At 52.3% G+C, this 57,671-nt stretch carries 51 protein-coding genes and 1 tRNA gene (1 of these 52 only partly in view); 34 read left to right on the forward strand and 18 right to left on the reverse strand.

Annotated features, from left to right (window positions below; translation table 11 throughout):
• From LBJ36_11940 to LBJ36_11955, 4 genes are all read left to right on the forward strand, one after another.
• On the forward strand, positions 1-241 hold the end of the coding sequence (locus LBJ36_11940) for an ABC transporter ATP-binding protein (protein ID MDR1379743.1). It extends 482 nt beyond the left edge of the window; only the last 241 of its 723 coding nucleotides appear in the window; its start codon lies off the left edge, out of view; its stop codon occupies positions 239-241.
• On the forward strand, positions 234-1,454 hold the full coding sequence (locus LBJ36_11945; protein ID MDR1379744.1) for an ABC transporter permease: 1,221 nt from the start codon (positions 234-236) through the stop codon (positions 1,452-1,454). The genes LBJ36_11940 and LBJ36_11945 overlap by 8 nt, the downstream gene beginning before the upstream one ends.
• A gap of 53 nt (positions 1,455-1,507) precedes the next feature.
• Positions 1,508-2,962: a HAMP domain-containing protein gene (locus LBJ36_11950; protein ID MDR1379745.1), complete on the forward strand. Its 1,455-nt coding sequence runs from the start codon at positions 1,508-1,510 to the stop codon at positions 2,960-2,962.
• Positions 2,963-3,132: 170 nt separating this feature from the next.
• A complete protein-coding gene (locus LBJ36_11955) occupies positions 3,133-3,873 on the forward strand; it encodes a response regulator transcription factor (protein MDR1379746.1) in 741 nt (246 codons plus the stop codon).
• Between the two features lie 289 nt (positions 3,874-4,162).
• On the opposite strand, the gene LBJ36_11960 is transcribed toward LBJ36_11955, so the two are convergent.
• From LBJ36_11960 to LBJ36_11980, 5 genes are all read right to left on the reverse strand, one after another.
• Entirely contained in the window at positions 4,163-4,627 is a 465-nt protein-coding gene (locus LBJ36_11960) for a hypothetical protein (protein MDR1379747.1), read from the reverse strand.
• Entirely contained in the window at positions 4,624-5,736 is a 1,113-nt protein-coding gene (locus LBJ36_11965; GenBank protein ID MDR1379748.1) for an ABC transporter permease, read from the reverse strand. Before LBJ36_11965 ends, LBJ36_11960 begins: the two co-directional genes overlap by 4 nt.
• Complete coding sequence (locus tag LBJ36_11970; protein MDR1379749.1) at positions 5,733-6,773, reverse strand: ABC transporter permease; 1,041 nt, start codon at positions 6,771-6,773, stop codon at positions 5,733-5,735. The genes LBJ36_11965 and LBJ36_11970 overlap by 4 nt, the downstream gene beginning before the upstream one ends.
• A complete protein-coding gene (locus LBJ36_11975; GenBank protein MDR1379750.1) occupies positions 6,773-8,470 on the reverse strand; it encodes a sugar ABC transporter ATP-binding protein in 1,698 nt (565 codons plus the stop codon). Before LBJ36_11975 ends, LBJ36_11970 begins: the two co-directional genes overlap by 1 nt.
• 134 nt (positions 8,471-8,604) lie before the next feature.
• On the reverse strand, positions 8,605-9,825 hold the full coding sequence (locus LBJ36_11980) for a DUF3798 domain-containing protein (GenBank protein ID MDR1379751.1): 1,221 nt from the start codon (positions 9,823-9,825) through the stop codon (positions 8,605-8,607).
• A gap of 334 nt (positions 9,826-10,159) precedes the next feature.
• On the opposite strand from LBJ36_11980, the gene LBJ36_11985 reads away from it, so the two are divergent.
• From LBJ36_11985 to LBJ36_12020, 8 genes are all read left to right on the forward strand, one after another.
• Positions 10,160-11,251 carry a mannonate dehydratase gene (locus LBJ36_11985; GenBank protein ID MDR1379752.1) on the forward strand — a complete coding sequence of 364 codons (1,092 nt, stop codon included), beginning with the start codon at positions 10,160-10,162 and terminating at the stop codon, positions 11,249-11,251.
• 68 nt (positions 11,252-11,319) lie between these two features.
• Positions 11,320-12,279 (forward strand): ABC transporter ATP-binding protein, encoded by a 960-nt coding sequence (locus tag LBJ36_11990; GenBank protein ID MDR1379753.1) that lies wholly within the window; start codon positions 11,320-11,322, stop codon positions 12,277-12,279.
• Between the two features lie 13 nt (positions 12,280-12,292).
• A complete protein-coding gene (locus LBJ36_11995) occupies positions 12,293-14,431 on the forward strand; it encodes a Gldg family protein (protein ID MDR1379754.1) in 2,139 nt (712 codons plus the stop codon).
• A gap of 25 nt (positions 14,432-14,456) precedes the next feature.
• On the forward strand, positions 14,457-15,836 hold the full coding sequence (locus tag LBJ36_12000; GenBank protein MDR1379755.1) for a DUF4340 domain-containing protein: 1,380 nt from the start codon (positions 14,457-14,459) through the stop codon (positions 15,834-15,836).
• Positions 15,837-15,915: 79 nt separating this feature from the next.
• On the forward strand, positions 15,916-16,920 hold the full coding sequence (dctP, locus tag LBJ36_12005) for a TRAP transporter substrate-binding protein DctP (protein MDR1379756.1): 1,005 nt from the start codon (positions 15,916-15,918) through the stop codon (positions 16,918-16,920).
• A gap of 178 nt (positions 16,921-17,098) precedes the next feature.
• Entirely contained in the window at positions 17,099-17,668 is a 570-nt protein-coding gene (locus LBJ36_12010) for a TRAP transporter small permease (protein ID MDR1379757.1), read from the forward strand.
• Positions 17,665-18,951: a TRAP transporter large permease gene (locus tag LBJ36_12015; GenBank protein MDR1379758.1), complete on the forward strand. Its 1,287-nt coding sequence runs from the start codon at positions 17,665-17,667 to the stop codon at positions 18,949-18,951. Before LBJ36_12010 ends, LBJ36_12015 begins: the two co-directional genes overlap by 4 nt.
• 94 nt (positions 18,952-19,045) lie before the next feature.
• A complete protein-coding gene (locus LBJ36_12020; protein MDR1379759.1) occupies positions 19,046-19,231 on the forward strand; it encodes a transposase in 186 nt (61 codons plus the stop codon).
• A gap of 119 nt (positions 19,232-19,350) precedes the next feature.
• On the opposite strand, the gene LBJ36_12025 is transcribed toward LBJ36_12020, so the two are convergent.
• The 8 genes from LBJ36_12025 to rpsT all read right to left on the reverse strand — a co-directional run bounded on the left by LBJ36_12025 (position 19,351) and on the right by rpsT (position 29,034).
• Positions 19,351-20,511, reverse strand: a complete 1,161-nt coding sequence (locus LBJ36_12025; GenBank protein MDR1379760.1) for an AI-2E family transporter — start codon at positions 20,509-20,511, stop codon at positions 19,351-19,353.
• A gap of 369 nt (positions 20,512-20,880) precedes the next feature.
• Positions 20,881-22,032: an alanine/ornithine racemase family PLP-dependent enzyme gene (locus tag LBJ36_12030; GenBank protein ID MDR1379761.1), complete on the reverse strand. Its 1,152-nt coding sequence runs from the start codon at positions 22,030-22,032 to the stop codon at positions 20,881-20,883.
• Between the two features lie 258 nt (positions 22,033-22,290).
• On the reverse strand, positions 22,291-22,692 hold the full coding sequence (locus LBJ36_12035) for a DUF1667 domain-containing protein (GenBank protein ID MDR1379762.1): 402 nt from the start codon (positions 22,690-22,692) through the stop codon (positions 22,291-22,293).
• A 3-nt stretch (positions 22,693-22,695) separates the two neighbouring features.
• On the reverse strand, positions 22,696-23,979 hold the full coding sequence (locus LBJ36_12040) for an NAD(P)/FAD-dependent oxidoreductase (protein ID MDR1379763.1): 1,284 nt from the start codon (positions 23,977-23,979) through the stop codon (positions 22,696-22,698).
• The gene (locus tag LBJ36_12045; protein MDR1379764.1) at positions 23,976-25,529 is read right to left on the reverse strand and encodes an NAD(P)/FAD-dependent oxidoreductase; all 1,554 of its coding nucleotides are present in this window, start codon (positions 25,527-25,529) and stop codon (positions 23,976-23,978) included. Before LBJ36_12045 ends, LBJ36_12040 begins: the two co-directional genes overlap by 4 nt.
• 102 nt (positions 25,530-25,631) lie before the next feature.
• The gene (gene glpK / locus LBJ36_12050; GenBank protein ID MDR1379765.1) at positions 25,632-27,164 is read right to left on the reverse strand and encodes a glycerol kinase GlpK; all 1,533 of its coding nucleotides are present in this window, start codon (positions 27,162-27,164) and stop codon (positions 25,632-25,634) included.
• Between the two features lie 103 nt (positions 27,165-27,267).
• On the reverse strand, positions 27,268-28,011 hold the full coding sequence (locus tag LBJ36_12055; GenBank protein ID MDR1379766.1) for an aquaporin family protein: 744 nt from the start codon (positions 28,009-28,011) through the stop codon (positions 27,268-27,270).
• A 759-nt stretch (positions 28,012-28,770) separates the two neighbouring features.
• A complete protein-coding gene (gene rpsT / locus LBJ36_12060; GenBank protein MDR1379767.1) occupies positions 28,771-29,034 on the reverse strand; it encodes a 30S ribosomal protein S20 in 264 nt (87 codons plus the stop codon).
• 410 nt (positions 29,035-29,444) lie between these two features.
• Between rpsT and LBJ36_12065 the strand changes: the two genes are divergently transcribed.
• The 22 genes from LBJ36_12065 to LBJ36_12170 all read left to right on the forward strand — a co-directional run bounded on the left by LBJ36_12065 (position 29,445) and on the right by LBJ36_12170 (position 52,104).
• The gene (locus tag LBJ36_12065) at positions 29,445-31,337 is read left to right on the forward strand and encodes an ATP-dependent DNA helicase (protein ID MDR1379768.1); all 1,893 of its coding nucleotides are present in this window, start codon (positions 29,445-29,447) and stop codon (positions 31,335-31,337) included.
• Positions 31,338-31,395: 58 nt separating this feature from the next.
• On the forward strand, positions 31,396-31,776 hold the full coding sequence (locus LBJ36_12070) for a hypothetical protein (GenBank protein ID MDR1379769.1): 381 nt from the start codon (positions 31,396-31,398) through the stop codon (positions 31,774-31,776).
• 83 nt (positions 31,777-31,859) lie between these two features.
• Positions 31,860-32,846, forward strand: a complete 987-nt coding sequence (locus tag LBJ36_12075) for a hypothetical protein (protein MDR1379770.1) — start codon at positions 31,860-31,862, stop codon at positions 32,844-32,846.
• A gap of 47 nt (positions 32,847-32,893) precedes the next feature.
• A complete protein-coding gene (locus LBJ36_12080; GenBank protein ID MDR1379771.1) occupies positions 32,894-33,445 on the forward strand; it encodes a hypothetical protein in 552 nt (183 codons plus the stop codon).
• A gap of 164 nt (positions 33,446-33,609) precedes the next feature.
• The gene (pilM, locus tag LBJ36_12085) at positions 33,610-34,581 is read left to right on the forward strand and encodes a pilus assembly protein PilM (GenBank protein ID MDR1379772.1); all 972 of its coding nucleotides are present in this window, start codon (positions 33,610-33,612) and stop codon (positions 34,579-34,581) included.
• A gap of 74 nt (positions 34,582-34,655) precedes the next feature.
• A complete protein-coding gene (locus LBJ36_12090; GenBank protein MDR1379773.1) occupies positions 34,656-35,168 on the forward strand; it encodes a hypothetical protein in 513 nt (170 codons plus the stop codon).
• 19 nt (positions 35,169-35,187) lie between these two features.
• Positions 35,188-35,700 (forward strand): hypothetical protein, encoded by a 513-nt coding sequence (locus LBJ36_12095; protein MDR1379774.1) that lies wholly within the window; start codon positions 35,188-35,190, stop codon positions 35,698-35,700.
• A 6-nt stretch (positions 35,701-35,706) separates the two neighbouring features.
• Positions 35,707-36,315, forward strand: a complete 609-nt coding sequence (locus LBJ36_12100) for a hypothetical protein (protein MDR1379775.1) — start codon at positions 35,707-35,709, stop codon at positions 36,313-36,315.
• 66 nt (positions 36,316-36,381) lie between these two features.
• On the forward strand, positions 36,382-38,235 hold the full coding sequence (locus LBJ36_12105) for a secretion protein (GenBank protein ID MDR1379776.1): 1,854 nt from the start codon (positions 36,382-36,384) through the stop codon (positions 38,233-38,235).
• Positions 38,236-38,485: 250 nt separating this feature from the next.
• A complete protein-coding gene (gene efp / locus LBJ36_12110) occupies positions 38,486-39,058 on the forward strand; it encodes an elongation factor P (GenBank protein ID MDR1379777.1) in 573 nt (190 codons plus the stop codon).
• Positions 39,059-39,070: 12 nt separating this feature from the next.
• On the forward strand, positions 39,071-39,493 hold the full coding sequence (locus tag LBJ36_12115; GenBank protein MDR1379778.1) for a hypothetical protein: 423 nt from the start codon (positions 39,071-39,073) through the stop codon (positions 39,491-39,493).
• A gap of 42 nt (positions 39,494-39,535) precedes the next feature.
• Positions 39,536-40,030: an Asp23/Gls24 family envelope stress response protein gene (locus LBJ36_12120; protein ID MDR1379779.1), complete on the forward strand. Its 495-nt coding sequence runs from the start codon at positions 39,536-39,538 to the stop codon at positions 40,028-40,030.
• 81 nt (positions 40,031-40,111) lie between these two features.
• Entirely contained in the window at positions 40,112-40,591 is a 480-nt protein-coding gene (locus tag LBJ36_12125) for a hypothetical protein (protein MDR1379780.1), read from the forward strand.
• A gap of 25 nt (positions 40,592-40,616) precedes the next feature.
• Entirely contained in the window at positions 40,617-41,090 is a 474-nt protein-coding gene (gene nusB, locus LBJ36_12130; GenBank protein ID MDR1379781.1) for a transcription antitermination factor NusB, read from the forward strand.
• A 284-nt stretch (positions 41,091-41,374) separates the two neighbouring features.
• Entirely contained in the window at positions 41,375-42,574 is a 1,200-nt protein-coding gene (xseA, locus tag LBJ36_12135; GenBank protein MDR1379782.1) for an exodeoxyribonuclease VII large subunit, read from the forward strand.
• A 79-nt stretch (positions 42,575-42,653) separates the two neighbouring features.
• On the forward strand, positions 42,654-43,907 hold the full coding sequence (locus tag LBJ36_12140) for an adenosylhomocysteinase (GenBank protein ID MDR1379783.1): 1,254 nt from the start codon (positions 42,654-42,656) through the stop codon (positions 43,905-43,907).
• 784 nt (positions 43,908-44,691) lie between these two features.
• Complete coding sequence (locus LBJ36_12145; protein ID MDR1379784.1) at positions 44,692-45,996, forward strand: amidohydrolase; 1,305 nt, start codon at positions 44,692-44,694, stop codon at positions 45,994-45,996.
• Between the two features lie 364 nt (positions 45,997-46,360).
• Positions 46,361-47,368, forward strand: coding sequence for a heat-inducible transcriptional repressor HrcA (gene hrcA, locus LBJ36_12150; GenBank protein ID MDR1379785.1), 1,008 nt, complete (start codon positions 46,361-46,363; stop codon positions 47,366-47,368).
• Positions 47,369-47,408: 40 nt separating this feature from the next.
• Positions 47,409-48,044 (forward strand): nucleotide exchange factor GrpE, encoded by a 636-nt coding sequence (locus LBJ36_12155; protein ID MDR1379786.1) that lies wholly within the window; start codon positions 47,409-47,411, stop codon positions 48,042-48,044.
• A gap of 50 nt (positions 48,045-48,094) precedes the next feature.
• A complete protein-coding gene (gene dnaK, locus LBJ36_12160; protein ID MDR1379787.1) occupies positions 48,095-49,957 on the forward strand; it encodes a molecular chaperone DnaK in 1,863 nt (620 codons plus the stop codon).
• 83 nt (positions 49,958-50,040) lie between these two features.
• Positions 50,041-51,171 carry a molecular chaperone DnaJ gene (dnaJ, locus tag LBJ36_12165; GenBank protein ID MDR1379788.1) on the forward strand — a complete coding sequence of 377 codons (1,131 nt, stop codon included), beginning with the start codon at positions 50,041-50,043 and terminating at the stop codon, positions 51,169-51,171.
• A gap of 30 nt (positions 51,172-51,201) precedes the next feature.
• A complete protein-coding gene (locus LBJ36_12170) occupies positions 51,202-52,104 on the forward strand; it encodes a DnaJ domain-containing protein (GenBank protein ID MDR1379789.1) in 903 nt (300 codons plus the stop codon).
• Positions 52,105-52,268: 164 nt separating this feature from the next.
• On the opposite strand, the gene LBJ36_12175 is transcribed toward LBJ36_12170, so the two are convergent.
• From LBJ36_12175 to ilvD, 5 genes are all read right to left on the reverse strand, one after another.
• A tRNA-Asn gene (locus tag LBJ36_12175) sits at positions 52,269-52,344 on the reverse strand.
• Between the two features lie 406 nt (positions 52,345-52,750).
• Positions 52,751-54,034, reverse strand: a complete 1,284-nt coding sequence (locus LBJ36_12180) for a TRAP transporter large permease (GenBank protein MDR1379790.1) — start codon at positions 54,032-54,034, stop codon at positions 52,751-52,753.
• A gap of 1 nt (position 54,035) precedes the next feature.
• Positions 54,036-54,557: a TRAP transporter small permease gene (locus tag LBJ36_12185; protein ID MDR1379791.1), complete on the reverse strand. Its 522-nt coding sequence runs from the start codon at positions 54,555-54,557 to the stop codon at positions 54,036-54,038.
• 4 nt (positions 54,558-54,561) lie between these two features.
• Positions 54,562-55,548 (reverse strand): TRAP transporter substrate-binding protein, encoded by a 987-nt coding sequence (locus LBJ36_12190; GenBank protein MDR1379792.1) that lies wholly within the window; start codon positions 55,546-55,548, stop codon positions 54,562-54,564.
• A gap of 51 nt (positions 55,549-55,599) precedes the next feature.
• Positions 55,600-57,291, reverse strand: coding sequence for a dihydroxy-acid dehydratase (gene ilvD, locus LBJ36_12195; protein MDR1379793.1), 1,692 nt, complete (start codon positions 57,289-57,291; stop codon positions 55,600-55,602).
• Positions 57,292-57,671 lie beyond the last annotated feature (380 nt).

Consider the following 57,671-nt stretch of genomic DNA (forward strand, 5'->3'; position numbering starts at 1 on the left):
CGACGCTCCATTGATTCTTGCGGACGAGCCCACGGGAAATCTGGACACCAAAACCAGCGATGAGATCATGGCTCTGCTCACGCAAATCAACGAGGAGGGCAAGACGATAATTTTGGTGACCCACGAACCCGATATCGCGAGGTACGCGTCGCGCGTGTTGCGGTTCAAGGACGGGAAACTGGTGGAAGACAAAAAACAAACACCTAAAAAAGGCACAGAAAGTGGTGAAGACTATGTTTGAGACAATACGTACGGCGGTCTCTTCGCTGTGGGCCAATAAAATGCGCTCGATGCTGACGATGTTGGGGGTCGTCATAGGCGTTGGCGCGGTTATCGCTATGGTCGCGATAGGGAATGGGGCCAGCGGACAAATGGAGGGTGTCATCTCCAGCATGGGCGCGAATATGATTGTCCTTCGCCCCGGCACCCCCAATACCGGCGGAGTTCGCCAGAGCGCCGGAAGCGGGGGCACTCTCACCTTGGACGACATCAGGGCTATAGAGGTGGAATGCTGGTCCATCCAAAACGTGGCGCCCCATCTGAACACCAGTGCGCAACTCATATTCGAAAACCGCAATTGGCCGTCACAGATCACAGGCACAACGCCGGGCTTTTTCGATATCCGAGAACTTCAGATTCAAAACGGACGGCTCCTGGATAAAGAAGACGAGCGATCCGCGGCTAAAGTCGCCGTAATAGGCGAAACGGTAGCGAGAGAGCTTTTCGGAAGACTCGATCCGGTGGGTCGGAGCATCCGCGTCAACAATATTCCATTCGAAGTTGTGGGTGTACTCGCGCCCAAGGGACAATCGGCGATGGGACAGGATCAAGACGACACCGTGATCGTCCCCATCACGACGGCTCAACGGCGGCTTGCGCGCAGCGCTTTGGCAAACTCCATCAACAGGGCTTTCGTGCAGGCGAAGGACGTCAGCATGATGGAGAGCGCCATAACCGAGGTGAGGGCGCTTTTGAGACAGCGTCACCGGTTGCCCCGCGACAGGGAAGACGATTTCAACCTCCAAAATATGACGCAAATGCTGGACAGCATGGCGCAAGCGACGCGGGTGATGTCATTGCTGTTGGGAGCCGTGGCCTCGATCTCGCTTCTGGTGGGAGGAATAGGGATCATGAACATCATGCTGGTGTCGGTGACGGAGCGCACGCGGGAGATCGGTATTCGTATGGCGATAGGCGCCCGCGCTGGAGACATCCGAACGCAATTTTTACTGGAGGCCCTGCTCCTATCTCTTTCGGGCGGCGTCGTGGGGATACTACTGGGATTCGCGGCGTCCTTAGGGGTGACGGAGTTTCTGAAGTGGCCGACGTCGGTATCGGGCGGGGCTATAGCGCTTGCGGCGGGTTTTTCTTGTTTTGTCGGCGTTTTCTTCGGTTTGTATCCAGCATGGAAGGCCTCGTTGCTACGCCCCATCGACGCCTTGCGGTTTGAATAATATTGTTTGAATAATATTGAGTGAACGCCTTGAACATAAAACGCCGTTTGTTTGTGTCTAACTTTTTGATGATCGTCATCCCTCTTACAGTCAGCCTGGCGTTGTTTTTCGGAGGGCTGCACCTGTACGCCATGATCGTGGACATGAGGACAGATCGCAAGAACAGAAGCGAACTGCACTTTATGGACGCGCGGGAGAAAATTCAGGCGCTCACCGAAAAGTGGCGTCTCGCCCCGGAGATCACGGCAATGTTGAACGACGTCGACAAATTCAACGAACGATATGCCAGTGAGCGTTTAGCTCTGGCGATTTACAAAAACGGAACGCTCCTGACCCACCCGAAGTTTTCCAAGATTTCCGAAGATGAATCTCTCATAGATCAAGTTCTGCAACGGAGTGAGCCTGTGACCCTCTTCTCCAGGACAGCCGTTCACGCCCAAACGTTCGGCGATTACCGAATCGTCCTGCACGGGACTATCAGCTTCGCGAGGGCTCCTCGAAATTACAGGGAGATCATGATCAATGGCGCTCTCGTGTCGCTAGTCTGTTCGGTGTTCATTATTTTCCTCACCAATCGTTTTCTGACTCGGTTCGTATTCGGCAAAATTGTCCACGCCTTGCACACCCTCACTTATGGAGTGCACCAGATACGCGACGGGAACTTAAACTTTCGGATCAATTATAGGGGAAACGATGAATTTACTCCTGTATGTGAGGATTTCAATGAAATGGCGACCCGGCTTTGGGACTCCGTTGTCGCCGGACAGAAAGACGAACAGAGCCGCAAAGAACTAATAGCGGGGATCTCCCACGACCTTCGAACACCTCTCACCTCCATTAAGGCCTACGTGGAGGGCATTGAAAAGGGAGTGGCATCTACCCCGGATGCCTACAAACGCTACATCGACACCATAAAAAACAAAACCGACGATCTGGAACACATCATCGAGATGCTTTTTTTGTTCGCGAAGCTCGACACTGGAGAATTTCCCTATCACATAGAGCGCGTGGATCTCACGTCCCTGGTGTCCGAGGTCGTGGATAGCCTGATGGAGGAATATGGAAACCGAGGGCTGGAAATTTCTCTATCCCAAAGTTCTTTGTCCCGGACGCCGGAAAATCTTTGCGTCGAGATCGATGCCATGCAAATGCGCTACATCATGATCAATATTTTCGAGAACAGCGTAAAGTATAAGAACAAAGAACGCGGAAAAATGCGCATTTCCGTTTTCGAGAGCGAGGCTGAGAATGAAGGAGAAGCAGGAGAAGCAAAGGAGAACGCGATAATGATTTTTACTGATGATGGTCCCGGAGTTCCGAGGGAAGCGCTCGATAAGCTGTTTGACGCCTTCTACAGGAGCGATCCATCTCGCAACAACCCCAGCAAGGGCAGCGGGCTGGGTCTCGCCATCGCCGCGAAGATCGTGCATCGCTTCGGCGGAGCTATCAAAGCCGTCAATGCGCCACAAGGCGGGCTCTCTATAATAATGACATTCCCGAGGTGTTGATGTACCATGTAGCCAGTAAAGGAAAGTCAATTATGCATATGATCCGGAGTGAGAAACAGAATGAACGAATATTCCATTGAGGCGTTGACGGAGGCGTTGACGGAAGCACTGGTTTAGTCGAATGCCTCTAAGCTACAAATATTCTATTGAACTCGAAGCATAGAACTCGAATGAACTCGAAGCATAGAACTCGAACAAGAGGTGAACGTTATGAGCAAAAAAAAATTTTGATTGTCGAGGATGACATTTCCATCGCCGAGATTGAGCGTGATTTTCTCGATATCAACGGATTCGACAGCTTCATCGTGACGAACGGCATCGACGGACTGCGGGAGGCGCTCTCCGGCGAGTACGCCTTGATTCTCCTCGATCTCATGCTGCCCGGTCTCGACGGATACGAGATTACCCGAAGAATCCGAGATTCAGTGGACATCCCCATCTTGATGGTGACGGCGAAAACGGAGGAGTTCGACAAAATACGCGGCCTTGGACTTGGTGCCGACGATTATATATCGAAGCCTTTTTCGCCTACGGAACTCGTGGCCAGGGTAAAAGCCAACATCGCTCAATACGAGAGATTGACCGGAGAGCAACCCACCAAAAGCGGCGAAATAACTGCGGGCAACGTCAAAATAAATCTGAAAGCGCGTCGCGTCTACGTCAATGAAAACGAAATTGAGCTAAAAAACAAAGAATACGAGTTGTTACTGTTTTTCGTCTCCAACCCGGATACCGTGTTCAGCAAAGAGACCCTCTACGAGCGTATTTGGGGCGCGGACGCGCTGGGCGACATCGTCACGGTCGCGGTCCACATCAACAGGTTGCGCGAAAAAATCGAACGCCATCCCGCCAATCCTATTCACATTCAAACCGTCTGGGGAGCGGGCTACCGATTCAAGCCCTCGTTGTAATTATCTCATATTTTAGCATTAGTGTTCTTGGCATTAGCGCTCTTGCGGAGATCTCTGCCTACTGTGAATCTGTAGGGCATATTTCAGAGAAAACTATCATGAAGTATATCGAGGAGCAGAAAAATAAATGAGAACCTACGTTTTCAAACTCTGATTTTCTGCTTAATTTATATCGTAAACATTCAAAACTCAGGGGGGCGGAGCCCGTTGACGCGGAGCCCATTGACGAAGAAACTTACTTATGGCCCCCCGAGTAAACTTCTCAGGGTTTCCTTGTTCTTGTAGCCGTTCAGTCTTTTTGATACTGCATTTTTTCCACAGACGCGTTTTCCACGGACGGCGGCGTAAACGGAATAACCCAGTATTCCACCGGCGCGTCGCCGAGAATCGCGGGAATAGAAACAATGACCCTCTCCATAAACGTGGGGATCATGAAAGTCCTTTCCACTTTTTTGTTATTGGTGTCGACTTCTTTTTTGTTATTGGTGTCGACTTCGTCCACGATCACGATTTTATGTTTGGGTCCACTGACGGTGAGCATAGCGCGCTCGGCACGCCCCATTGGGGAGTTCAGCTCTTTGCCATCGACGCTGACGATGGCCGAAACGTAGGAACTCAGCTCTTGATCTCCTATCGTCACCGCGTTGGTGTCGAGGAGCAACGTATGTCCTTTACCGGTGTAGAAAAGATACGCCGAAAGGGCGACCAACCCCAGTACGACACATATCCTTTGAATCAGGCTGCGCGAGGTCATACGATATCCGCCTTCTCGTTTCCGGCCGCGGAACGCCGCAGCAGGGCGCGTGAGTCATCTTCTTGAAGTGCCCGTTTCCATTCATACAGCACCAGCGCCAGCGCTATGACCCCGTAACTGACGAACTGCCGGAAGTATTCCCCTAGCATACCTGAACCGATGAGGTTTTTGCCGGCCATCGGGGCGACCAGGAATAAAAGATGGAAGAGAATAACGCCGATGATCGCGTTGGGGATCGACGCTTTGGTTACGGACGCGCCGCCGATAAGCAGGGAGGCGATGGAGAACATGCCGGTCTGCTCATGCGAGTTGGTAGTGTTGATGGTGCCGAGGTTCTGTAGAAAAATGATCTGTCCGAAACTTGCGAGCACCGTCGAGATAATGATAGCTATGATACGAGTACGTTCAACCGCAATACCCGTGGCGCCCGCTACCGCGCGATCTTGCCCCACAGCGCGCATATCCTGTCCGAGCTTGGTTTTTCTGAACCAGATGATGAATAGGCTGACAGCCGCAATAAAAAGATAGTTGAGAACAGGGATGTTCAATCCCCAGATTTTGAGCGGAATGAACGTCTCCAGAGCCTGCCGCACGCTGGCTAGATCAATGACGTTGCGAAGTCCGTACCCGCGCGAAAGCAACAGTTCTGGATTCATGACGGGAATGATTTCTCCCATGGCGTACAGAGCGAACAACATGTAGACGCCGTTCATAAAAAAGCCCAGAATGAAGCCTGTCACCATTTCCCGTCCTTTAGCCATGTTCATGATTGAACCGCATAGCCAGCCAAGAACAATCGCGATGGGCAGGGAGATAAGCATCGCCAGCAGAAGACCGGGAATACCAATAATTTTCCAGTCCATGACAAAAATAAGGCCGATCTGACCGGCCATGGCCCCCAACACCATCCCGAAATTCAGCCCCATTCCCGCCATGATCGGCAAAAGCAGGGCGATCACCAAGAAGGAACTGCGCCCAAGCCGAGTCAGAATTTCCTGCAACAGGAATTTGCTCGGCAAGCGCGACGCGGGAATGGCTATGGCAATCAAAACAACAAACAAAATGACGACGACATTTTCGATCAAAAAAAGACGCAGCCTGGATTTCATTTCAGCACCTTGATCTTACGGGTCAGGGCATAGAGTATCATGCCGTTGGAAACGATTATGCGGATCACGTCGGACATGTCCAGCTTAAGCACCGCGTTGAAGATGAGTGGTGTCATGGCCAAAATTCCCTGATACAGCGCCACGCCGATGAATACGTTGGCCAAAGATGCCTTGTTGACTCCGGCGCCGCCGATAAGGATAGCCGCCACAGCGGGAAACGCCATGTAGAGCGGTCCGTCATACAACTGGATAAAGCCGAAGCTCTGTTCGTACACGATAATTCCCATAGCACCGAGCATGGTGGAAATGACCACACTGGTGGCGCGCATCCGGTTGATATTGATTCCGGAGGCTCGGGCGTAACTTGGGTTAGATCCCACAGCCGTCATGGCTGTGCCGATTTTCAGATGAAAAAAAGCCCATACTATAAACGAAACGAGTAGAAGAAAAAGGATGGTTCCGGTCGGGAATTTGAAGTTGCCGATCTGAATGGCCAGAAAATCATCGAGGATATGTCTCCAAAAACCTTCGACAGAGACGGTCGTCCGTAGACCTTCTCCGCCATAACCCCATATCATCACCGGGCTTGTAAAAGGCAAACACAACCAAGCGATCGACATGATCATAACGGAGGAAAAACCGACATAGGTGGCGATCATCATCTCCCCGCCCTTCACGCGGTTCAACAATGCGCCGTATCCAAGCCCAAAAATCGCGCCAACTACCTGCGACGCGATGATGGCGAACGAGAATCCCCAGATGCCGACATATCCCATCTCTATACTGAAGGTGGCGCCCAACAGTCCGGCGATAACGCCGAGCGACAGTCCAAAATTCAGGCCGCATCCGGACTGGATCATGGGGACAAGCGCCAGAACCATGATTCCGTTCATGCCGATACGGATAAAAGTATCGGAGAGCGCGCCAAACAAACTGACGTCAACCACCGGAGCCATCGAAAAAAGCCCCAGCAGGTACACGGCGATAATGACCCTCGGTAAGCCAAAGTCGGCTACAAAACGTTTGATTTTCTCCATCAGCGCTCACTTCCCTTACCTGTTACGGAACTTTTGTTTTTGCTTTTGTTTTTGCTTCCATCTTTGCTTCCATTTTTATTTTCATCCCTATTTTTGTCCCTGTTTTCATCCCTAGCGCCCGCCATGAGAACGCCAAATTCCTCCGGCAACGCTGCATGTGGCAAAATCCCCTCAATGCGCCCCTCATAGATAATGGCAATACGCCCGCAGATAGAACGCAGTTCTTCCAATTCGCTGGAAATCATAACAATGGTCGTTCCGTATTCGCTGTTGTATTTTTTAAGGGTCTCCAGCACGATGAGCTTGGCGCCTATGTCAATACCGCGTGTGGGCTCGGAGACGAAAAGGATGTCCGGTCGCAGAGCAAAAGCCTTGGCGAGACAGACTTTTTGCTGGTTGCCTCCGGAAAGGTTGCCCACGCGTTGACGAGGGCCGGTACATTTGATATCGAGCAGACGAATATATTCATTCGCTTGTTCGAACATTTCCTGATCCGAACGCCATTGAAAGAGTCCTCCCAAAATGGGTGTCAAAAATTTGTTATGCACCTGCATCGCTGAAAACGCGATATTCCAATCGATACCTTCGTCAAGCAGCAAACCAACGCCGCGGCGGTCTTCGGAAACAAAAGCCAGCCCCTGTTCAAGCGCCGCGTAGGGCGAACCCAAACGTATGGGTTTTCCGTGCAGCGTAACGGCGCCGCCCGCCGGCGACAGCCCCATGATGCCGTTGGGAATGCCGAGTTTTCCCTGACCAGCCAGTCCGCCAATGCCGAAAATTTCGCCCCTTTTTACAGAAAAGGTGACGTCGCGCACGGTTTCGCCGGGCATATCCACCCACAGCCGTTCCACTGACAGAGCCGGCGCTTCCTCTTCGCTCCTGTCCTTATGCGTTTCAGCGGAGGCAACCCGTTCCTGAGTTTCAACTGAGCGCCCTACCATGAGTGAGGCGATTATCTTGACGGAACATCTCTCGGCGGGGAGTTCCTCGATTTTTTGACCGTCCCGCAGCACAACGACCCGGTCGCAAAGTTCCACAACCTCGCGAAGCCTGTGCGAGATAAAAATGATGGCAATCCCCTCGGCAGCCAGCAGGCGCAAGGACGAAAGCAACACCTCGGCTTCGCTCTCCGCCAGTACGGCGGTGGGTTCGTCGAGAACGATAAGCTTGACGTTGTCTCGGCAAAGCTCGCGAGCGATTTCCGTGAACTGTTTGTGCCCAACAGGCATTTCTTTGACGAGCATGGCGGGATCGAGCGCTACTCCGAGCTTGTTGATCGCCTTTTTTGAGCGCTCCGTCATCGTTTCACGGTCAAGCATACTGACACGCTGGCTGAAAATATCGGCTAGTACAGATTTGCGTAGCGACTCACGATTGAGGAGAATATTTTCCGTTGCCGTAAAACCTGGGATAAGTGAAAATTCCTGATGCACCATACCTATACCGGCATCGAGCGCGTCGAAAGGGTTTTTGAATTTGATTTCTTTACCGTTCCACAGGATACTGCCCTCATAACCGCCTGTTTCATGTATTTCCGGCATGGAAAAGAGAATTTTCATGAGCGTGGTTTTGCCCGCGCCGTTCTCCCCCACAAGCCCGACGATTTGTCCTGCGGCCACATCAAAAGAAACATCGGACAACACTCGGTTGCCGTAAAACTGTTTGCCGATACCGCGCAGACTCAGAATTGCGTCCATATGCCGATTCTTCTTTCTTGATTTCTGACTTGATTTCTGATTTCTATTTATTTCTATTTCTTCTTTCTTAAATTTCTATTTCTTCTCTCTTAATTATATAGAGACGCGCGACCGTGCGTCTCTATACACCTTTGCTAGTTCAAGCCGGAAGAAATCTTGAGGTACTTCTCCGGCACGTCTATTGCGGCGGAACCGATATAGCCTCTGCCGAAAATATAAGTGTCCTGAAGGAGTAGGACGTAGTTGTCGAGTTTCACTCCGGTAGTACCATCGACATAGTAGGAACCGCCCCATTTCGCGCCTGGCGTGTATTTGGAGAACGCCTTGAGGATGTCCTGCATATCCGTCATTTTGGAATTACCCTCGACAACGTTAATCGCGTGCTGTATCAGACCGGTTGTGGCGCAGAACGGGAAGGAATAAGACCAAGTGCCAAGACGGCCGCCGGCATTCTTAGCGACGAGAACGTCTTCGATTTTTTTCATGATGGCGGGGAAGTTACCCTGTTCATTCGAGAGGTCGATGCCGAGAGCGCCAGGGAAGCCAAGCAACGGTGAGGGCAGGCTGGCTTCGATGAACGTGCCACCGAATTCCACGACTTGGCGGATAAGGGGCTCGGTATGAGCGTCGTTGGTGCAATAAAAGGACGCGTTCTTACCATACTTCTCCACCCACTTTGGAACATTTTCCAGTAAGTACTGTTGCGCGCCGACGACACCCACATCGCTTAATGGATCAGGCGCGGTTTCAAATACCCATTTGATGCCAAGATCGTTACAGACCTGCTCGAAAATCATTCGACGGCGAGTGAGAGTTTCGACGCTCATGTGCCGGGGAAAGGAGATATGCACAAAGGTATCGGCGCCCAATTGCTTGGCTGCCCAGATGACGCGGTATCCTACCGAGACGAAGTCGTTGCGCATAACGAGGTCGGCCACCTTACCTATGACCAGAGGGTCTTCCTGCGCCACACCGGCCAGCAGAAGAATATCGGGCCGCATTTCGCGCACGCGGCGGAAGCCTTCGGTCGCTCCGGGAACGGCCTGGTTCATAACGATCGCTTTCACCATTGGGTCCGTGGCCAGAGAAACGATTTGGGAGATGGTGGTTTCCTGTTCCGCGGCGAAGTTGTTGGGATACGTTACATGCTGAATCATGCCGCCGTCCTTGACGTCACCGTACTCAGCGATCATTGCCTCCGCGCCACGGACTTCGTCCTCCCCCTGGTTCACCGTGCCGGTGACGACGCCGATGTGGAACTTGGCAGGAGTGGGAGCAGCCTGCGTCAGAGTGGCGCAAAAAACAACGATACACAGCGCCCAAAATAAACTCGCTACCCTATTACGTATACACATAAACAAACCTCCTCAATATAATTTACTGGCAGTACTAGATAAAGTAGCATCATTTGACAAAAAATTTTGGGAAGCGATAGCGTAATCTATATTTTTTTATTTTTTTGAGCTAGTTTTTTGAGCTAATTTATAAATAGAATATCATATCGCGCTGATCGCGTCCAGCCGAGATGATGTGAAATTTGTAAACATTCAGCTTCGATCAATTCTTATGGGGAGCTTTTGATTGACTCGTGTATTATACTTAAGAAAATAATGAGGAAATAATGATTTGAAAAAGCATCAAATAAACGTTTGAACACGTTTTGATATGAAAGCGAGGTCGATTTGAACAATGAAGATGATTTTGCGCTGGTTCCCCCACGGGGACGACAACACACCGCTCAAATACATCAAGCAAGTGCCTGGGGTATCCGGCGTAGCAGTGATGCTACCTAAGATACCAGTGGGCGAGGTCTGGCCCCTCGAAGCCATCACAGAAGTGCGCGACACTATCAACAAGGCCGGTCTCGAAATGGAAGTTATCGAATCCGTGAACATCCACGAAGACATCAAAAAAGGCTTGCCAACCAGAGACCGATACATCGAAAACTACCAGTCGACGATACGCAATCTGGGACGCTCTGGAGTGAAATGTCTCTGCTACAACTTCATGCCGGTCATGGATTGGTTGCGGAGCGAACTGGCCCACGAACTGGCGGATGGCTCTTACGTCCTCGCCTATAGGGACGCGGACATCAAAGACCCGCGGGAGATCGCGGAATCCATACTGAGCGGTTCAAGCGGATACTCGATGCCCGGTTGGGAACCGGAGCGTATGCCCTCGATCATGGCGGACATCGAGTATTACCAGAATGTCACTCAGGAAGAATATTGGGGTAATCTCAAATATTTTCTCGACGCGGTCGTTCCAGTGGCGAAGGAAAGTGAAGTGCGCATGGGAATACACCCGGACGACCCCCCGTGGGACCTTTTCGGCCTTCCAAAAGTCATTAACGGGCTCGCCAACATTCGAAAATTTCTTTCACTCCATGATTCGGAGTACAATGGGCTTTCGATGTGCACAGGGAGCCTCGGGGCGAATCTCGCCAACGACATCCCTTCCATAGCGCGAGAGCTTGCCGAGAGAAACCGGCTGCCATTCGTGCATTTGCGAAACGTCAAGCACCACTCGGCGAAGGACTTCGATGAAAGCGCGCACCTGTCCCAGTGCGGGGACTTCGACATGTTCACCATCGTGAAAGCCCTCTATGAGGAAGGATTCGATGGATATATCCGTCCTGACCACGGTAGGATGATATGGGGCGAACAAGGGCGCCCCGGCTACGGCCTCTACGACAGGGCGCTCGGCGCCAACTACATCCTCGGCCTGTGGGAAGCCATCGATAAAATGGAATGTCGCAAAAGCGCAAAATCGTGGATCTGAAGTTTGATCAATAATCATTTGATCAATAATCATTTGAATTATTCGGTATAAGGACTGGGCGGAACCTCATGCTTGAAGCGGTAAATTTATCGAAAGATTATGGTAAAAATTTGGCCGTCGAAGACGTTACCTTCACGATAAAAGAGGGAGAGACCGTTGGGTTGATAGGCAAAAATGGCGCTGGTAAATCCACCGTTATGCGGATGCTAACCGGCTACGTCGCGCCATCGCAGGGACATGTTCGCGTCTGTGGCGTTGATATGGCGTCAAATCACGCCGCCGCTGCCCGTCATATCGGGTACATGCCGGAATTTCCGCCGCTGTACGCCGATTTGACCGTGGGAGAGCACCTCGTGTATGTGGCTTCTCTGCGTGGAATTCAAGGAAAGCCTGCCCGCGAGGAAATGGAAAGGGTCTGTAACATGGTGGGAATTTTGAACGTTCGATCTAGACTTGTAAAAAACCTCTCCAAAGGTTACCGCCAGCGTGTTGGTTTCGCGTCCGCGATGGTGGGCTCTCCCAAGTTCATGCTGCTGGACGAGCCCACTGCGGGATTGGATCCGCGCCAGATCGTGGAGATGCGGGAGTTGATCGCTTCCATGTCTGGCGCCGTGTCGTTCATGATTTCCTCCCATATCCTGCCGGATATTGCGTCCACGTGTTCGAGGATATTGATCCTGCACGACGGCCACGTGGTGGAGGACGGCGCGCCAGACGAGATCGCGCGCAGGCATTTCGACTTAGGCGCCGTAGAGGTGGAGACGAGCGGTTCCTCGAACGCTGCTCGTAAAATCTTGTACGATGTAGTACCGGACGCTCTCGTCGTCGAGGAATGCCTACCCGGAGGAGTCACCCGTTTCAAAATATCGGGGCGAGTTTCGCGGGAACGGACGTCGGAGGACGGACTTGAATTTCGGGCGCGTATCTTCGAGGCCTTTGCTCATGGCGGTGGCTGTAAAACGGCTCTGGTGACGCTGCGACAGTTGGAAAAGAGTCTGGAAGATATCTTCATTGAGATAACGAGATAACACGGCGCGTTTGATGACCGGTACGTTTCAAAAAGAACTCAGGCTCTATTTTTCGACCGCTTCGGGATACGCCTTCTTCGCCGTCTTCATCGTGATTGCAGGCGCTCTTTTTATCGTTGCTAACCTGATGCCCGCCGACGGTGACATCAAGTCGTTTTTTTCGTCGTTCTTTCCATCCGTCAATTTCATGATCCCGATACTTACCATGAGACTCTACGCCGAAGAGCGCAAGACGAGAACGGACGAGCTTCTGCTGACTTCCCCGGCTGGAGTGGCGGTGGTCGTTGTTGGGAAGTTTCTGGCGTCCTTGTTCGTGTTTGTCGCTTGTCTCGCCGTCTCCGCCGTCTTTCCTCTGATACTCGCTGGTTGCGGAGCGCCTCCGTCCGTCGAATCCGTTGGCGGGTACGTTGGTTTGGTTCTGCTTGCGTCGGCGCTGATCGCTGTGGGTCTCTTCATATCGACTTGCTCCGAAAACCAAATTGTGTCCGCCATCCTGACCTATGCCGTTTTCTTCGCCCTCCACCTGGCGAGTGGAGCCCGATCTCTGGCAGGCGGCGGAACACTGGGCGAGACCTTCTCGTTCTCTTTCTCCTTCTCGTTCTTCTCTTTGATCTTCTCTTTAATCTCCTCTTTGTCGCTGACGGGTCGTTTCATCCGGTTCGCCAACGGCCTATTCGATCCCTCCGGCGTTATTTTTTACTTTAGTGTCACGGTGTTTTTCTTGTATCTCTCCATCAGGCACATCGAGAGGGCGCGGATCGCCCCGGAGCGAAAGCACGCGAGTCGGACGATCTTCGCGCTGTCCGCGCTCCTCTTTATTCTGGTCAACTTATGTTCGTCCATTGCCGCCCAGAAGTTCGATCTCTCGATAGACATGACCGAGAACAGGCTATATGCGCTCTCACCCGCCGCGGTGCAGGCCGTGAACTCCCTCGCGTCTCCGATTACGGTAACGGTGGTCTCGGACGAGGAAAGTTTTCCCGATGTTTTGAGCGAGATGTTGAGACGCCTCTCCCGCGCGTCCCGTCACGTCGGCGTGCGGTACGCCGACCCCTACGAGAATCCGCTGTTGATCGACCATTACCGCCAACTGGGGTATGCTCCCGACGTTTCGGATATTCTCGTCGAAGGAGAAAGGGGCATCCGGCTCATCAAATATGGGGACCTATTTCTCCGAAGAAACGGGGATATTTACGGAATCCAGCTCGAACAACAATTGGTGAACGCCGCTCTGGCCGTTTCGTCAGGCACCAGCGGGACCCGGCGCAAAGCGGTCTTTACCTTCGGCCATGGGGAACGTTCCTCGTCCGCCCTGCGAAACTTGTTCTCCTCTAACGGTTTTAAATTGAAAGACATCTACGCCGGTTCTGGAATCGATGGAGACGTGAATGTGGCGGTCATAGCCGGGCCCTCCAGAGATTTCACTCTAGAGGAACGGGAAGCGGTCGGAGCGTATCTCTCGAAAGGTGGAAAAATCATGGCGTTCATTGGGCCGGGGGAGTCGCCGTTCGTCAATCTAGGAGCTCTCCTTGCCGAATGGGGAATAGTGCTCATGGACGGAGTGATTGTCGAGGAACGCGCTTACGCGGCTGGTAGTCCAACAAACGTTATTCCGCGGTACGCCCCTCACGAGATTAATTTGTACTTCGCCAAAAACCCGTATTACGTCGTGATGCCCGTGCCTCGGGGGATCGAGGTAGACGGGGATAAGACGGGAATATATGGAACTCAGGCGCTTCTTTCCTCGACTTCCGATTCTTTTGTCGCGGGTATCGACGGGGAAAGCAAAGCCGGGCCGTTCTCCCTGGCGGCTCTCTCGGAGCGGAGCGTCGCGGGGGGCGCGCGGGCGGGCCTCTTTGTCGCGGGTTCCGTGGAGATGTACGCGGACAATATCATGGAGACGCCCTCCTACGCCAACAACGGTTTTTTAGCCAGAACCCTAGAATATTTGATGAATTTAGTGAATGTAGCGGATTCGAACGCCCTGACAGGCGCTGCCGCCTTTTCCATACCTCCTAAGACTATCGCTCCTCCGGTAATAGCGGTCCCTCGGAGTGTGCTGACCGCGACAACCACCGTCTTCCTCTTCGTGCTTCCTCTGGTGGCCCTGTCTGGAGGGGCGCTGATTTGCGCGACGAGACGGCGCAGATGAGAAAAATGCGATTGGGAAAAATGAGATGAAGAAAACGACTCAATACTCCAGGATTTACGATAGTGACAGGAGGACGATCATTGCGTTATCATCCGCTTGCGCTTTGTTCGCGATTCTGGCCTTTCTGCTCGCGCGCTACGACCCCTACGACTACGACCCCTACGACATGGAAGAGAGCGCGACTCCTCTCGAGATAACCAAGATCGAGGTAATGGAGGTAACGGCCTTCCCGCCCTCGGAAATCGGCGCGATAGCGGTCACCAACGTGTTGACGTCCTATGGCCTCATGAACTATCCAACTGAAATAATGGTAATATCCAACGTTTCTGGAGACTGGAGCCAATCCGATTTGAGGGCTTTCGTCTACGCCGCCTGCCATTTGACGGCCTCCAGACGGCTGCCAGACGCGTCGCCAGCCGAATACCTCGGATCAGGCACGGACAGCCCCCTGGCCAAAGTGACTCTCATCAAGTCAGACGGTACGAGGGTAAATTTTTCCATCCTGAGCCGGAACGAAACCAGTGGGGAATACTACCTTTTTTTCGAGGAGCAACAGATTCTCTGCATGATCACCGCCGCGGACGCTGAAATTTTTCTGCAAGATGAGCGTGCGTTTCTCTCCCATCCCATCTTTCCGGCGATCAGTCTGGAGGACATTGGCCGAGTATCGGTGGTCTCCGTGGATTTTTTGAGACCGAGCGACGGGCGTGATTATACGGTGGAGCGCGTCGGAAACGCGTTCTTTGTCACCAGCCCGATATTGCGGAGAGTCTCGACGAGCGCCGTGATGGAGACGTTGCTACGCCCGTTGTCCTCTATACGCTCAAACTCCAACGAGCCTGAAAACGATCTGGAAGGCACCGGGTGGGATTTGCGCATTCTCATGGCCGCCGACGGAACGGAATACGCGGCAACGGTAGTTACGCGCGACGGGCGCGTCGTTGTGAAAGACGAAAAATCTGGGAGAGCCTTCTCGTCGAAAACGGTCACGCGACCGGCGTTTTACGGCAGCTATATGTCGATTGTTGGATCAAGGGCCGTTTACTATCCCGCCGGGGATGTGTCGCGGCTGCGTGTGGAGTGGGGAGAGAAGTCGTTTTCGGCGGATAGAGGCGAAAACTGGGAGAGTGGCGGGGATTCGGGCGCCAAAGCCATGCGGGTTTTAAGAGCGTTGAACGGCCTCGAAATTCTCTCCGTAGCAGTACCTCGAAGCCGGGAGGATATGAGAAAGGATTTGGAAGAAGATCTGTTCCGCGTTACGCTCGACTTGACATCTGGGGAGACGGACACGATAATTTTTGTTCTCGCGGACGCGGGCCTTCGTCACGTCGTAGTGAATGGAATTGCGAACTTCGCCACGTCCGAGGCCGCTTTCGAGCGTCTGAAAAACGCGACGTCGCATTGACATGCCGCAATGATGTGTTAATATTTAAAGTGTCTCAAATAGCTGATCTTAACTTAAAGAACTCAGGAGGGAATGACTAATGGGAAAGTCGTCAAAGGTACTCGTGTGTTTAGTTGTGTTTGTTTGTGCGGTTGTGGCGTTTTTTTCCGTTCCCGCTTCGGCGGCGGACACGAAACTCACGCTTTGCGGAACGAACGGAGTCGGAGATACTCAGTCTATGGCTCATGAGGAATTGGCGAAGCGTCTCAACGCGCTAGGCGGCTGGGATGTGAGCGCGATGGTCTCCTCCGAGATGGGGAGCACGGACGATGTCACCGAACAGGCGATCAACGGCGCGGCGGTGACGGCGGCGTCGGATCCTTCGAGGCTGGCTGCCTATGTTCCTGAGTTCGGTATCCTGATGATGCCTTATCTTTTCAATGACTATTCGCAGTTGGATACCCTGATGGACACGGAGCTGTACAAGGGCTGGAAGGAAAAATTCGTCGAGCACGGCCTGGTTCTTCTCACCAATAACTGCCTCACCGGTTGGCGCAACTGGGTCACGAATAAGGAAATCAACAAACCCGCCGACTTGAACGGCTTGAAAATCCGCACGATGGGGAACGCGATTGCCATCAACTCCGTCAACGCTATGGGGGCCGTCGCGACTCCCATGAATCAGAACGAGTGCTACAACGCCATCGCCACGAAGGTTATCGATGGGGGCGAGTGGCAGCTTCCGACGGTTTACTCCTCCAAATTCTACGAAGTGTGCAAAAACATCAGCCTTTCTCAACATTTCTTGCTGACGGGCTCCATTGTTACTGGCACGAAGTGGTTCGACTCATTGAGCGATGTTCAGCAGGCCCAGTTGTCCGAAAACGCCGTTCAGACGTACAAAGATAACCAGGCCATCGTTATCGAGTACGAGAAGAAATATCTCGAAGAGATGGAGAAAACTTATGGAGTCAAGGTGGTCACCCCAGATCGTGAGGCGTTCAAAGCCGCCACGGCGAGCCTGTACTCCGACAAGGCCACCACGGGTGGAGCGGATTATGAGGCCATCCGGGTCGAGCTCTACAAACAACTGGGCATCAATTAAAATTACTCAATTAAAATTACTCAATTAAACTTACATGGAGGAATTTAAGTGGAAGACAAACCCTTAGTCGCGTGAGAGGCGAATAAGGGAGTGATACGATGGGCGGCATAGACTGACTGAGATAAAAAAAGTTGGATATGCCGCCTCGTTTTATATCGAGAAAACCGTGGGTGATGAGATGTTTCAAACTTTTTACAAGGTCTATTGCAGGCTGGAGGAAATCATTACTGGCATCGGTTTCACCGCCATCGTGGGGTTAACGTTTATGAACGCCGTTTTGCGCGTGGTGGGGCGACCCATCATTTTCGCCGATGACATAAGCCTGTTGCTGTTCGGTTGGGTGGCGTTTCTGGGTGCCGACGTGGCGCTTCGGTATTCCCGGCTCGTCGGTATGGATATATTGGTCAGCAAATTTTCGCCGAAGATACAGAAATGTTTTCAAATATTAGTCTACGCCATCATGCTAGGAGCTCTCGCTTTATTCGCCATCAAGGGCTACCAACTGGCCTTGGGTAATTGGAGACGGCAGTTCAACACGCTACCCATATCGTATGGATGGGTGTCGCTGAGCCTTCCCGTGTGCAGCGTCCTCATGATCTTCACAATACTGATCAAGGGCATCAAAGTGATATCGCGCTTCCAGGATGATAACTACAACGTAAAAAAAGACAACGCGGACCTCGTGGGCGAGGAATATACCGGGATAGCGCCGGGCGAGACGTCCCGCAAAAACGAGGTGGCGATATGACGGCTCTTATCGTGACGTTTATTATACTGGTACTCATTAATACTCCTATAGCTTTTGTGATAGGGATCGCCGGAGTGGCATGGTTTTACGTACATCCAGAGTTTCCGATGGCCATAGCGGTGCAACGCGTGATTTCCCAAACTCAGTCTATCCCCTTCCTAGCGGTGCCATTTTTCATCTTCGCGGGTAACCTGATGAACCGCACTGGGATAACGAGGAACCTGATCGGTTTTTCCAGAGTGCTGACACGCAACATGACAGGTGGGATCGCTCAAGTATCCGTCTTGTTGTCGACCCTTATGGGCGGGGTATCGGGTTCAGCCGTGGCCGACGCGTCGATGGAGGCTAGGATTCTTGGGCCCGAGATGATCAAACGCGGCTATTCGAAGGGTTACGCCGCAGGCGTTATCTGTCTGACATCTCTGATAACCGCCACAATTCCCCCGTCGCTGGGGTTCATTTTGTATGGGTTTGTGGGGGGCGTGTCGATCGGGAAACTTTTCATAGCCGGTATTATTCCAGGGCTTATGATGATGGTGGTTTTGATGTTTACCGTGTCCGTAACTGCAAAGCGCAGAAAATACGATGTGCCGCCTCCCGGCACAAAACCACCCAGTGGGGCGGAAATACTGCGCGAGCTGAGGGCGGCGATTTGGGCCCTCATATTTCCGCTAATCCTGATTATTGGGATACGATTCGGCTTGTTCACCCCGACGGAGGCTGGGGCTTTTGCGGTGGTATACGCGCTCTTTGTGGGTATTTTTGTCTACAAGGAACTGACGTGGAAAGATTTCCTCGCGGCTTTAAAGGATTCCTTCATCGACAACGGCGGCATCATCCTCATTATCGCGTTGTCCGGTATTTTCGGCTACTCGCTCACCGTGGAAAAAACCCCGGCTATGTTGGGTTCTCTGCTCTTCGGCATCTCGTCGAACCCACAAGTGCTGATGGTGATTATCGTGTTGTTCCTCGTGGTTTCCGGCATGTTCATCGACAGCAACGTCAACATTCTTTTGCTGACTCCAATTTTCTTGCCCGTGCTGACTCAGATGTCCGTGGACCCGGTCCACTTCGGCGTCTGCATGATGACGGTGGTCACCATGGGTTGCATGACCCCGCCAGTGGGAACCGCGCTCTATACGGTGTGTGATATTCTGGACTGTCCCATAGAGGAGTATTTTATCGAGACCATGCCGTTTTATGCCGCGGTCATCGGCCTCGATATTATCCTGATCTTTATTCCTAGTGTCGTAATGTGGCTTCCCAACCTAGTGTTCGGCTAGGATAACGGGAATACGCCGGATAATACAAAGGGTGTAAACAGTTCGATTGAAATATGACTGAAATATGACTGAATCTATGTTAATATATGTAATTATGAATAGATTAGAGCAGTTGTCACTATCGGTTCGGGAGTGGACGTGTCCGCAATGCGGCGTACATTATGCCCGAGACGTGAACGCAGCGGTTAGTTTAAGAAATTACGCCGTGAGTTCCACGGTGTCAGCCTGGTGTCAGTCTGTGGAGAGGAAAGCTCTGGCCGTCGTCGCGAGATGGCGGTGAAACTGGCTTCAGTGAAGCAGGAAGTCAGCTTTGAATCTGTTTAGACAGATGTGAATAGGTCTGACGGAACGGAAATACAAAAGAGATACCGCGACGGAGCTGATATTCGTCGCGGTCGGTCATTTAGGACGCGGCTCTTGTGGCTCTTCTGAATTTCGTGGTTGGCAAATGTCTTGTGTTGTCTGCGTTTGATAAAGCATCCAGACTTTGCGGTAAAAGTCCAAGGAGAACACGAGGAGACTTAAAATGAGCGGTCCCACGAACAATCCCATAAACCCCCAGGCGGCCAGCCCTCCGAAGGCTCCGAGAAAAACCAAGAGCGTGCTCATATTGGCTTTGCCCGATATGAAATAGGGGCGTAGGAAATTATCCACGGTACTGACGACGCAAAGCCCCCATAAGATCAAAATAAGAGCTTTCTTATTGTCCCCCACGAGAAAAAGATAAATGGCGCCAGGTATCCAGACTGTGGGTGTTCCCACGAAGGGGATCATCGCCAGAAGCGCCATCAAAGCCCCTGCCAGAAGAGGGCTGGACAAACCCACGAACCACCAACCTATAGCTCCCAACACGCCCTGAACGCCTGCCGTAAGGACCACTCCAAAGACAACGGCCCGCAGAACCACTCCCGTGCGGCGCATGAACTCATCCCGCTCATCACTCATCAGAGGAATGATGTCCTTAAAGTATTCCAAAAGCACGTGACCGTCCCTCAACAAAAAATAAAACGCGATGAAGATGATGATCTGATGGTAGGCCAACGTGGCTATGTTGCCCAAGAAGTTTCGAGAAAGACGAACCATCGTCGAGGTGGTCCAACTTACGAGCTGTTGGATTCCGTCTTTCAGCAAAGGATATTTCTCGAACATGGGTAAAAGTTCCCTCACCAGTACATCGGGAAACAGAGCATCTAAAGACAATCCTTTGGAGGCGTCGATACCCCCCACCAGATCTACGAGCCTTCCAAAAAGCCGGATCGCCTCCCGTGAGGTCACCACACCCGCCGCCATCGTAGGAGCAACTAAGAGCACGATCATCAAAAAAGTGACCAATAGGGCGGCCAGGCTATTGCGCGTCTTCCCGACGATGCTCAAAACGCCGAGAAAAGCGGGGTAAAAGATAAACGCCAGAAGAATCGCCCAGGAGAGAGGACGAAACAGAGATAAAAGCGTCGTATACGCCAAAAGCGCGATAGCGAGAAACAAGAGGGCGACCGGCAAAATCCATCCTTTAAGCTGCTGTACCATGTTATGCTCCTCGTTGTTTTTTTCTAATATCATTATGAACGTCTTCTCTCCTTTCCAAAGCAGTCGTTTTGCGCTACATTGCTGTTTTGACATACTCCTACGACTAAAGTTGTGGGTTTCTAAGATCGACAAAGACAGCCGACTTAAACCGGTCTTACGTCTTCTTCTTTAAGAGTGGATGCCCCCACTCTGAGAATATTTACAGTCACATTAATATCCCGGTCATGTTCCGCCCCGCATCTCGTGTTGATAAGCCATATAAGGAGTTTAACATGAAAGTAGACATGTGGTAAGAAACCAAATACAAAACAAACACCGACAACGGCAACGTTGCGATTCTCATCCAACAGCTGAAGCCGTTGGATGAGAATCGCTTTATCGTAACGTAACAGTTTGTATTTTTCAGTTTCGATAGTCTTTGAAAACATAGGGTGAGGTCATGAGGCCCAACAATCCCGCATAACTCAGAGAAAAACACGCCTTATCACCCCATTTCCAAAGCGTCGAGGCATTTGTGACGCTCGCGTCCGTGACATCTAAAATCGTGTGATCGCTGGAGCCTCCCAGCACTTGTACCCCGGCAGAGTATGGAGTGAGGGCCTCCGTGGGAACGTCTTGACGTCCTATCGCGACAATGGCTCGGCGGCGCGGTCCCTTGTCCTCGAAAGTTTGCAGATTTCCGAAGGCGTCCGCTCCCGTCTCCCCTTCGGGCAACGACGGCTTGACCCGCGCTTCTACCACCTCCGCCTCCAAGTATGCCGTGTCCTGACGCAACCAGGGGACTGACCGGCGCCAGGAGACGTCTTGACCTAACAGAATCGCCTCGCCCACGCGTAGATGATTCACGCCTGAAGGCAACTCTCCGCGCTCAAGCAGAGCTAGGGAGGAAGTGGATCCGCCGGAGCAGATGTGAACATCGTAACCCAGTTCGCTCGCTAGAGTCTCCCGTGCCAAGCACAAACGGCGAAGAGCGGAGGCGCTGGGCAAAACGCCAGCGAAACATCCAAAATTGACTCCTACTCCCTGAAGAACCACGCGGGGCGTTTTTTTCAAAACCGCGACAAAGGATTCTAATTCCCCTACGTTAGTAGAGACGCAAGGCCACGCATTTATATCGGCCGTGGTTTTTGGGGTATCTAATAAAATCCCCTCACGCCGGTCGCCGAGGTCGAACATCAAGATCACTTTGTGGGTCATACCCAGGGTTTTGCAACAATCATCTAAAGCCTCCACACTTTCCGGCATGGAGACCAGAGAAGAATCCACCCACCGGACTATCTCCTCCAACTCACTTTTCATGGGGATTCGGAGCAATGTCCGAGGAACCTGAGGAAAAGCCTCCTTCAAGCGCTTCAGATTCTGAAGGCGGCTGTCCGCGAAAGAAGCGCATCCTCCTTCGAGCATTGCGCCTGCCACTCGCAAGTCGGCACAGACACCCTTTACCACGCCCGCTACCTCCACTCCCTTGGATGCGCAAAATTTCACCACCCGCGACGCGTTTTCGGTAATACAGTCAAGGCGCAGAATCAGACGAGGCCAGTGCTCTTTCATCATACCTACTCAAATCTGCCTAAACACACACTAACCGACCTTGGTTTTCGGTAAATGTGCCGTATTTTGGGTTTTGTTTATGCTGCTTCCGAATTCTAAAATATTTATTCATTTTAAATATTATCCCACAGGTTTAGGTATATTTCAATACACTGCTAAACAACCCTGTTGTTTTTATCCACAACACATAATCAACACACAATAGAGAAACAAAAAAATAGAGAAACAAAAATATTGAGGATATACGACGCCCCTGAACTTTTAGGCACTGTTTTCTAGTTCACGCGAGTCTCTGTGTTTTCTGGGCAGCGACCTACTCGCCACGATATCTGAGCCGGTTCCGCAGACATTTTTTATCAATGTCGCCCCGATCTCTATCGGAGCGTCTACCGTCAATTGGGCGACTTCTCTCGCGACGTCGAAAACTTTCGACAAGGGTAACGGGGTTTTACTGCGTGTCGGACAAAGCGGCAATAAACCTCCATTGACTCTCACGGTCGACGTGAACGTGCGGACAGGATTAGCGACCTCGCTGCGGGCGTATTTTTCGCCCAATGGACACGTATTACCCTCGACGCTCAAGACCTCGGCGCCCTCCACCGTGACGCTTAAAGAGCAACCCACAGGGCACGAGACGCACAAAAATTTTTTAACGCAACTCATTCTTTATAGCACCTCCAGGCCGACCGTGATCCTTGTCACATCGGACGCGAGGGATTTCAACTGGCTCGCGCTCAATTTTATCTCGTTCATTTCTCCTGGACGGGCATAACGAAGCCTTTGGGAAAAAAGCCCAGGCTCGGCGTATAGCCGACATTTGCTCTCTACAGGGCTTCCGACTCTCAGATAGACTGTAACATCGTCCTCGCCAGTGAGCGTCTGAGGGGAGACCACGCGGACGTTGTTTTCGGGAACGATCTTAAATTCACGCTTCGCATTTTCGAGGCGTCCCATAGCGTAACGGGCGGCGTATTTACCCGCGCGCTCGCCTTCGCGGCTCACAAAGTCGACCAAATCGTAGACCACGACCACGTTGCCGGCGGCAAAGACGCAATCTTCGCTGGTCTGCATCCATTCATTGACGATCGGACCTCCGGTTATCGGCTCTATCGCGATGCCCGCCATGCGTGAGAGCTCGTTCTCAGGTATCAGGCCGACCGCGAGAAGCAAAGTGTCGCAGGTCACGAATTTATCGCTACCGGGAATGGGCTGCCTGTCTGGCCCCACCTCCACGACCCCGACGCCTTCGAGGCGGCCTCTACCGCGCAGCTCGCAGACGCTGTGGTTGAGATAATAGGGAATACCGAAATCGTCGAGGCATTGCGCTATGTTGCGACGAAGGCCGGATACCCACGGCATGATCTCGAAAACTCCGACGACTTCTGCCCCTTCGAGAAGCATACGGCGCGCCATGATCAGGCCAATGTCGCCGGTTCCCATGATGACAACCTTCGTTCCCGGCATGAAGCCCTCCATATTGACAAAACGCTGCGCTGTACCGGCCGTGTAAACCCCCGACGGTCGGCTGCCGGCTACACCCAAAGCGCCCGCGGGGCGCTCACGGCACCCCATCGCGAGAACCAGGGATTTCGCCTCGATTTGTTCTATCCCGCGTTCGGGTTGCATCGTCCAGAAAGTGACGGTTTTTCTGCCGTCCTTTAGAACGGGCTTGTCCATCTGGAATACCATCGTATTGAGGCTGAACTCGACTCCCGCCTCTCGGACGCGCGTCAAATAGCGATGAGCGTACTCAGGACCGGTAAGCTCTTCCCCGAAGGTATGTAGTCCAAAGCCCGGATGGATGCACTGCTGAAGTATTCCGCCCGGTTCCCAGTCGCGCTCGAAGACGACGACGCGCTCGGCGCCTTCGTTTCGCGCGGCCGCGCCAGCGGCCAAACCGGCCGGGCCCGCTCCGATAATCGCTACATCGACCTGTCTCGCCGCGCTCATGATTGCCGCCTCGATGGCATCCGTTCTGATGGCATTCGTTCTGATGGCATTCGTTCTTTGGTCTTACCTGTCAACATATAGGAATCTCCTCCGTGACGCGTTATTTCGATCGGAGCAACGCCCAATTCTCGCGCCAATATCTCCACAACTCGTGGTGCGCAAAAACCGCCTTGGCAGCGTCCGGTACCTGGGCGCACCCACGTCTTCACGCCCGCCACGGTGCGCGCTCCTCGCCTTATAGCCTCGACAACTTGAGCTTCCGTAACGCTTTCGCAACGGCAGACGATTTGCCCCCACTTGGGGTCGGTTTTTGCCAGATGTTCTCGTTCTTCCATCGTCAACTCGGAAAATCTCGGTATATGACGGCGTTCCGGCACAAATTTCGGATTGGGTTCAAATTTTACGAGATCTCCCAGGGACTCTTTCATCATATCGACGACATGGAGCGCTATTGCCGGAGCGCTTGTAAAACCCGGCGACTTGATACCGGCCACGTTTATAAATCCTCTCGGACGATCCAGCGCCTTGATGTAAAAATCCTCTTTGTCGCTGTTGGCCCTGACCCCCGCAAAATTGGTTATCGCCATATTTCTGGGGATACCAGGAACGAGCCTCACCGCACCTTGGAAAATTTCCTCCAATCCAAGCCGCGTCGTGTCTCTGTTCTCTCTGTCTTCCTGCGCGACCGCGCTCGGACCTACCAAGAGGTTGTCGTCCGCCGTTCGCGCCACTGTAACACCCTTACCCTTGTCGGAGGGACAGGAGAAAAAAAAGGACTTCACCATATCGCCCACGCTCTTGTCGAAAATAAAATACTCGCCACGGGTCGGCTGTATGGTGAAACTGTCATCCCCAGCCATGCGAGAGATGAGGTCCGAATTCACTCCGGCCGCGTTGACGACCACACGCGCGGTAAAGTCTCCTCGTTGTGTCGAAACACCGCGGATCCGTGCGCGCTCTCCATTTTTGCTTTCCTTGCTTTTATCAATTCCATCAAGTCTACCAATTCCATCAAGTCCATAAATTCCGTCAAATAGAAGTCCCGTGACCTCCGTCTCCATAAACAGATCGACGCCGTTCGTCCGAGCGTTATCGATAAAGGCGAGGGAAGCCTCGAAGTTGTTCACGATCGACGCCGTTGGAGACCAGAGCGCCGCCGTTATTTCGCGCGAGGCGTGGGGCTCTCGGCCGCGCAGAATCTCCCCATTCACGATCTCCAGTCCAGGCACGCCATTGGTCTTTCCATAGCTCAAAAGCATCGTCAAGTGTTTCTCTTCCTCCGGGCCTATAGCACATACGTATGAGCCGCAGTTATGGTATTTGAAATCGAGTTCCTCATGCAATGTTTTGTACAATTTGTTTCCCCGCGGACAAAAACGGGCTTTCTGCGTCCCCGGTTTGTCGTCGAAACCACCGTGAATCATTGAGCTGTTCGCCCGACTCGCTCCATAGGGTATATCCGATGCCCTTTCGAGCACGGCGACCCTCAAAGCGTAGCGAGACAGTTCTCGCGCTATGGTACCCCCGCTTATCCCGGCTCCTATAACAATCACGTCATAATCAGCAGATTGGCACAATTCCAACCCCCCTCAGTGGTCCAAAACTTAGGCCGTGGGAAATCCCCACGGCCTCAATCAAACGAAAAAACGGTTCTAGTCTAGCCAGCCCTTGGCTTTTTCGATGGCTTTCTTCCAGCCTTTGTAGTCTTTCTCTCGTTTCTCGTCGGAGATTGCGGGGGAGAAAACGACATCTTGGGCCCAGTTGGCGCGGAGGTCGTCGAGGTTCTCCCAGAACCCGACCGCAAGTCCTGCCGCGTAGGCCGCGCCGAGAGCTGTCGTCTCGTTGACAATCGGTCGAACGACTTTTTCTCCCAAAATATCGCTCTGGAGCTGCATCAGAAGATTATTTTTAACCGCGCCGCCATCCACTTTGAGTTCGGCGAGAGAAACGCCAGAGTCCTTGTTCATGGCCTCCACGACGTCGCGAGTTTGGTAACAAATACTCTCCAGCGTGGCACGGATAATGTGCTCCTTACGCACGTAACGGGTGAGTCCAGCGATTATGCCGCGCGCGCTCATATCCCAATAGGGCGCGTAAAGTCCGGAGAACGCGGGAACGAAGTAAACTCCGCCGGCGTCGTCCACTTTGTTCGCCATATATTCGCTATCAGGTGACTCATCGACTATTTTGAGATTATCGCGCAACCACTGAACCGCCGCGCCGGTGATAGCGATAGAGCCCTCTAGAGCGTACACGCACTTGCCCTCTTCAAGGCTGTATCCGGCCGTGGTGAGGAGGCCCTCGTTGGATGCGGCGGGCGTCTCTCCGATGTTCATCAGCATGAAGCAGCCGGTCCCATAGGTATTTTTGGCGTCTCCTTTGTTGAAGCAGGCTTGCCCGAAAAGCGCCGCCTGCTGGTCGCCGAGGTCGCCGGCTACGGGGATGACGGCCCCGAAGGGGCCACTAGCGATAGTTTCGCCGTACACCGCGCTCGATGGTCTAATAGTCGGTAGCATCTTAATAGGAACGTCGAGGAATTTCGCCATTTCCTCGTCCCATTTTAGGGTTTTTATATTCATCAAAAGAGTACGAGAAGCGTTCGAGACGTCGGTCACGTGCACGCCGCCGTTTGGTCCGCCGGTCAGGTTCCAAATGAGCCACGTATCGATGTTGCCGAAAAGAAGCTCTCCTTTCGCGGCTCGCTCTCTCGAACCTGGGACATTGTCCAGTATCCATTTGATCTTCGTTCCAGAGAAGTAAGGACTGATTAGAAGTCCGGTATGGTCTTTGACTTTGCCGCGTCCTTTCTCATCCTGTTCCCATCCGGGCGCGTTCTGCCACTCGGCGCAAAAATCTTGGGTTCGCATACACTGCCAGACGATGGCGTTATAGATCGGCTTGCCGGTCGCTTTTTCCCATATGAGCGTCGTCTCGCGCTGATTGGTGATACCGACGCTCGCTATCTCATCGGTGGAGATATTGCCCTTTCTCAGCGCGCCTTTGACGACATTCTGGACGCAAGACCATATTTCAGCAGCGTCGTGTTCCACCCAACCCGGTTTCGGAAAAATTTGGGTATGCTCTAACTGATCGGAAACTACGGGAAGTCCTCGCTTATCGAAAACCATACAACGCGAACTCGTCGTGCCCTGGTCGATAGCAACGGCGTATTTTTTCTCGGACATTTCACTATCCCTCCTGAATTATTCTTGTGAAAACAAGACAATAACAGAAATACTGAACCGCTTGGATAGCACCTATTTCTTTATTTTCTAGAAGCCAGCTTTTCTAGAAGCCAGCGCCTCCCCAGAGCAAGTAGGATACGATCGCGGCCGTGAGCGGTCCCCCCGTCGCTATACAGAGCCCATAGCTCCAGTCGTTGGTCCCCTTGCCAGGGATAGGCAGGATAGCGTGCGCGATACGTGGTCCCATATCGCGAGCCGGGTTCAAAGAATAGCCGGTCGGACCGCCGCACGCGGCACCAAGCACAAAAATCAAACAACCCACGAAGAACGGGATCATGAAAACCGGGACTTCTCCGCCGCTTGTAGTCGTTCCCTGGAATATCGACTGTATACCCAAAATGAGAAGAACAGTGGAGATAATTTCTGTGATGAAATTCGCGAAGAAATTGCGACGAGCGGGACCGGTGCAAAATACGGCCAATTTGTCCCCTGGGTTTTCGGTCTCGGCCCAATGATTGCTGTAGAGCAGATAAACAAAGACACCGCCAATAACACCGCCGATCATCTCGGCGATGATCGTCGCGAGAACCTGCGGCATACCGCCGGGGTAAACGCCTCTGAGGCCTTTGAATAAAGTCACCGCCGGGTTGAGATCGGCTTCAGTGGCTCCAAAGGACCAGGCCATATAGATACCAAACATAACCGCAAAACCCCAACCCAAACAAATATGTACCCACCCAGCGCCATTACCTTTCGAATCCTTTAAAAGCAGACATGCTACCACACCGTCGCCTAAAATGATCAAAACCATTGTACCAAGTAGTTCCCCGATCAAATTCGGATACATGACAATTCCTCCCTAAAATTTTTTTGAGTTTCTTTGACCAAAAAAATTTTTGAGTCTGCACGACTAAAAATGCTCTTTTACGACAGGGCGGATTGATCTAAATCAATACCTCCTTTATATCCTATTGCCGAGCGCGAGAGCATTGAAGCACAAGAGAGTTTTGATTTAACTTTATTATACTTGAAGAAATTAGAAAAATAAAGAAATAAATTAACTTTTGAAAAAAAGATAAACAGTATAGTAAAGTAACCGCTCAAAACCCTTCCGCTCGATTTTCACCTAGCAAGGATTTTCATCAAACGGGCTCCGCCTCTATCAAACAGGCTCCGCCTCCATCAAACGGGCTCCGCCTCCATCAAACGGGCTCCGCCTCTATCAAACGAGCTCCGCCTCTATCAAACAGGCTCCGCCTCTATCAAACAGGCTCCGCCTCCATCAAACGGGCTCCGCCTTTATCAAACGGGCTCCGCCTTTATCAAACGGGCTCCGCCTTTATCAAACGGGCTCCGTCTCTATCAAACAGACTCCGCCTTTATCAAACGGGCTCCGCCTCTATCAAACGGGCTCCGCCTCCATCAAACAGGCTCCGCCTTTATCAAACGGGCTCCGCCTCTATCGAGCTCTGCCTCCATGAGCTTGAATAATTAAGAAAATAAAAAAACAAAAGCCCTTCCCGTTGCTCCAGGGGAAAGGCTCTTTTAATATCTTAAGACTCTTTCAATTCTTTGACTCGGTATTTTGACTTCGGGGAGATCAAGCCTACACTAGGCTCTTGACGTGCCTAGCCATCATCTTCTTACGACGAGTGGCCGTGTTGCGATGCATGACGCCTTTGACGACGGCCTTGTCGATCACGCTCTGGGCAACGTCGAAAGACTTTGTCGCCTCCGCTCCGTTTTTGGCTTCTACAGCCGCCAAAACTTTTTTGACAGCATTTTTGCAACGGGTCGTCCAGTAACGATTGTAAAGGCGGTTGCGCTCCGCGGTGCGAACGCGTTTTTCAGCCGATTTTTTATTGGGCATTTTGGAAATCACCTCCCTCTCCAAAAGAAAACACACATGAAAAAACGTTTTATTTCAATACTATTTCAAGACTATTTCAAGAAAATCTCATCATTTTAAGAAAATCTTATCATCATTATTTCATTAATTTCAATTTCAATTTATTTCAATTTCAAGAAAACCTCAAAATAATACTTTAGATCTCTTCCACAAAAATACGAAGATTATTTTAACATCCGTTATAATAGATTCGCAAGGTCATTTTACCGCGATTGCGGAACGACGAAAAAGTTTGTTGGCAAAAGAAATTCAGGTCTTTGATTTGAAATTTGGTTTGACGTAGCGGGATCAATCCGCCGAACAAACGAGCATAGAGGTGAAATCGTATTACGAACGTTTCGTTCGCAGATTTTTTCTCTCCTTCTGGTTCCTTGGCGCGTCGCTTTGAGGGATACGAACACAGACCGCAGCAGCTTCAGTTCGCTCAGGCAGTAGGAGCGTTTTTGCGCAATCCCTCCAAGTCGATTATGGCAGCTGAGGCGCCCCCTGGAGTGGGAAAGACTTTTGCTGTTCTCATCCCTGCTATCCTGGAGGGGGAAGACCGCCATATCCTCTTTCTCACCGCCAGCATTGCCTTGCAGGAACAGTTGATCAGTAAAGACCTTCCTAAGCTGAACGCTATTCTGGGGAAAAGTTTTTCCTATGGACTTCTGAAAGGAAGAGGCAATTACGTTTGCCTTCGAAAAGGCGCGTCCTTTGGAGGGGGCTACCTCCCCTTCGAGGGAACAGCCATCGACCTCGTCCGGTGGATCGAGGAGACCGAGACCGGCGACCTCTCGGAGTTGTCCCTGCCCGTCGGACACCCTCTGCTCACCCAAGCCTCCGCCAGCGCTAGCAGCTGTCTGGGGACCGCCTGCCCCTTTCGAGGACGTTGTTTTGTGACCCACGCCTTTAGGAACGCTCAGGACTGGCGAGTGATCGTTGCCAATTACCACCTTTTTTTCTCGCACATCATGAGCGGCGCGGGGTCTTTTCCCGTCAAGTACGACTGGTTGATCTGCGACGAAGCCCACCGCATTCCTGACGCCGCCCGCAACTCCGCCACGGTAGAGGCCGACGCCGAAAACGGCATGTCCCTTCTGAGAGCTCGAACACTTGCGGGGTTCGATTCCCTTTTTACAAAAGAAAAAGTTCCGACAGAACTTTTCAAAGAGCGGGCAACGGTTTGCCGAGAGTCGTTGGACACTTTGTTCGCTCTGACGGAGCTTCGTTGCCGTCAGGGCGAGGGTATCGTCGCTTGTGACGAAGAGCTGCTTCATAAAGGAGAGGAACTGACCCTCGGTTTTGAGAAACTCCTAGAGCCGCTGCGCGGATTGGAAGACCGATTTATGTCGGGGGGGTTCGAGAAGAGTTCCGACCTGGGAGAAGCCGCCTCCGTCATGAACTGGATCGACGAGGTGAACGAGTTCAAAAAAGCGGTGCTCTGGTGCCTGAAGGTGGACCAATTTCCAGGCTGGGGCTACTGGCGGGGAACGAACGCGCGAGGAGTGAGTGTCTTGGCGAGCGCCCCCGTGATGTGCGCGGAAATCATCCGTGGCGCTATCGAATCCGAGGCTCCAGAGAAAATCATCATGGTCTCCGCGACGTTGACCCTGGAGGGAGATTTTTCTTTCTGGTCCCGAGAAACCGGAATACAGCCTGATGAAACCCTCGTAGTGGCCTCTCCTTTCAATTTTGAAAAGCAAATGGAGATTTCGGTGGTGGATATCGGGATGCCTGTGGCAAGCCAAGGATACGATGACAAGATTTGCCGTATCATCGAGAAGCTCTGCGACGACAACGGAGGCAGCACCCTCGTGTTGCTTTCGTCCATGCGCCTTCTGCGCTCCCTGGCCGCCCTGATGCGAAAACACCAGCGGGGTTACGAGGTTCTCATACAGGGTGAGTCCTCTCAAAGAGATCTGCTTCAGCGGTTTCGCGAGGATAAGACCTCGGTGCTGATTGGCAGTGTTTCGTTTCGGGAAGGCGTGGATGTGCCAGGAGAGGGACTGACCCAAGTGATCATCGACAGAATCCCCTTTCCTCACCCCAACGACCCCTTGGTACAAGCCCGCAACATGCTGGAAGGCCGCAAAGCGTTTATGAAAACGACACTACCCAACGCCAAGATGTTTTTGCGACAAGCTGTCGGACGCTTGATCCGCAGCAGTGCAGACCGGGGACGCGTCGTGCTATTAGACGGACGCGCCTTGGACCGAAAAGAATGGAAAATTCTGGAAAGTCTCCCTGTTTGCAAACACCGTCGCCTTGCCGTCAAGGAATAAACAGCCATAGACAGCCACGGGAGCATTCAAAATGGACAGAAAACGGAAATAATGAGAAATGAGAAATGAGCAACCGAGAGCGAGACCTACAAATCCGCGCAAAAGAAGCGGGCAGTCCCTTATTGAGGTTTTGGTCGCGTTTTGCGTGTTGGCTTTGATCATTCCCTCGTCGATAGACGCTATCAGTCTCGTCTTTGCTGCGGAACTTCGCGTTTGTGAACGGGAACGGAAAATATCCTGCGCGGAATGGTGGTTCAACAGGCTGGAATCTCCTGTCTCTCAAACTCAGATTGACACGGCGCCCCGCGCGAACGAGTCGGGAACGATGCGTTTTGGCTGGGAGGTGGAGTTCTGTGAATACAACGCGTTTCGTATTACCCTCCGCGTCTCGAATGGTACGGGGCTCGACACGCCGTTCATCATGACTCGCGTTTATTGAAGAATTATAGAAGAATATAAATTAATTAATGAAGAATATAAATTAATGAAGAATATAAATGAAGAATATAAATAAGGAAGATCATGAAATCGAGAACCACGCGGCGTCTCGGCTTTACCCTCGTGGAGATTCTGATGACGATGACTCTCAGCGCCACGGTGGGACTTATCGTCATTCAGATTATCCAGCAGATCCTGTTTATGACGACAAAATCGTCGAATTACACCTTGGCTTGGGAAAGAGGACAAAATGTTTTGTCGATTCTTGATCCTCGTATATCGCACGTCGCTTTTGGAATTCCCTACGAGCGCGTGGGGGATCTCTTCCAAAAGTCTTTTGGAGGGGTTCCGGGAAAAAACGACGGACCGCCTCCCTCTAAGTGGTCGGATCGCGGGCCGGTTCAAATTTGGCGGGGAAAAACGCTGGATTCCCCGTCACTTTGGGATTTGGCGCCAGAGACGGATGGTGTTCATCGGGGACGAGGACTTGCCGTTCTTTACGCCGTGCCCTCCGCCCTGACCGTGAAACTGGCGGAAAATATACCCTTGCCGATGGACGCGGGGGTTACCGTCACGATAAAGTTGACGCCCAAGGAAAACTTGGAGAGGATTGGAGACCGGCTGCCAACCACAGCCAAAAACGACATGAGGTCTTGGGTGACTTTTCCTCTGACCGGTTTGCCTCTCTATACGAGCAAATACTCCAATAGCAACCTGACGATGCGTATACCGGAAGGATCCGGTCTTTCCTCGACGCTTTACCCTTACGACGAACTGCATTACCTGAGAGCGGAGCGCTTTCAGGTCAAAGACAGTACCCTGTACTCGGAAGAGCTATACACGTCATGGACAACTTTGGAACCCCTGCTGGAGGGAGTACTCGAAATGTGGTTTGAGTGGATGCCGTCGGAACGCCGCGTCGAGGCCTGGATCCTGGCAACGGGAGGAGGCGTTTCTTTCGGTAAGTCAAGCAGACCCGAAGAATGGCCGACCACCGCTCCTTGGCGCGCGGAGTTCGAGCAGCACGATATGGTCGTCGTGAGAAAATCGTGGCTTTTAGAAAACTTATAGACAACCGGTGCTGTAATAAGAACGCGGCACGGGTAAAGCAGGTCAAGATGGAGCCGCGTTGGCGGCGAGCCCATGCTTTGTCCTGGGTGGTGGCGTTGATGTTTCTGGCGTCGGTGTTACTTGGGGTGGAAGCGGCCCATTTGGGCTATTCTTTCGAGGTTATGGACATTTACTCGAAAAGGGCCGAAGCGCGGGCTGAACTTATCTCTTTGACAAATTTGGCGTCGAGATGGCTGCGAGCCGAGCTGAAAAACGGAATACGCCCCAGGGCCAAAGCGATAGAGTTCAACGAAAATTTGACAGATTTTAATTTATTGATTATTTTTTCGGCCGATGCCTTGGAGAAAATAGAAGGAGGAGTTCAGCTTTTCGACTTAGAGTACAATCCAGAGAACGTAGTGGAACCGGTGGCGGATCCTCTTTCTTTCCCGCCCTGTTTTCCGGGGGGATATTTGATTCGCGCGAGGCTCGCGAAAAAGGGACTGGCCCCCATTACGATGGAAAGTCTTTATGTTGTCACACCTTTTGACATCTTGGGAAAAGGGATTGTGTATATTTTGAAAGAAAAACCCTTGTATTGGAGAGAATTATTTCGCTAAAAAAATTTGTTTTCTTGATAAATCCCCTTTCGCAAAAAGAAGAAAACGTGTATTATAACCACACGTTTGGGGGTCTTTGAAGCATAATCAATGTCATTTACGATATGTTTCGATTTTGTGTCATGATTTTAAGTCATGATTTTAAGTCATAAGGAGGGGACTGAATGCCTTCCATATTTGCAAAGAAGGGAACCTCTAAAAATAAAGGACGTAAAGGTTCTAATTTTGCGGGATTGGCGCTTCACGGAGATTCTTTGCGATATTTAGAGCTGAGTGGCGGACGAGGATCCTTGAGAGTAGTCAAGCAGGAAATAGTGCCTATTTCTCGAGGGGCTATAATTAAAGACTCATTGGTGGACTTGGAGATGATCATATCTTCTCTTGAAAACCTCAAGTCGACGGTGGGAGGGTTTAGCTGTCCCGTGGTTTTAGGTGTGCCGTCGCGTGATGTGATTTTGCGCTTGGTCGAATATCCAAAGATGAGCATCGAAGACGTCAAAGAGGCATTGCAGTTCGAGTTCGATAAATATTTTCCTTATCCATATGCCGAGGCGGCGGCCGACGTAGCCGAAGTCGAGGTTCCAGCTCCTGAGGCGGCGGAGAAATCTATCGTTTTGGTAGCCACTTGTAGACAGCGCATTATCTATGACGTGGTGAGGGCCACGTCACGGGTGGGGATAAATCTAGCCGCGGTGGAGCCTATGAATGTGGCGTTTTTTAGGGCGGCGATCGGCCCAGATTCGCGGTCTGGTAGTTATTTTGTGGTGTTCGTAGAGCCGGAGAGCACCCAGATCATGCTGGGTTACAAGGACAACGGTATTCTCTTCAGATCTACGGCCGTGGATCTCACCGTTCGGGAAGTGAGGGACTCCGATGAAGGGATCATGCCTATCCTGAGAGACGTTCAGAACACGATCATTTTCGCAAGCAATCAATACAGAGGATTGGAACCCAATCATCTCATTTTGGGAGGCGTCGTGGGCAAAGATTCTCGATTGGGCACGCTGTTGGAGTCAGGAGCGTCCCTGACCGTCATTCCTCTGGACGTGTGGGATCTCTGGAGGACCCCCTCTTTAGTGGGTAACGTCAGTGGCTTTGAGGCCGCGTTTGGATTGGCAGTGAGGAATCTGCTATGAAGGTACAATTCGACCTTAGGCCAGCGAGTTTATTGGAAAAAGAACGCAAAAGGACTTCATTTAATATTATACGCTTGGCAGCGTCTATTCTTTTGTTTGTTTTTGTGGTGTCGACCGTCGGTTACATCACGTGGACGATCAGAGAAATATTCAAGCTGCAAGAGAAGCTCGACGAAGAACTCAGTGAGGTCGAGAGGATGGAGGATGAGCAGATGGCTCTCGCCGCTGAGATAAGTCGTCTCCGGCAACAGGAACAAACATATGCCAACACGCTCAAAATCATGCAGGACGACCTTCCCACCCTGGAGGTTTTGAATGCTTTCGGGGATGATATACAAGAGGGTATGGGGTTAAACACTTTTCGATTCACCAACCCAGCCCAAGGGGGAGGAACTATGGCGGTGCTGGACGCGACGGCCGCCAAGGAAGAAGATATCACCGCGCTGTCCAACAGCCTCCAAACTTGTGGAGTTTTTTCGTCCGTCACCATACCGACGATCAGGCGAGACGAAAAGACAGGGAGAGTTTCCTTTACGCTGAACTTGGTGGCGCTTCCCATCGGCCAAATCAACTCTTCCGGGAATTAATGAGGAAACGGGGGCGGACATGAACGACAATAAAGTCACTTGGGTAGGTGTCCTTTTTTCCTTTTTTTGCGCGGTCCTTATAGGAGGAGTCTGGTATTTAAACAATCGTTTGACGCAACTAAGCGAGGAATACGTTGGACTGGAACAGCGGAGGGGAGAACTCGATCAGACGATACTTTCTCTGATAGCCCAGAAAAAAGTGTTTTCGGAGGCGTTTGCTTCTTTTGAAAATTTCTCGGTCAACGCGGCGAGTGACGATGTAACTTTTTATGCCGATCTTCAACAGGTGGTACGGCAGGCCAGGGGGATCGAGATTCTCACGACGCAGCAGAGAGGAGTTAGAGATGGGCGCAGCTCTTACGCCCTGACGCTCCGGGGAGATTATTATTCCTTTACGCAGATTCTGGCGCACTGGCGCAACCTCAGGACGACGGTACGAGTTGCTGGAATGACCGTGACGGCGTCACGAACTCCCGAAACCAGGGGAGAAGTCCAGGTAGACGTCATCATGGAAGCCATCGTAGGTAGGTGAGCCGGGATGGAAGAGCGCATCAGCTGGGGTGAGGCATTTGCCGCAGCGTGGAACAATTTGACGGGAATCAGCGGCGAGGGGAGTTCCATGCTTCTCGTTCGTGTGGTGTTTTTTGCTTTGTTCGTAATAGGGACAGGGATGGCGGTTGTTTACTACCAAGAGCAGGAAGAGCTGACTTCTCCATACGTGGAGCCTCCTATGCCTATTGATGGGTCCGCAAGCGACAAACAGCGGCTAGATGAGATGCTGCGCCAAATAAGGGCAGCGTCCAACAAACGAAACAACAGCTCCTTTATGGCCAAGCGGATGGAAGATCGCTCCAATTATCCCTTTGGCGATCCCTTGCCCACTCCACCACCAAATGATGAACCTTTAATGGTGGTCATTCCTGATGTGATCATTGATTATCCTCCAGAGGGAATCATATTGCGGGCGATTATGATCACGGGCAATCAACAAGTCGCGCTGATGGATATCCCCGGGGTCGGCAACGGTTTGCTGGTCAAGGTAGGAGACACTTTCATGCAAAGAAAAGGACGTATCGTGCGTATCGCGCCTGACAAAGTAGTTGTGCGTTGGGGTGGCAAGAACTGGGATATAGCCCCTAGCTTTTAATTCCGGGAGATGGGGAAAAAGATGAAAACATCGCCTTACATAAAAGTTTTTTTATCGCTCGCGTTTTTGTTTTCGGCCTTTGGTAACGTTGAGGCCGCCTACGAAAAAAGGAGCTACAGTAATTACCAAGGTGGCGGATACTCCCCAAGAGAAGAGTATAGGGATCCCAGCAGAGGGTACAACTATAATGGGTACAACTATAATTACGGGGGCTATAGAGGGGATTATTATTACCAGGAGGATCCCCGATATAATTTTAGCACCACTAACGGAAAACCGTTGAGCGAATACTTACCAACTTTTTTCTCCTTCGAGTTCTATCAGATCGGCGACTCAGACCTGGTGTTGAGTATAAAAGGACGTAGCTTGCCCGGCCCGGAGGTTTCTTATTTCGACAACAAAACAATGATTGTCTTTCGTGAGGTTTTTGGAGAGCGAACGGAGACAGAGCACCGTTCCACTACCTCGCCAATGATTACAGAAGTTCGTTCCGAGCAGATTGAGCGGGATTTTGTCATCACCATCACGACGGAAAGACCCCTTCAGCTTCAAGGGGTGAGGGGCGCTCCCCCCTCTGACTCTTATACCCTACGCCTGACGACGGTAACGCAGATCCAAAAAAAGATTGAAGAACCCAACGCGACTCTACGGCCGCAAACTCCCGCCGGTCCTACAGGTCCTTTCGCCTCTAATATTCCTATCACTATGGATCTACGTGACGCGGAATTGAGGGACGTTTTCAGGATGCTGGGGGAGCAATTGAAAAAGAATATTATCATCGACCAATCCCTTCCTCCGGCGTTGGTGACGATGACGGTCAAGAATACTCCTTTGAGCGACGTTTTTTCTTACCTGATGAGGACCTATGACATCAGTTATGAAGTAATGGGCAAAGACACCATCGTGATAGGAACTAAAGTCGAGCTTTCAAAGCGTTCCGGTAAAGAAGAGATGCGCTCTTATCGTATCGCTTACGCCGATCCCAGCGCCATCAACAGCCTATTGCCCAATATAACAGGTATTCAGGGTTTGTCAGGCGTGGTGGATGCCCGGTTAAGGACCCTCTATGTTACGTCTACTCCAGACAACCTGGAAAAGGTCGCCATCGCTCTTCAGAAATTGGACCATCCCGGCCAGCAAGTTATGCTTCAAGCCCGCATTCTCGAATTTACGGACGGTGCCGAAAGGGATGTTCAGGCGGCTATTAACGCGGTTTACGATCACTGGTGGTTCAGTTACGCTGGAGGCTCGGCGCAGGGAGGCATGATCGACGACAACCGACAAGGTAGAAATTACACAGGACCGTCTGTGGGTATCCTGCCGACCAACACAGATATGCTCACCCCCATGCAGGGAATATGGCGCGAGTTCGATATGGCCTTCCGTGCTATGGAAGTGAAGAACAAGGGTAAAACCCTGGCGAGTCCTTCGATCATCACCATCGACGGTATGCCGGCCAATATCCAGTTGACGGAGGATTACCCCTACATTTCTGGCAGAGACGACGCAGGAAACGCTCACTGGTCGGTGACGACCGTGGGACCTCAGTTGCAATTGACTCCGAGAGTAGGACGAGATCGCGTAATTACTTTAGACGTCAACGTCTCGACGGGAACGGTTCTTAATATGATGCAAGGAAGCCTGGGAGAGCAGATGCCTAGAACTTCGAACCGCCGGGTGGCTACCAATGTGCGCGTGAGAGACGGAGAGCCTTTCGTGATCGGTGGGTTATTCCGAGAAGACCAAACGAACAATGTGACGCGTATTCCCGTTCTGGGACAAATTCCTCTTTTAGGAGAACTTTTTTCCGTTCGGACGAAAAGCAACAACAAAAGCCAGGTTGTGATTTTAGTGGTACCTTATATTCTAGGCACTCCAGACGTGGCGATCGAAGAGGAACGGGTTCTGCTTAACCGCTAATTAACCGCTAAAAAAGAACAGGAACGTCGGAGGCGGCTTTGTGTTTTGCCTTGTTTGTGTTTTACCTTATTTGTCCATCTGTTAAATTTATCTGTTAAATTTATCTGTTAAATTTGAATGGAACATGGAGGGCTGGAAGCGCGGTATAATGTAATCTGGTTTCCCGCCCTTTTTCGGTGAAAGCCGGAGGCTTTTTTAAAGCGAGTAAAAGCAGGTATAAAAAAGCAGGTATAAATGGAGGAGTTGGAGAATGGCGCAGGTAGTGGACACTACGGATTTTTACGTGGGGTTGAAATTTAGGTGGCAGGACGCCATCTGGGAGATCGTGGAGTTCGATCACCACAAGATGGGACGCGGCGGCGCGGTGGTGCGCACGAAGCTACGTAATGTGGAGACGGGCTCGGCGGTGGAGAACTCCTTCAAGCCGGGTGAAAAGTTTGAACGTGTCATTTACGACGAAAAACCGGCGCAGTTCAGTTACAAAGACGGAAACGATTATGTTTTTATGGATCTCGCCACCTACGACCAGTTGACGATCACTCCGGAGGCACTGGGAGACGCGACGAAGTACCTGGTCGACGAGATGGAGATCAAAATTGAGGTCTTCGAGGGAAAGATTATGGGGATTGAGCTTCCCAAGAGCGTGGTTTTGAAGGTGCTGGAGACCCCTCCCAGCTTCAAGGGAGATACGGTGTCCGGCGGAGGCAAACCCGCCGTCCTCGAAACGGGGATAACGGTCACGGTTCCCGTGTTCGTCGAACCAGAAGAATATGTGCTGGTCGATACTCGGACGGGGTTGTATCTAGAACGGGCAAAAAAATAGGAGGTGGAGGTTATGAACTCCAAGGAACGGATAGCGTACCTCCGAGGGATTCTTGATTCTATGCCTCGGGAAGAGAGAGAAGTCAAGATTTACTCCGCCATTGTGGATGCCCTGGATGCCTTGGCGCTGGAAGTGGAAGAGCACGCGAAGCAGATCGAGCTCCGCCAAGAGGACTATGAGGATCTGGCGGAGGAGGTGGATGACCTCCATAAAGAAATTTATGAGTTGGAGGAATCCATAGGAATGGAAAATGCCCAGGAAGACTACGACGAAAATGAAGAGGACGAAGAGGATTTGGAAGAGCTTACGGAGAGTTATATTTCCATGACCTGTCCGTCCTGCGCTTATTCTTTTTATTATAAATACGAAGATGGTAAGGAGAACGACAAGCTTGTCTGCCCCAGTTGTGGAGAGGAGTTTAGCCGTTCGCTCTAAATTTTTCGAGCTTTTTGAGAAGGATTTGAGGAGGGGGAAAAGATGGATCAAAAGTATGTCGATGAAAAAAAGAACGAGAAAAAGGCGGTTATCGAGACAAGCGATGTTCACGCTAAGGGCCAGTTCGAAGGTAATATCCATATATCCGACGACGTCATCATCGAATTGGCGCGGAAGACGATTTTAGGGATACCCAACATCCAACCCGCCAATGTGGGAATCGCCTCTAAATTCGGTATTGGACGTAAGGCCGGAGATGGCATCCGGGTGTCCCGCGTATCTGTGGAGGACGGCAAGATCCCCACGATAACGGTGGACGCCTATATCCTCGTCAAGTACGGACAGCGCATTCCCGATCTGGCTTGGGATGTCCACGGAAAGATCAAGGCCAATTTGGAACGTTATACTGGCTATTCCGTTTCGGCGGTGAACATCAACGTCCAGGGTATTTATCTGGAGGAACCTCAGCCTATTGCCGAAACTCTAAAAGAAGAAAACGAGGGCAACGTTGCCCTGGAGGAACAAGCTGAAGAATAGACAAGGGCCGATCTGGGGCTTGCGGCGGCTTCTGTCCGCAATAGGAATCAAGGCAGTACGTGTATCTTAGGGGTGATGAAAGTGTATTTTCTATGGAAACGAACTCCCCAAGGCAGTATAAGAGTATCGTGCGACGGGCTTTCCGGGTTTATTGATCGCGTTTTGCCCAGAAAATCCAAATGTCGTGGCTTGTCTCTCGTTGAAGGAGAAATTGCCTCGGTCACTCTGATTTTGTCCTCGGACAGTTCCCCCGTGGAAAACGTCAAGATCGAGGAACGTCTCGCCGCCATTGTGGCGCCTCTAGGTATCTGCGTGCAGGTCGTCTGGGTGGATAGGGACGCGCCCGAGGTGGAGTGGAGTGAGACATTGTCTTCTCTTTGTCAGAGCCCGTGGATGTGGATGTTAATCGCTTCTATGATTGCCTTGGGCGTTATGGCGGGATTCGCGCGGCTTTTTTGGACATTTTTCTGGGGAACGGCGGCTTGGTTTATCTCTAAAATAATCATTTCTTCTTTGTTCAAGAGGAAAGTAGGTTTCTTTTTATCCGAGTCCCGGAGGTAATTTTCGCGGAGGTCTCTTTATTATTTTGCCGAAAAAATCTTATACTGTACAAAACCGTCGTCGCGCTAGAGAGTTGGCGGTACAACTTTTGTATTCGCTGGATATCCGCCCTGACAAGAGCATCAGCGATTGTGTGGATGTTTTTACGTCCGAAGACGGGTTCGCGTCTGAGGAAAACGCCGAGGTCAAAGAGTACTTACGTTTTCTAGTCGAGGGAGTATGGAGCAAGCGCCGCGACATCGACAATAGAATGCGTATGGTTCTCACCGGTTGGAGGCCGGAGCGTATGGTCGCTGTGGATAGAGCTGTGCTTCGCCTGGCGATTTTCGAGGGTTTTATAGAGAAGGAAGTTCCCATACCCGTCGCCATCTCTGAAGCGGTGGAAGTGGCTCGTTTTTTCGGCGCTGAGGAATCCGGAAAGTTCGTTAATGGCGTTTTAGGCAAGGTGGCACGCCTCGCGAATCCAATATCGAATTTTTCCGTTACGATAAAGCGATGAGAAAGCCAACGGCTTCAGCTGTTGGCTGAGAATTGCAACGCCGCCGTTGGCGGCGTTTGTTTTGTATTTGGTTTCTTGCCATATATCTACTTTCATGTTAAACTCCTTTTATAGCTTATCAACGCGAGATGCGGGGCAGAACACGACCGGGATATTAATGCGGTTGTAAATATTCTCAGAGTGGGGGCATCCACTCTTAAAGAAGAAGACGTAAGACCGGTTTCAGTCGGCTGTCTTTGTCGATCTTAGAATCCCACAACTTTAGTTGTGGGAGTATGTCAAGGATGATGACGATGCAACTTCGACTTCCTAGATCTCAGCTAACCGTTGACGAGTTAACTTTTCACATTCAGGAACTTTTCGCCGCCGCCGCGTTGAAGTCGGTGGTTGTGAGTGGAGAAATATCGGAGCTCAAAAGGCACACGAGTGGCCATTGTTATTTTACCCTCTTGGGGGAGGAGAGCAGGGTCACTTGTGCTATTTTTAAACAATACGCCGGTTTTGTTCCCAAGTGGCTAGAAGACGGGGACAAAGCGCTAGTAGAGGGGAGCGTGGGGCTTTATCCCCAGCGGGGTGTTTATCAGCTTTACGCGCGGCGGTTGGTGCCGATGGGAGCGGGCGCTATCGGCCGGGCGCGGTGCGAACTTCGAGAGAGCCTCGAAAAAGAAGGGCTCTTTTCTCCGGCGCTGAAACGTCCCCTTCCCCTTTACCCTTCCAAAGTTGCTCTAATCACTTCGGAGACGGGGGCCGCGGCGCTGGATGTCGTCCAGGTGGCGAAACGTCGATATCCCGCCTGCGAGATTCTCGTGATAGGAACACAGGTGCAGGGGATAGACGCCCCCGCCAGTATTGTCCGCGCGTTTTCGCGCGTCGCGGCGGTTCCCCGCTTGGACTGCGTGCTGTTGGTGCGGGGTGGGGGAAGCCGGGAGGATTTAATTCCCTTCGACGATGAACGGGTCGTCCGCGCTATTCGCTTTTGTCCTGTCCCTGTCGTTAGCGGGGTGGGACACGACGTAGATATGACCCTTTGCGACTTAGCGGCGGATTTGCGGGCTTCTACTCCCTCCGCCGCGGCGGAACTTGTTTTTCCCGACTGGACGGAGATCGACCGGCAACTTCTTGAACACCGGAAGCGCATGACCTATGGGATAAGAAAACAAATCCTGAGCTACAGAACGCGACTGGATCATCAACAAACCCTCGCTGTGTCCCGGACGTGGCGTTGTCTTTCGCTTTCCGCGGTGTCGCTAGACACGATCCTCAAAAGGTTCGCCTCCTCGATGGAGCTGGCGCTGGCGGATGCTCAAAAAGCCCTGGCTGTCCGGGCGGCTTCTCTAGACGCGTTATCACCCTTGGCCGTTCTGGCTAGGGGGTTCGTCACCTGCGAACGGGATGGCGAGAGCGTTCGATCCGTACATACTCTCTCTAAGGGAGATCGGATAAAAATACGTTTTTCCGACGGCGGCGTAGAGGCCAATATTTAAGAAAATACTGTAAATATTCAAGCTCAAATGTTATAAAAAATGTTATAAAAAGATGTTATAAAAATCGGAGGGGTCTTTTTTGGAAAAATCGACGAAATACAAGATTGCGGACATCGAGAAGGCGTCGGGTGGCGCGAAGAAAATCGAGTGGGCGTGGCAATATATGCCCTCGCTCCAGTTCCTCGAAAACAAGTACAAGGCGAGCCAGCCCTTCAAAGGCGCGACGATCGCGGCCTGTCTGCACTTGGAGGCCAAAACGGCCTGTTTGTTGCTGACCCTCACTCGTCTGGGGGCAACTGTCGCCGCCTGTGGCAGCAATCCTTTGTCCACTCAAGACGACATCTGCGCAGCTTTAGCCCAGGGGGGCGTTAATGTCTTCAGTCGCCGGGGCATGGCGACGGACGAGTATTTTGGCTATGTTCGCGACGTTTTGGCCTTCGAGCCCAACGTAATTATCGACGACGGGGCCGACGTGGTGACGCTGATCCACAAGGAGCGTCAGGACTTGATCCCCCGCATCAAAGGGGCCTCCGAGGAGACGACCACCGGAGTCAAGCGATTGAAGGCCATGCAGGCCGATGGCGTTTTGAAATTCCCCGTCATCTCGGTCAACGACGCCCTGAGTAAATACCTGTTCGATAACCGTTACGGCACGGGGCAGTCCGTGTGGGACGGGGTGATGCGCACCACGAACATGGTGGTGGCGGGGCGCACGGTCGTCGTCGTCGGCTATGGTTGGTGTGGCAAAGGCGTCGCCAAGCGCGCGGCAGGCTTGGGAGCCCGGGTGGTGGTGACGGAGATTGACCCTCACAAAGCCTGTGAAGCCCTAATGGATGGTTTTGATGTCATGCCTCTCGAAGAGGCGGCGAAGATAGGCGACATTTTCCTGACTCTCACCGGCAACATCAAGGTCATCGACAAACGCCATTTCGCTTTGATGAAAAATGGCGTCGTCATGGGCAACGCCGGTCATTTCGACGTGGAGATTTGCAAGCCCGACCTGGTGGCCATGGCCGAGCGAGTCGAGCATTTGCGCGACAACATCGATACTTACGTCATGAAGGACGGACGCCGCCTGAATTTGCTGGGAGAAGGGCGTCTGACGAACCTGGCCTGCGCTGACGGACATCCGATCGAAATCATGGATCTAAGTTTCGCGTTGCAGCTCGAGGCCGCGCTCCACGTCTACACACATGCGATGTCCCCTGGTGTCCACGCCGTGCCTGAAGAGACTGACAGGGCCGTCATGGAGTCCAAGTTAGCGGCGCTGGGCATCAAACTCGATCAATTGACCTCCGAACAGATCAAATATATGAAAAGCTGGCAAGACTGAATGTGAGTAAAAGGTGGCGATGAGTTCCAATTTACGATAAAGCGATGAGAAAGCCAAGGGCTTCAGCCGTTGAGCCATTGGATGAGAATCGCAACGCCGCCAACGAGCGGTGTTCGTTTTTGTTTCTTGTCGTGTCTCTAAATTCATGTTAGACTTCTTTCATGATTGCGATATCAATGCGGCGCTGAATATTCGCAGAGTTGGGGCATCGACTCTTAAGGGAGAAGACGTAAGACCCACTTCATAATAGGAGCTATCGTTTCCAACCATCAGGTTTTTAGTAATATAAACAAAGCGTCCAGAGTTAAGAAATTAAAACGTAGGCTTAAACGAGAGCAACGTAAATTTTTTCGAAAAATTAATTATAGAAAGAAGGTGAAACCTGCTGCTGGAAAATTTGCGAACCTAGATAAATAGCGTATCAAAGTCCAGAAAGCCTACTACAAACTTGATTGTGTAAGAAAAGACTATATCAACAAAATAGTCTCCGCGCTGGTGATGACCAAGCCAGCCTATATTACAATCAAGGACCTTAATATTCTTGGAATGATGAAAAACAAGCGTCTCTCAAGTGACCGTGTCTATATCTGCCAAGAACGCGGGTTGAAAATAGACCGCGATTTGAACGCGGCTATGAACCTGTAATGTAAAGCTATGTACCGTGGGCTACACGGGAATTTAAGCCTTTAGACTTCCGCGCAAGCTTTGGCGAAAGAGGGAAGGATGAAGAAGGAAAAATCTGGACTATTACACATTTGTGTAGGCTTTTCAGTAGCAGGAACGTATGGCTACTTTATTTAAAGACGTCTTTATACTGGACGGAGAGCGAGAGAAGGCGCAACGAGGGCACGTTCTCGTTTCCAAGGGACGTATTCAAACCTTGTCGGAGGCGTCCAAAGCCCCACCCGTCGCCGACAAGGTCGTGGAGGGTGGAGGACACATGGCCCTTTTGCCGGGTTTTGTCAACGCCCATACCCACGCGGCGATGGTGCTTCTACGCGGACTGGGTGAGGAAGCGCCTTTGATGGAATGGCTCCAGAAAAAGATATGGCCGGCTGAGGCGAAACTTACGCCCGAACACATCTACTGGGGCGCGATGTCCGCGATTTTGGAGATGCTCGAGACGGGAACCACCTGTTTCGCTGACATGTATTTCGAGATGGACGGCGTCGCCCGGGCTGCCCTGGAGGTGGGAATGCGCGCCGCGCTCTGCCGCGGCATTACCACCGGCCCCCCCGTGGATGGGATCCCCAAAATCGACCGGAGCATCGAGGATAACCTGAGTCTTTTCGAGCGATGGCACGGCCGCGAAGGACTTCTGACAGTGCAACTGGGACCCCACGCGCCTTACACCGTGCCGCTCGACGGCATGAAAAAAATCATCAAAATCGCCAAAGAGCGCGGGATTGGTCTCCATTTCCATTTTTTGGAGACGGAGTGGGAAGTGGGGTACATCCGTGACGAGCTGAAAATGACTCCCGACACCTACCTTCAAGAGACCGGAATTTTGGAAGTGCCTGGTGTCGTACTCGCTCATGGCGTGTGGATGGATCCCACTTGGGCCGACTCCCTGGACATGTCCCAGGTCGTGATCGTACATAACCCTGCCAGCAATATGAAACTTGGCAGCGGTGTGATGCCTCTGGACACGTGGCTCGACAAAAATGTGGGCCTCGCCTTGGGAACAGACGGAGCGTCGAGCAACAATCGATTGGACATGTGGAGTGATATGCGGAGCGCCGCTTTGTTGCACAAAGGCGTTACGCGCAACCCGATGAGCGTGCCCGCGCTGGACATCCTGCGCATGGCGACATTCGAGGGCGCTCGGGCCTTCGGGTTTACAAACAAAGGTCTAATCCGCGAGGGTTGGGTGGCCGATCTGATGCTGGTCGACTTGGATCAGCCTCATTATTTAGGCGTGAACGAAGAGAACCTAGTGAGCTACATTGTCTACGCTGGATCCTCGGCCGACGTTAAGGGCACGATGGTAAACGGCAAATGGTTGTACAAGGACGGAGTTTACCCGAACTTAAACCGAGAGGAGATCCTTCGCAAGGCCCGTGAGGCGAGAAAAGCGATTACAGCGTGACGTTGCTGCTAAAATAAACTCGTCTCTATTTTTATCAACTTTTATCAACTTTTATCAACGCTATGTTTATTAATCCGCAGGTTGTTGCCTTAAGCCCACTGATAGAAATTCTAAAGCCACAACCTGCGATTTTAGGATATGTCTATAGAAATTCTTGGTTACACTTTTCAAATTTCAAAGATGCGATAAATAAGTAAGCCGAAACCCCCTCACGAAACCACGGTACGTAGTAATCCTTATTCTTGTTCAAATCTCTTTGACTTGTATTGACAATTATAGTCGAGATTGCTAATCTACCCATAGGTTATTTATATTGGCACTCACTTATATAGAGTGCTAATATAAGACTCGGAAGGTGAAACCCATGCTGACGGAAAGACAGTTAGGAATCGTATTGGCGGTTGTATACGAGTATATCAAGACGGGGGAGCCCGCCGGGTCACGCACGATCACAAAGAAGTACATCAAGGGACTGAGCCCCGCTACCATACGTAACGAAATGGCGGATTTGGAGGAGATGGGGTACTTCTATCAGCCTCACACTTCCGCGGGGCGCTTGCCTACGGCGAAATCCTATCGGGTGTACGTGGACTCCGTGACTTCTCGGGAACGTTTGCGTCCTCGAGAGAGCAATGAGTGGCAGCAGGAAATCGAAAGCCGGAGAAGCGGGATCGAGGACCTTTTGAGTTACGTCACTCACATGTTGTCCCGTCTGACGAGTTACGTGGGGGTTGCGGCCGTGGCCGGGCTCGATAATACCGAGATTCAGCACATTGATTTGATGTCTTTAGGCGGGTCGTATATTCTGGCGCTAATCGTTCTCAAGGGAGGGCTGGTGCATCACTCCCAGTTCACCCTGCCCTGCGAGGTGGAGCCCTTGGTAGTAGAGGAACTGGCGCGCCGACTTAACACCGTGGCGTCAGGCAGGACCTGGAGCGAAATCCGAGGCGTTCTCTACGATTTCGTTTTAAACGGGCTCGAAAGCGCGGAAGAAGCGTGCAGGATGGCGATTCTAGAGCTGGATAATTTCCTGACCATGCAAAATTATCGTTTTTTCAGCAGTGGAGCGCAGCACATTCTAAACCTGCCCCACTTCCAGACGTTAGGCCGGCTTCAGGCCGTTCTATCCCTTCTGGAGCAGGAAAAACCCCTGGCGAAGTTAATCGAGAGCTGCCGTCGAAGCGAATCCCTCAAGGTCAGCATCGGCGAAGAAAACGACGTGGAAGGCATGGGGGAGAACGCCATGATCCTGATCCCCGCCCAAACCTGGCAACAAAAAGCCGTGCTGGGCCTTATCGGTCCTCTGCGCATGGACTACGAGCGTTCCATCAACATTCTGGAGGCCATGGTAGATGCCTTAAGCAAAAAGTAAAAGCGATAAAAAGAAATCATCTAAAGGAGAGGATAGAAGGATGCCGGAATACATGATCGACGACCACGAGGTCTCCGATACGCGTACGCGGAACGCAAAGAACGCAAAGACGGAGACCGAACTCGAAGAAGAAGAAAAAGAAGAAACAGAAAAAGAAACAGAAAAAGAAGAAGAAAAGAAAATGACTTCGGGCGCCGGCATTTCAGAGACGGAAATCAAGGAAGAGGCGGAGGAAATCAACGAAGTGGAGAGCTTAAAGAACCAGCTCGCTGCCGCCAGGGCGGACCTCTACAACTATCGACAGAGAATGGAACGCGACCGGGCCAAAGCCAGGAAGCTCGTCGCCGAGGACAAGGTCTCGGAGTTTTTGCCCGTGCTGGACAACTTGGACAGAGCGCTTCTGGTTCCAGAAGAGGGAATGGCCAAGGACGTGCTGGTGGGCGTTCGCATGGTGCAGCGCCAGTTTTTGTCAGTCCTGGAAAACTCAGGCGTGACGGTGATCCCCGCAGAGGGGAGCTTTGACCCCTTGCAACACGAAGCGATGGAGACGGAGTTCGTCGATGATCCCGCGCGGGACGGAATCATCTTGCGCGAACTTCTGCGGGGCTACCGGACCTCCGACCGCGTTCTGCGCCCGACCCAAGTGCGAGTGGGTAAATTGAGAGCGTCTAAATGAGAGCGTCTAAAAACGAGTAATCAAAAATCAAAATTCAGGAGGAATAGATTATGGCTAAAGTAGTGGGAATTGATTTGGGAACGACGAACAGTTGCATTGCTGTGCAAGAGGGTGATCAGACGACCATCATCGCCAACGCAGAGGGCATGAGAACCACGCCCTCGGTGGTGGCTTTCACCAAAGAGGGAGAGCGCCTGGTAGGGCAGCTTGCCAAACGTCAGGCTATCGTCAACTCGGACAGGACGGTCATCTCCATCAAGCGTGAAATGGGGACGGACCACCGCGTCACCATCGACGACAAGAAATATACGCCACAGGAAATTTCGGCCATGATTCTGCAAAAGATGAAACGCGACGCGGAAGATTACCTAGGCGAGCCGGTGAAGCAGGCGGTCATCACTGTCCCTGCCTACTTCACGGATGCTCAGCGTCAAGCCACGAAGGACGCGGGAACCATCGCGGGACTAGAGGTTCTGCGCATCATCAACGAGCCCACGGCTGCCTGTCTGGCCTACGGTGAAAACAAGCAAGAAGAGCACAAGATTCTGGTGTTCGATCTGGGCGGAGGAACCTTCGATGTCTCCATCCTGGACGTGGGCGAGGGCGTCTTCGAGGTGTTGGCCACGGCGGGCGATAATCGGCTGGGGGGTGACGACTGGGACAACCGCATCGTGGATTGGATGACGGCCGAGTTCAAGAAAACCGAGGGCGTGGACCTGAAAAACGACCGTATGGCAATGCAGCGCCTGCGCGAGGCGGCGGAAAAGGCCAAGGTGGAACTGTCCTCCATGACGGAAACCACTATTTCCCTGCCCTTTATCACCGCGAACCAGAGTGGTCCCAAACACTTGGAGATGAAGCTGTCTCGGGCCAAATTCGAGGAGATGACCGCCGACCTCATGGACCGCACCATCACGCCCTCCCGACGCGCCATCGAGGATTCAGGGCTTAAGATCAGTGAGATCGACAAGATTCTTTTGGTGGGCGGCTCAACCCGTATGCCTATGGTTCAGAAGAAGATCATAGAGCTGCTGGGCAAGGATCCCACCAAAGGCATCAACCCCGACGAGTGCGTAGCGGCCGGAGCCGCCATTCAAGGGGCGATTCTGAAGGGCGACCATAAAGACATCGTGTTGGTGGACGTTACGCCTCTTTCCCTAGGTCTCGAAACCCTGGGCGGCGTGTTGACCAAAATCATCGAACGCAACACGGCTATTCCTGTCTCCAAGAGTCAGGTTTTCACGACGGCGGGCAACAACCAGACCCAGGTGGAGATCATGGTTCTCCAGGGCGAGCGTGCTATGGCCAGCGACAACGTGAGATTAGGGCAGTTCGTTCTGGACGGGATACCTCCTGCGCCTCGAGGCATTCCTCAGATCGAGGTGACCTTCAACATCGACGTCAACGGCATCCTGAACGTTTCCGCCAAAGACAAGGGGACCGGCAAAAACCAGAAGATCACGATCCAGTCCTCGAACCTCTCCAAAGAGGAGATCGAGCGCATGAAGGGCGACGCGGACTCCCACGCGGACGAGGATAACAAAAAGCGCGAGGCCGCGGAAGCCCGTAACGAGGCGGACAGCGCGATCTTCACCGCCGAAAAGCTGATGTCGGACCTGGGGGACAAGATGACCGCCGATGAGAAGGGCAAAGTCAACTCTCGCGTGGAGGAACTGAAGCAGGCGTTAGAGTCGGGTGATGTGAGTCGTATGAAGAGCGCGAAATCCGAGCTGGACAAAACGCTTCAGGAGTTTTCCACACGCCTCTACCAGCAGGCGGAAGGGCAGCCGGGCAGAGGTGAGTCCTCCTCTGGAAATTCTTCTAGAAATTCGTCTTCGTCTTCTTCTTCTTCCGACGATACCGTGGACGCGGAGTTCACAGAGCCGAGTGACGGAGAACGAGATAGGTTATAATCAGGAGAGCGGAGGGGTGAGGGTGAAGTGTCTCCCCTCCGTTTTTTGTTCATGCGAAATGAAATGGTGCGGGGTGTTTTTTAGTGGAAGATCTATATCAGATATTGGGCGTCGCGCGAGACGCGTCGCAGGCGGATATCAAAAAGGTTTACCGCCAGCTCGTCCGTCAATTTCATCCGGACACAAACCGCAACAACCCGGAGGCCGAGGAGAAGTTCAAAAAGATCAACGCGGCCTACTCCGTTATAGGCGATCCCGAAAAGCGTGCCCGTTATGACCAGTTTGGAACAACCGAGGCTGGCGGAAACCCTTTCGAGGGGGGTTTCAACGGCGGGTTTGGGGATCTTTTCGGGGACCTGTTCGAGCAGGTTTTTGGCGGCAGTATGGGCATGGGAGGACGTCGTGCCGATCCCAACGCGCCTCGGCGCGGATCCGACATGGAAATGGGCATCACCGTGACGCTACTGGAGGCTGCCAACGGCGCGACTCGTAATCTAGATATTCCGAGATGGGACAATTGCCCCACCTGTGGCGGCACAGGGGCAAAACCGGGGACCGCTCCGCAGACTTGTTCCACCTGCGGGGGACGCGGACAAGTGGAATCTATTCAGAACACGCCCTTCGGACGATTTGTGTCTGCCACCACCTGTCCTAGGTGCCAGGGCAAGGGTAAAATCGTCCAGGAACGCTGCGAGACCTGTGGCAGTCGCGGACAGGTACGCCAGAACCACAAGATCGAGATTAAAATCCCCGCTGGGGTGGAGATGGGGACTCGGCTGCGTATCTCTGGCGAGGGCGAAGGGGGTATAAATGGAGGACCTCACGGCGACCTTTTCCTGGTGATCGAGGTCGAGCGGCACAAGGAGTTCGAGCGCGATGGCGGCGACCTCCACAGCCGTCTCGTTCTAACTTATCCCCAAGCGGTGTTGGGCACGTCCATAGAGATCCCCACCCTGATCGACGGCAAGGAGAAGATCGATGTCCCTGTAGGTACGGCTCATGGGCGCGTCCTCAAGGTCCGAGGCAAGGGGATGCCCCGACTACGCGGCCCCCGCGGGCGAGGAGACCTCTACATCCATGTGTCCATTGACGTGCCCACGAAGCTGACGGATAAACAAAAAGAGTTGATCTTGGAGCTGGCCAAGGAGATGAAGGTTCCCGTTGGTATAGGAGAGGGGGGCATCATCGATAAATTCAAAAAACTCTTTGATTAATTAAAGAAAAGAAAATAGAGGCGATAGATTATGGCCGTACAGTACAAAGACTATTACGAGATTTTGGGGGTGACGCGGACGGCGTCTCAGGACGAGATCCGAAAAGCCTATCGGAAGCTGGCGAAAAAGTATCACCCGGACGTCTCCAAGGAGAAAAACGCGGATGCCCGGTACAGGGAAATCAACGAATCCTATGAAGTCCTGAAAGATCCAGATAAGCGCGCTAAGTACGACACTCTGGGAGCGAACTGGGAACAGGGGCAAGACTTTACCCCACCTCCAGGCTGGCAGGGCGGCGGACCTCAGGTGGAGTTCGGTGGCGAGTGGTCAAGCTTCAGCGACTTCTTCAAAACGATCTTCGGCGGAACCGGCGGAACCGGTGGGTTCGGGGGTGCTTTTTCGGGAGGCGCCTTTTCGGGAACCGGAGCCCGTGTTCAACGACGGGACAGGGAGGTAATCCTGCAACTCTCGCTGGAAGAGGCGACCAGGGGAGGAACACACTCCCTATCGCTTGTTTTCCCAGGACAACGCGCTCAAACGATCAACGTCAACCTGCCCCGAGGTATCGTGAACGGGTCGCGGATTCGTCTGCCGGGTAAGGCCCCCGAGGGCGGGGATATTTACGTGACCTTGCAGATAACGCCTCACTCGGTCTTCGAAGTAGAGGGTCATGATTTGATTCGCGTGGTGAAGGTAGAGCCCTGGCGGGCTGTCCTGGGAGGAATGGTCTCCGTCGGGACTTTGGATGGCAGTGTCGAGATGAAGCTACCGGCGGGAATCCAGAACGGGCAAAAGCTGAGGCTCAGGGGTAAGGGCCTCCCCAAACGCAACGATAGCAACGGAGACCTTTTCGTTCGCGTCGAGGTCGCCATCCCCAAAGACTTGACGGAAAAACAGAAAGCGCTTTGGGAAGAACTCGCGAAACTGGGGTAACAGATAACCCGTAGCCCTCAAGAAGACCTCTAGTATATCCGCATGGGGGCTGCGGGAACTGAGGCGGGAAAGAAATATACGCAGACGTCCAGACGTCTAAAAACGCAAAACCCCCGCTTCCGCAGGGGTTTTAAATATATATTGAATACATCTGGATTTTTTTTTGGCTCCACGACCAGGACTCGAACCTGGAACCTAGTGGTTAACAGCCACCCGCTCTGCCGATTGAGCTATCGTGGAATACTTTTATATTATACATCCATGATCCTTTCGGTGTCAACCTATTGACAACCCAAAAGCAGGGCAACGGCATTTACTTTTGATTGAGAGGGTTCTATCTCACGGAATCATAAAATTTAATTCGATCTGCGCAATGCCTCAATCTCCGCTACGGGTAAGTTTGTAATCGTGGCGGCTTTTCTCCCGCATCTCGTACATAAAACGCTCTTCGTCCGCTTTCGCGAAAATATCTTCATCTTCCACATCTTCCACCGTCAGGGCCCGACCGACCGATTAAAGGATCTAAAGGATCTTGCGTCGCTATGCGTTCCATAAGCTCTCCAGACGCGTGACCATGCCTCTCTGAGCGTCTCGACTCGAAAACGGAGGGACACGAGACCGCCCCTCCGTTATATGGTTTGCGTAATTACAACGAACCGTAGACCAACCGCGGCAGAGCCAGCGAGAGCCAGGGAATGTAGGTCACCAGGAGCAGGACCAGGATCAATGCCGCCACCATCGGGAAGATGGGGCGACTCACTTCCTCGATTGTCAAGCCCGTTATCGCGCTCGCCACATAAATGTCGATGGCAACGGGAGGAGTGGCCATCCCTATAGCCAACCCGACGACAATAACAAGTCCAAAGTGAACCAGATTTCCGCCCACGCCGACAATAGCCGGCAAAAAGATTGGAGTCAGAATGATCAGGGCGGACGCAGTCTCCATGAACATACCTGCGATGAGAATGATCACCGTAATCACGAGATAAACCATAAACGACGTACCGCCCGTTGCCTGTAGAACGGAGGCCGCGATTTTGTCGGGGATCTCGTAAAACGCGAGCTGCCACCCGAAAATTTTCGACGTCGCGATGATGAACATGATCAAGGCGCTGGTGACTCCAGAGTTAATGACGAGGCGATAGGCCGCTTTCAGGGTCAGGGCCCGGTAGATGAATACCGCCACGAACAGGGAATAGACCACCGCCACAGCGGCAGCCTCCGACGGCGTGAAGTAGCCGGAGAAGATCCCACCCAAAATCAGCACCGGGGTCATCAAACCCCAGATCGCGTTGACGAAGCGCTTGCGTTTTTCCTTCCCATCGACAGCCTCACCGGCAGGGTAGTTCCGCTTTTTAGCGACATAAAGCGCGTATAAGATCAGGCTACCGCCCATCAAGAAGCCGGGAATGAAACCCGCCATGAAAAGCTTGCTCACCGGCACCCCGACAATGACCGCATAGAGCACCATCGGGACGCTTGGCGGAATGACAACGCCGATTGTCCCCGCCGCGGCGATGAGCGCGGCCGAAAAATCCAGATCATATCCTTTCTTCTTGAGCTGCGGCAGAAGCGCGGACCCCACCGCCGCCGTGGTGGCGGCCCCGCTGCCGGATATGGCGGAGACGAACATCGATGCCACGATAGACACGATGGCAAGGCCTCCCCGCAGACGCCCCATAGCGGCCTCGGCAAAGGCTACAATGCGGTCGGATATGCCTCCATGGGCCAAAATATCACCCGCCATCACAAAAAACGGAACCGCCACCAGCGAAAACGAGCTGACGCCAGCAAAAAGCGTCTGAGGCAGCGCTTCAAGAGGCATCTCCGACAACACCATGACCAGCATAGCCGAAACGCCGATAGAAAGCGCTATGGGGACACCGAAGATAAGCAACAAAAAAAACGAGGAGAATAGAACGACGCCCATATCAAGCACCCGAAGCCTTTTTGACAATGGGGACGTCGTATTTCAGCAAGTTCTCGACGTGGGCTGCCAGATGCAGTATCGTCACCGTTCCGGTGAGAGGAAAAACGAGGTACATCCAGGCCATCGATATCGGTATCGACGAGGCCATTTGCATCCTCTCCGCGATACAGAACTCCGCGCCATACCACCCCGTTACTCCGAAGAAGACGATCCCCGTCAACTCTATGGCAAGCATCATGATTTTTCTGACGGGCTTTGGCAGCACATCCAGCATGAAGGTGACGGCGATGTTGGAACCACGCTTAAAGGCTATCGTCGTTCCCAGAAAAGAGGCAAACACCAACAAAAAGCACGTCACCTCTTCCGACCAGGTCAGCGACTTAAACCAAGTCCGAAAAACAATCTGCAAGATCGTCACCACGGTCATCAGCGTTAACGTCAGAAACAAACCCACTTCGCAGAGCGAATTCATACCGTCGCTCAACCATCCTAGCAACGAGCGGCGGGATTCCACCGATGCCATATTCCTACTTTGTGTCCAGTATGGACTGGATGAGGTCTTTGCCGTACTCCTGCTCATACTTTTCGTAGACGCTCTTCACCGCGTTTCGGAAAAGAGACAGGTCGGGCTCCGAGACCTGCATTCCCTTGTCTTTCAACGACTGAAACCACTCGGCTTCCATCTCGTTGTCGATGGTACGATTGTATTTCGCCGCTTCCAGCGCGCTTTCGGACACGATCCGCTGCTGTTCGGGCGTGAGCTTGTTCCACGTTCTCATGCTCATGAGGATCACATTGGGAGCATACGCGTGGCGAGTAATCGAGAGGTATTTGTTCGAGTCGTTGATGTTATAGGCCGCGATGACGTTCAACGGATTCTCCTGTCCGTCGATGGTTCCCTGTTGCAGAGCCGTCAACGCTTCGGTCCAGGCCATCGGAACGGCGTTCGCTCCCAGCGCCGTGAACGAGTCGATATAGATAGGGTTCTGCATGACGCGGACCTTCAAGCCCTTGATATCCTCTGGCTTCTCGACGGGTCGGACGCTATTGGTTAGGTTACGGAAACCGCGCTCTCCGTAGGCGAGGCCTTTCCAACCTAGTTTCTCCATTTCCGCGAAAAATCCCTGTCCAATGGGGCCATCCAGCACTTTATACGCATGTTCCGGGGTTGAAAAAAGGAATGGCAGATCCAACACTCCGAAACTAGGGAGGAAGTTGATGACCGGGCCGCCGGTGATGATCCCCATGTCTACCGTGCCCATCTTGAGGCTTTCCAATAGATTGCGCTCGTCGCCCAGTTTCGCGTTCGGGTAGACCGTCACCGTGACCTCGCCGTTGGCGCGCGCCTCCACTAGCTCCTCGAATTTCAACGCCGCCTCGTGGAAAACGTCTTTTTCGTTGATGGCGTGGCCGAGTTTCAAGTCGATGGCGGCCCATCCAGCCCCTGTCGTCGTGAAAAGAATCGCCAAGAATGCTGTCATACACAAAAATTCTCTCACAACATATTTCCTCACAATACAACACCTCCGTTATGATTTTTTATGATTTATTATTTTATGCGTACATCACTTGTTTAGGCCATTAAAACGCATTACGGCTCCGGTACTCGCGGAACTCACCTGACTCGAATACCGCGCTAGCCAACCGCGCGAGACCCGCGGAGCTGGAATCGTGTGGTCTTTCAATCTGCTCTGAAGCTCCTCGTCCGAAATTCGGACGTTGACGCTGTGCTTCGGTATATCGATTTCAATGACATCGCCCTCTCTGAGCAAGGCTATCGACCCCCCTTCAGCGGCCTCCGGAGAGACATGTCCGATAGAAGCGCCCCGGGACGCGCCCGAAAAACGCCCATCGGTGATAAGCGCGACGCTCTTGTCGAGTTTCATGCCCGCCAGAGCCGAGGTCGGCGCCAGCATTTCACGCATACCGGGACCCCCTCGCGGACCTTCATAGCGGATAACGATGACGTCTCCCGCCTTGATTTTGCCCCCGAAGATGGCATCGATCGCCTGTTCTTCCGAGTCGAAAACCCTGGCTGGGCCGGAGTGAACCATCATCTCGGGAGCCACTGCGCTCTGTTTAACGACGCAACCGCCGCGCGCGATATTTCCCCATAGGATGGCAATGCCCCCGGCGGCACTGTAAGGGTTCGAGAGGGGGCGAATCACCTCTGGATTTCTGTTGACGGCGTCGCGAACGTTTTCCCCGACGGTTTTGCCTGTCGCGGTTATGGCGGAGGCGTCCACATGGCCGGCTTCCGCGAGATGCTTCATCACGGCAGGAAGACCCCCCGCCTCATGAAGGTCTTGAACGTGGTGATGCCCAGCGGGAGCCAGGTGGCAAAGGTTTGGGACGTGGCCGCTAATTTCGTTGATTTTTTCGAGGTTTAGTGGAATCTCGGCCTCGTTGGCGATAGCTAAAAGGTGCAGTACGCTGTTTGTGGAGCAACCCAGTGCCATGTCCACCGCCAGCGCGTTTTGAATGGATTTTTCGTTGATGATGTCGCGAGGTTTGATGTCGCGTTCCAGGAGTTCCATCACCTTCATGCCCGCGTGTTTGGCGAGCTGAGTGCGGGCCGCATAGACGGCGGGTATCGTGCCATTGCCAGGAAGCGCGATGCCGATGGCCTCAGCCAGGCAGTTCATGGAGTTGGCTGTGTACATGCCAGAGCAAGATCCGCAGGTGGGGCAGGATGTTTCCTCAACACGACGAAGCTCGGCGTCGTCGATCAGTCCGCCCTTGAGCGCCCCCACCGCCTCGAAGTTCGTGTTGAGGTTGATGGCCTCGAAGCCACCTTTGGAGTCGCTTTTTCTGCCCGCCAACATGGGGCCTCCAGAGACCAGGACGGAGGGGATATTGAGGCGTGCCGCGGCCATGATCATTCCTGGAATGATTTTGTCACAGTTGGGGATCAAAACGAGTCCGTCCACACAGTGCGCAGCCGCCATAGTCTCTACCGAATCGGCGATCAGCTCCCGAGAAGCCAGAGAATATCGCATCCCACCGTGTCCCATGACGATACCGTCGCACACGCCGATCACCGGCATCAAGATCGGTGTTCCACCAGCCATATAGACGCCTGCCTTCGCGGCTTCCGCCAGCTTATCCAGGTGGATGTGGCCGGGAACAATTTCGCTGAAAGCATAAATCACGCCGATTAGAGGACGATTTATTTCCTCCGCGGTAAACCCACAGGCGTTAAACAAAGAACGGTGTGGAGCGCGATCTGCTCCTTTAGTGACGGTATGACTTCTCAAATTCAAGACAAAAACCCCCCTCTATAATGTTCATGAATCGCTCATTCGTTTTGTGGAGCTGATTCACAAGCGTAACTGTCTCGGAGTCGCGTTTATTCACAGTATGATATCATACGTCAATCCTGAATTACGCTGAAAAGTTTGCGCATAATTGGGCATCCATGATCGCTTCCCTTTATTCAGAGAAGATTCCGAACGTATCAATTTTGTGCTCGATTTTATGCTCAATTTTATGCTCGATTCACCGTATTCTTGGCAAAGTCGGGGCTGTGCGTATGCTAATATTAATTCTATAGAGGTCGAAACGGGGGTAAATCTTTCGAAAATATTAGCCATTTCGCGTGATATTCCAGCCAAGCTGGGCATCTTTTTCTGTAGTT

This window comes from Synergistaceae bacterium, from assembly GCA_031267575.1.
Lineage (GTDB): Bacteria > Synergistota > Synergistia > Synergistales > Aminobacteriaceae > JAIRYN01.

Coding starts and splice junctions, on each gene's coding strand:
- LBJ36_11945 (MDR1379744.1), top strand. CDS start 234: ATGTTTGAGACAATACGTACGGCGGTCTCTTCGCTGTGGGCCAATAAA.
- LBJ36_11955 (MDR1379746.1), top strand. CDS start 3,133: ATGAACTCGAAGCATAGAACTCGAACAAGAGGTGAACGTTATGAGCAA.
- LBJ36_11960 (MDR1379747.1), bottom strand. CDS start 4,627: ATGACCTCGCGCAGCCTGATTCAAAGGATATGTGTCGTACTGGGGTTG.
- LBJ36_11965 (MDR1379748.1), bottom strand. CDS start 5,736: ATGAAATCCAGGCTGCGTCTTTTTTTGATCGAAAATGTCGTCGTCATT.
- LBJ36_11970 (MDR1379749.1), bottom strand. CDS start 6,773: ATGGAGAAAATCAAACGTTTTGTAGCCGACTTTGGCTTACCGAGGGTC.
- LBJ36_11975 (MDR1379750.1), bottom strand. CDS start 8,470: ATGGACGCAATTCTGAGTCTGCGCGGTATCGGCAAACAGTTTTACGGC.
- LBJ36_11980 (MDR1379751.1), bottom strand. CDS start 9,825: ATGTGTATACGTAATAGGGTAGCGAGTTTATTTTGGGCGCTGTGTATC.
- LBJ36_11985 (MDR1379752.1), top strand. CDS start 10,160: ATGAAGATGATTTTGCGCTGGTTCCCCCACGGGGACGACAACACACCG.
- LBJ36_11990 (MDR1379753.1), top strand. CDS start 11,320: ATGCTTGAAGCGGTAAATTTATCGAAAGATTATGGTAAAAATTTGGCC.
- LBJ36_11995 (MDR1379754.1), top strand. CDS start 12,293: ATGACCGGTACGTTTCAAAAAGAACTCAGGCTCTATTTTTCGACCGCT.
- LBJ36_12000 (MDR1379755.1), top strand. CDS start 14,457: ATGAAGAAAACGACTCAATACTCCAGGATTTACGATAGTGACAGGAGG.
- dctP (MDR1379756.1), top strand. CDS start 15,916: ATGGGAAAGTCGTCAAAGGTACTCGTGTGTTTAGTTGTGTTTGTTTGT.
- LBJ36_12010 (MDR1379757.1), top strand. CDS start 17,099: ATGTTTCAAACTTTTTACAAGGTCTATTGCAGGCTGGAGGAAATCATT.
- LBJ36_12015 (MDR1379758.1), top strand. CDS start 17,665: ATGACGGCTCTTATCGTGACGTTTATTATACTGGTACTCATTAATACT.
- LBJ36_12020 (MDR1379759.1), top strand. CDS start 19,046: ATGAATAGATTAGAGCAGTTGTCACTATCGGTTCGGGAGTGGACGTGT.
- LBJ36_12025 (MDR1379760.1), bottom strand. CDS start 20,511: ATGATATTAGAAAAAAACAACGAGGAGCATAACATGGTACAGCAGCTT.
- LBJ36_12030 (MDR1379761.1), bottom strand. CDS start 22,032: ATGATGAAAGAGCACTGGCCTCGTCTGATTCTGCGCCTTGACTGTATT.
- LBJ36_12035 (MDR1379762.1), bottom strand. CDS start 22,692: ATGAGTTGCGTTAAAAAATTTTTGTGCGTCTCGTGCCCTGTGGGTTGC.
- LBJ36_12040 (MDR1379763.1), bottom strand. CDS start 23,979: ATGAGCGCGGCGAGACAGGTCGATGTAGCGATTATCGGAGCGGGCCCG.
- glpK (MDR1379765.1), bottom strand. CDS start 27,164: ATGTCCGAGAAAAAATACGCCGTTGCTATCGACCAGGGCACGACGAGT.
- LBJ36_12055 (MDR1379766.1), bottom strand. CDS start 28,011: ATGTATCCGAATTTGATCGGGGAACTACTTGGTACAATGGTTTTGATC.
- rpsT (MDR1379767.1), bottom strand. CDS start 29,034: ATGCCCAATAAAAAATCGGCTGAAAAACGCGTTCGCACCGCGGAGCGC.
- LBJ36_12070 (MDR1379769.1), top strand. CDS start 31,396: ATGAGAAATGAGCAACCGAGAGCGAGACCTACAAATCCGCGCAAAAGA.
- LBJ36_12075 (MDR1379770.1), top strand. CDS start 31,860: ATGAAATCGAGAACCACGCGGCGTCTCGGCTTTACCCTCGTGGAGATT.
- LBJ36_12080 (MDR1379771.1), top strand. CDS start 32,894: ATGGAGCCGCGTTGGCGGCGAGCCCATGCTTTGTCCTGGGTGGTGGCG.
- pilM (MDR1379772.1), top strand. CDS start 33,610: ATGCCTTCCATATTTGCAAAGAAGGGAACCTCTAAAAATAAAGGACGT.
- LBJ36_12095 (MDR1379774.1), top strand. CDS start 35,188: ATGAACGACAATAAAGTCACTTGGGTAGGTGTCCTTTTTTCCTTTTTT.
- LBJ36_12100 (MDR1379775.1), top strand. CDS start 35,707: ATGGAAGAGCGCATCAGCTGGGGTGAGGCATTTGCCGCAGCGTGGAAC.
- efp (MDR1379777.1), top strand. CDS start 38,486: ATGGCGCAGGTAGTGGACACTACGGATTTTTACGTGGGGTTGAAATTT.
- LBJ36_12115 (MDR1379778.1), top strand. CDS start 39,071: ATGAACTCCAAGGAACGGATAGCGTACCTCCGAGGGATTCTTGATTCT.
- LBJ36_12120 (MDR1379779.1), top strand. CDS start 39,536: ATGGATCAAAAGTATGTCGATGAAAAAAAGAACGAGAAAAAGGCGGTT.
- xseA (MDR1379782.1), top strand. CDS start 41,375: ATGATGACGATGCAACTTCGACTTCCTAGATCTCAGCTAACCGTTGAC.
- LBJ36_12145 (MDR1379784.1), top strand. CDS start 44,692: ATGGCTACTTTATTTAAAGACGTCTTTATACTGGACGGAGAGCGAGAG.
- hrcA (MDR1379785.1), top strand. CDS start 46,361: ATGCTGACGGAAAGACAGTTAGGAATCGTATTGGCGGTTGTATACGAG.
- LBJ36_12155 (MDR1379786.1), top strand. CDS start 47,409: ATGCCGGAATACATGATCGACGACCACGAGGTCTCCGATACGCGTACG.
- dnaK (MDR1379787.1), top strand. CDS start 48,095: ATGGCTAAAGTAGTGGGAATTGATTTGGGAACGACGAACAGTTGCATT.
- LBJ36_12170 (MDR1379789.1), top strand. CDS start 51,202: ATGGCCGTACAGTACAAAGACTATTACGAGATTTTGGGGGTGACGCGG.
- LBJ36_12180 (MDR1379790.1), bottom strand. CDS start 54,034: ATGGGCGTCGTTCTATTCTCCTCGTTTTTTTTGTTGCTTATCTTCGGT.
- LBJ36_12185 (MDR1379791.1), bottom strand. CDS start 54,557: ATGGCATCGGTGGAATCCCGCCGCTCGTTGCTAGGATGGTTGAGCGAC.